This is a genomic window from Anaerococcus vaginalis ATCC 51170 (assembly GCF_000163295.1).
Lineage (GTDB): Bacteria > Bacillota > Clostridia > Tissierellales > Peptoniphilaceae > Anaerococcus > Anaerococcus vaginalis.
Window position 1 is genome coordinate 1,009,695 of the sequence record NZ_GG700527.1, and the last position, 57,671, is coordinate 1,067,365.

At 27.9% G+C, this 57,671-nt stretch carries 51 protein-coding genes and 1 tRNA gene (1 of these 52 only partly in view); 7 read left to right on the forward strand and 45 right to left on the reverse strand.

From position 1 onward, the window contains the following. Nucleotides 1–184 precede the first annotated feature (184 nt). The 12 genes from nhaC to HMPREF0078_RS04880 all read right to left on the reverse strand — a co-directional run bounded on the left by nhaC (nt 185) and on the right by HMPREF0078_RS04880 (nt 13,806). Nucleotides 185–1,738 carry a Na+/H+ antiporter NhaC gene (gene nhaC / locus HMPREF0078_RS04825; protein WP_039920525.1) on the reverse strand — a complete coding sequence of 518 codons (1,554 nt, stop codon included), beginning with the start codon at nt 1,736–1,738 and terminating at the stop codon, nt 185–187. A gap of 403 nt (nt 1,739–2,141) precedes the next feature. Then, nucleotides 2,142–2,555 (reverse strand): DUF2871 domain-containing protein, encoded by a 414-nt coding sequence (locus HMPREF0078_RS04830; RefSeq protein ID WP_004839009.1) that lies wholly within the window; start codon nt 2,553–2,555, stop codon nt 2,142–2,144. 12 nt (nt 2,556–2,567) lie between these two features. Beyond that, nucleotides 2,568–4,601: an ABC transporter ATP-binding protein gene (locus HMPREF0078_RS04835; protein WP_004839010.1), complete on the reverse strand. Its 2,034-nt coding sequence runs from the start codon at nt 4,599–4,601 to the stop codon at nt 2,568–2,570. After that, nucleotides 4,594–6,354: an ABC transporter ATP-binding protein gene (locus tag HMPREF0078_RS04840; protein WP_004839011.1), complete on the reverse strand. Its 1,761-nt coding sequence runs from the start codon at nt 6,352–6,354 to the stop codon at nt 4,594–4,596. Before HMPREF0078_RS04840 ends, HMPREF0078_RS04835 begins: the two co-directional genes overlap by 8 nt. Further along, on the reverse strand, nt 6,338–6,811 hold the full coding sequence (locus HMPREF0078_RS04845; RefSeq protein ID WP_004839012.1) for a MarR family winged helix-turn-helix transcriptional regulator: 474 nt from the start codon (nt 6,809–6,811) through the stop codon (nt 6,338–6,340). Before HMPREF0078_RS04845 ends, HMPREF0078_RS04840 begins: the two co-directional genes overlap by 17 nt. 125 nt (nt 6,812–6,936) lie before the next feature. After that, a complete protein-coding gene (locus tag HMPREF0078_RS04850) occupies nt 6,937–7,419 on the reverse strand; it encodes a hotdog domain-containing protein (RefSeq protein ID WP_004839013.1) in 483 nt (160 codons plus the stop codon). A 9-nt stretch (nt 7,420–7,428) separates the two neighbouring features. After that, nucleotides 7,429–8,469 carry a hypothetical protein gene (locus HMPREF0078_RS04855; protein ID WP_004839014.1) on the reverse strand — a complete coding sequence of 347 codons (1,041 nt, stop codon included), beginning with the start codon at nt 8,467–8,469 and terminating at the stop codon, nt 7,429–7,431. A gap of 126 nt (nt 8,470–8,595) precedes the next feature. Beyond that, nucleotides 8,596–9,084, reverse strand: a complete 489-nt coding sequence (locus HMPREF0078_RS04860; protein ID WP_004839015.1) for a prolyl-tRNA synthetase associated domain-containing protein — start codon at nt 9,082–9,084, stop codon at nt 8,596–8,598. A 150-nt stretch (nt 9,085–9,234) separates the two neighbouring features. Continuing rightward, complete coding sequence (locus HMPREF0078_RS04865) at nt 9,235–9,753, reverse strand: adenine phosphoribosyltransferase (RefSeq protein WP_004839016.1); 519 nt, start codon at nt 9,751–9,753, stop codon at nt 9,235–9,237. A 10-nt stretch (nt 9,754–9,763) separates the two neighbouring features. Further along, nucleotides 9,764–10,669, reverse strand: a complete 906-nt coding sequence (locus tag HMPREF0078_RS04870) for an LCP family protein (RefSeq protein ID WP_004839017.1) — start codon at nt 10,667–10,669, stop codon at nt 9,764–9,766. Nucleotides 10,670–10,677: 8 nt separating this feature from the next. After that, the gene (locus tag HMPREF0078_RS04875; protein WP_004839018.1) at nt 10,678–11,151 is read right to left on the reverse strand and encodes a COG2426 family protein; all 474 of its coding nucleotides are present in this window, start codon (nt 11,149–11,151) and stop codon (nt 10,678–10,680) included. A 93-nt stretch (nt 11,152–11,244) separates the two neighbouring features. After that, nucleotides 11,245–13,806: an alkaline phosphatase family protein gene (locus tag HMPREF0078_RS04880; protein WP_004839019.1), complete on the reverse strand. Its 2,562-nt coding sequence runs from the start codon at nt 13,804–13,806 to the stop codon at nt 11,245–11,247. A 173-nt stretch (nt 13,807–13,979) separates the two neighbouring features. On the opposite strand from HMPREF0078_RS04880, the gene HMPREF0078_RS04885 reads away from it, so the two are divergent. The 3 genes from HMPREF0078_RS04885 to scfB all read left to right on the forward strand — a co-directional run bounded on the left by HMPREF0078_RS04885 (nt 13,980) and on the right by scfB (nt 16,975). Beyond that, entirely contained in the window at nt 13,980–15,320 is a 1,341-nt protein-coding gene (locus tag HMPREF0078_RS04885; RefSeq protein WP_004839020.1) for an aminotransferase class V-fold PLP-dependent enzyme, read from the forward strand. Nucleotides 15,321–15,373: 53 nt separating this feature from the next. Next, nucleotides 15,374–15,523, forward strand: coding sequence for a six-cysteine ranthipeptide SCIFF (scfA, locus tag HMPREF0078_RS04890; RefSeq protein ID WP_004817312.1), 150 nt, complete (start codon nt 15,374–15,376; stop codon nt 15,521–15,523). Between the two features lie 66 nt (nt 15,524–15,589). After that, complete coding sequence (scfB, locus tag HMPREF0078_RS04895; RefSeq protein WP_004839021.1) at nt 15,590–16,975, forward strand: thioether cross-link-forming SCIFF peptide maturase; 1,386 nt, start codon at nt 15,590–15,592, stop codon at nt 16,973–16,975. Nucleotides 16,976–16,995: 20 nt separating this feature from the next. Here the strand turns inward: scfB and HMPREF0078_RS04900 are convergent, their stop codons facing one another. The 16 genes from HMPREF0078_RS04900 to HMPREF0078_RS04975 all read right to left on the reverse strand — a co-directional run bounded on the left by HMPREF0078_RS04900 (nt 16,996) and on the right by HMPREF0078_RS04975 (nt 33,494). Beyond that, nucleotides 16,996–17,628: a ComF family protein gene (locus tag HMPREF0078_RS04900; RefSeq protein WP_004839022.1), complete on the reverse strand. Its 633-nt coding sequence runs from the start codon at nt 17,626–17,628 to the stop codon at nt 16,996–16,998. After that, nucleotides 17,625–19,778 carry an SF1B family DNA helicase RecD2 gene (gene recD2 / locus HMPREF0078_RS04905; protein WP_004839023.1) on the reverse strand — a complete coding sequence of 718 codons (2,154 nt, stop codon included), beginning with the start codon at nt 19,776–19,778 and terminating at the stop codon, nt 17,625–17,627. Before recD2 ends, HMPREF0078_RS04900 begins: the two co-directional genes overlap by 4 nt. A gap of 2 nt (nt 19,779–19,780) precedes the next feature. Then, nucleotides 19,781–21,058, reverse strand: coding sequence for a UDP-N-acetylglucosamine 1-carboxyvinyltransferase (murA, locus tag HMPREF0078_RS04910; protein ID WP_004839024.1), 1,278 nt, complete (start codon nt 21,056–21,058; stop codon nt 19,781–19,783). Nucleotides 21,059–21,067: 9 nt separating this feature from the next. Next, a complete protein-coding gene (upp, locus tag HMPREF0078_RS04915) occupies nt 21,068–21,697 on the reverse strand; it encodes a uracil phosphoribosyltransferase (RefSeq protein WP_004839025.1) in 630 nt (209 codons plus the stop codon). A gap of 10 nt (nt 21,698–21,707) precedes the next feature. Next, nucleotides 21,708–22,745, reverse strand: coding sequence for an L-threonylcarbamoyladenylate synthase (locus HMPREF0078_RS04920; protein ID WP_004839026.1), 1,038 nt, complete (start codon nt 22,743–22,745; stop codon nt 21,708–21,710). Continuing rightward, on the reverse strand, nt 22,717–23,721 hold the full coding sequence (locus tag HMPREF0078_RS04925; RefSeq protein ID WP_004839027.1) for a cation diffusion facilitator family transporter: 1,005 nt from the start codon (nt 23,719–23,721) through the stop codon (nt 22,717–22,719). Before HMPREF0078_RS04925 ends, HMPREF0078_RS04920 begins: the two co-directional genes overlap by 29 nt. Continuing rightward, nucleotides 23,722–24,795 carry a peptide chain release factor 1 gene (prfA, locus tag HMPREF0078_RS04930; RefSeq protein WP_004839028.1) on the reverse strand — a complete coding sequence of 358 codons (1,074 nt, stop codon included), beginning with the start codon at nt 24,793–24,795 and terminating at the stop codon, nt 23,722–23,724. A gap of 9 nt (nt 24,796–24,804) precedes the next feature. Then, complete coding sequence (gene prmC / locus HMPREF0078_RS04935) at nt 24,805–25,596, reverse strand: peptide chain release factor N(5)-glutamine methyltransferase (RefSeq protein WP_004839029.1); 792 nt, start codon at nt 25,594–25,596, stop codon at nt 24,805–24,807. Between the two features lie 35 nt (nt 25,597–25,631). Then, nucleotides 25,632–25,838, reverse strand: coding sequence for a 50S ribosomal protein L31 (gene rpmE, locus HMPREF0078_RS04940; protein WP_004839030.1), 207 nt, complete (start codon nt 25,836–25,838; stop codon nt 25,632–25,634). A 64-nt stretch (nt 25,839–25,902) separates the two neighbouring features. Beyond that, nucleotides 25,903–26,493 (reverse strand): TVP38/TMEM64 family protein, encoded by a 591-nt coding sequence (locus HMPREF0078_RS04945; RefSeq protein ID WP_004839031.1) that lies wholly within the window; start codon nt 26,491–26,493, stop codon nt 25,903–25,905. A 58-nt stretch (nt 26,494–26,551) separates the two neighbouring features. Continuing rightward, nucleotides 26,552–27,907 (reverse strand): transcription termination factor Rho, encoded by a 1,356-nt coding sequence (gene rho / locus HMPREF0078_RS04950; protein ID WP_004839032.1) that lies wholly within the window; start codon nt 27,905–27,907, stop codon nt 26,552–26,554. Nucleotides 27,908–27,960: 53 nt separating this feature from the next. Beyond that, on the reverse strand, nt 27,961–28,830 hold the full coding sequence (gene fba, locus HMPREF0078_RS04955) for a class II fructose-1,6-bisphosphate aldolase (protein WP_004839035.1): 870 nt from the start codon (nt 28,828–28,830) through the stop codon (nt 27,961–27,963). 9 nt (nt 28,831–28,839) lie between these two features. After that, nucleotides 28,840–29,139 (reverse strand): thioredoxin family protein, encoded by a 300-nt coding sequence (locus HMPREF0078_RS04960; RefSeq protein ID WP_004839036.1) that lies wholly within the window; start codon nt 29,137–29,139, stop codon nt 28,840–28,842. Next, nucleotides 29,130–30,848: a proline--tRNA ligase gene (locus HMPREF0078_RS04965; RefSeq protein ID WP_039920527.1), complete on the reverse strand. Its 1,719-nt coding sequence runs from the start codon at nt 30,846–30,848 to the stop codon at nt 29,130–29,132. The genes HMPREF0078_RS04960 and HMPREF0078_RS04965 overlap by 10 nt, the downstream gene beginning before the upstream one ends. Before the next feature lie 63 nt (nt 30,849–30,911). After that, the gene (locus HMPREF0078_RS04970; RefSeq protein WP_004839038.1) at nt 30,912–31,403 is read right to left on the reverse strand and encodes a PTS sugar transporter subunit IIA; all 492 of its coding nucleotides are present in this window, start codon (nt 31,401–31,403) and stop codon (nt 30,912–30,914) included. Further along, nucleotides 31,404–33,494: a Tex-like N-terminal domain-containing protein gene (locus HMPREF0078_RS04975; RefSeq protein ID WP_004839039.1), complete on the reverse strand. Its 2,091-nt coding sequence runs from the start codon at nt 33,492–33,494 to the stop codon at nt 31,404–31,406. 259 nt (nt 33,495–33,753) lie between these two features. Between HMPREF0078_RS04975 and HMPREF0078_RS04980 the strand changes: the two genes are divergently transcribed. Next, the gene (locus HMPREF0078_RS04980; protein WP_004839040.1) at nt 33,754–34,242 is read left to right on the forward strand and encodes a DUF5301 domain-containing protein; all 489 of its coding nucleotides are present in this window, start codon (nt 33,754–33,756) and stop codon (nt 34,240–34,242) included. A gap of 91 nt (nt 34,243–34,333) precedes the next feature. On the opposite strand, the gene HMPREF0078_RS04985 is transcribed toward HMPREF0078_RS04980, so the two are convergent. Beyond that, nucleotides 34,334–35,506 carry a hypothetical protein gene (locus HMPREF0078_RS04985; RefSeq protein WP_004839041.1) on the reverse strand — a complete coding sequence of 391 codons (1,173 nt, stop codon included), beginning with the start codon at nt 35,504–35,506 and terminating at the stop codon, nt 34,334–34,336. Between the two features lie 95 nt (nt 35,507–35,601). On the opposite strand from HMPREF0078_RS04985, the gene HMPREF0078_RS04990 reads away from it, so the two are divergent. Continuing rightward, nucleotides 35,602–35,677: transfer RNA gene (locus tag HMPREF0078_RS04990), tRNA-Thr, on the forward strand. Between the two features lie 74 nt (nt 35,678–35,751). On the opposite strand, the gene mtaB is transcribed toward HMPREF0078_RS04990, so the two are convergent. The 8 genes from mtaB to lepB all read right to left on the reverse strand — a co-directional run bounded on the left by mtaB (nt 35,752) and on the right by lepB (nt 45,678). Then, nucleotides 35,752–37,050, reverse strand: a complete 1,299-nt coding sequence (gene mtaB, locus HMPREF0078_RS04995; protein WP_004839042.1) for a tRNA (N(6)-L-threonylcarbamoyladenosine(37)-C(2))-methylthiotransferase MtaB — start codon at nt 37,048–37,050, stop codon at nt 35,752–35,754. Further along, the gene (gene dnaJ / locus HMPREF0078_RS05000) at nt 37,050–38,162 is read right to left on the reverse strand and encodes a molecular chaperone DnaJ (RefSeq protein ID WP_004839043.1); all 1,113 of its coding nucleotides are present in this window, start codon (nt 38,160–38,162) and stop codon (nt 37,050–37,052) included. Before dnaJ ends, mtaB begins: the two co-directional genes overlap by 1 nt. Before the next feature lie 189 nt (nt 38,163–38,351). Beyond that, nucleotides 38,352–40,172 (reverse strand): molecular chaperone DnaK, encoded by a 1,821-nt coding sequence (gene dnaK, locus HMPREF0078_RS05005; RefSeq protein WP_004839044.1) that lies wholly within the window; start codon nt 40,170–40,172, stop codon nt 38,352–38,354. An 11-nt stretch (nt 40,173–40,183) separates the two neighbouring features. After that, nucleotides 40,184–40,720, reverse strand: a complete 537-nt coding sequence (gene grpE, locus HMPREF0078_RS05010; RefSeq protein ID WP_039920530.1) for a nucleotide exchange factor GrpE — start codon at nt 40,718–40,720, stop codon at nt 40,184–40,186. Nucleotides 40,721–40,737: 17 nt separating this feature from the next. After that, on the reverse strand, nt 40,738–41,736 hold the full coding sequence (gene hrcA / locus HMPREF0078_RS05015) for a heat-inducible transcriptional repressor HrcA (RefSeq protein WP_039920532.1): 999 nt from the start codon (nt 41,734–41,736) through the stop codon (nt 40,738–40,740). A 74-nt stretch (nt 41,737–41,810) separates the two neighbouring features. Beyond that, on the reverse strand, nt 41,811–42,935 hold the full coding sequence (gene hemW / locus HMPREF0078_RS05020) for a radical SAM family heme chaperone HemW (RefSeq protein WP_004839047.1): 1,125 nt from the start codon (nt 42,933–42,935) through the stop codon (nt 41,811–41,813). Nucleotides 42,936–43,324: 389 nt separating this feature from the next. Further along, nucleotides 43,325–45,130: a translation elongation factor 4 gene (gene lepA, locus HMPREF0078_RS05025; RefSeq protein WP_004839048.1), complete on the reverse strand. Its 1,806-nt coding sequence runs from the start codon at nt 45,128–45,130 to the stop codon at nt 43,325–43,327. Next, nucleotides 45,130–45,678 (reverse strand): signal peptidase I, encoded by a 549-nt coding sequence (gene lepB / locus HMPREF0078_RS05030; protein WP_004839049.1) that lies wholly within the window; start codon nt 45,676–45,678, stop codon nt 45,130–45,132. Before lepB ends, lepA begins: the two co-directional genes overlap by 1 nt. A 140-nt stretch (nt 45,679–45,818) precedes the next feature. On the opposite strand from lepB, the gene rpsT reads away from it, so the two are divergent. After that, on the forward strand, nt 45,819–46,085 hold the full coding sequence (gene rpsT / locus HMPREF0078_RS05035; protein ID WP_004839050.1) for a 30S ribosomal protein S20: 267 nt from the start codon (nt 45,819–45,821) through the stop codon (nt 46,083–46,085). A gap of 66 nt (nt 46,086–46,151) precedes the next feature. On the opposite strand, the gene holA is transcribed toward rpsT, so the two are convergent. Both holA and HMPREF0078_RS05045 read right to left on the reverse strand, forming a co-directional pair. Then, nucleotides 46,152–47,165, reverse strand: coding sequence for a DNA polymerase III subunit delta (gene holA / locus HMPREF0078_RS05040; protein WP_004839051.1), 1,014 nt, complete (start codon nt 47,163–47,165; stop codon nt 46,152–46,154). After that, a complete protein-coding gene (locus tag HMPREF0078_RS05045; RefSeq protein ID WP_004839052.1) occupies nt 47,162–49,342 on the reverse strand; it encodes a DNA internalization-related competence protein ComEC/Rec2 in 2,181 nt (726 codons plus the stop codon). The genes holA and HMPREF0078_RS05045 overlap by 4 nt, the downstream gene beginning before the upstream one ends. A 54-nt stretch (nt 49,343–49,396) precedes the next feature. On the opposite strand from HMPREF0078_RS05045, the gene HMPREF0078_RS05050 reads away from it, so the two are divergent. Then, nucleotides 49,397–50,143: a hypothetical protein gene (locus HMPREF0078_RS05050; protein ID WP_004839053.1), complete on the forward strand. Its 747-nt coding sequence runs from the start codon at nt 49,397–49,399 to the stop codon at nt 50,141–50,143. 37 nt (nt 50,144–50,180) lie between these two features. On the opposite strand, the gene leuS is transcribed toward HMPREF0078_RS05050, so the two are convergent. From leuS to HMPREF0078_RS05080, 6 genes are all read right to left on the reverse strand, one after another. Further along, entirely contained in the window at nt 50,181–52,589 is a 2,409-nt protein-coding gene (leuS, locus tag HMPREF0078_RS05055) for a leucine--tRNA ligase (protein WP_004839054.1), read from the reverse strand. Between the two features lie 9 nt (nt 52,590–52,598). Beyond that, nucleotides 52,599–53,987 carry an asparagine--tRNA ligase gene (asnS, locus tag HMPREF0078_RS05060; protein WP_004839055.1) on the reverse strand — a complete coding sequence of 463 codons (1,389 nt, stop codon included), beginning with the start codon at nt 53,985–53,987 and terminating at the stop codon, nt 52,599–52,601. Then, nucleotides 53,968–55,299 carry a replication-associated recombination protein A gene (locus HMPREF0078_RS05065; RefSeq protein ID WP_004839056.1) on the reverse strand — a complete coding sequence of 444 codons (1,332 nt, stop codon included), beginning with the start codon at nt 55,297–55,299 and terminating at the stop codon, nt 53,968–53,970. Before HMPREF0078_RS05065 ends, asnS begins: the two co-directional genes overlap by 20 nt. Before the next feature lie 84 nt (nt 55,300–55,383). Beyond that, the gene (gene nrdR, locus HMPREF0078_RS05070; protein ID WP_004839057.1) at nt 55,384–55,839 is read right to left on the reverse strand and encodes a transcriptional regulator NrdR; all 456 of its coding nucleotides are present in this window, start codon (nt 55,837–55,839) and stop codon (nt 55,384–55,386) included. A gap of 1 nt (nt 55,840) precedes the next feature. Next, nucleotides 55,841–56,926 (reverse strand): cell division protein FtsZ, encoded by a 1,086-nt coding sequence (gene ftsZ / locus HMPREF0078_RS05075; RefSeq protein WP_019117471.1) that lies wholly within the window; start codon nt 56,924–56,926, stop codon nt 55,841–55,843. Between the two features lie 32 nt (nt 56,927–56,958). Continuing rightward, nucleotides 56,959–57,671: the 3' portion of a cell division protein FtsQ/DivIB gene (locus HMPREF0078_RS05080; protein ID WP_004839059.1), read on the reverse strand. 82 nt of this gene lie beyond the right edge of the window; 713 of the gene's 795 nt are visible here — the last part of the coding sequence; its start codon lies beyond the right edge, outside the window — the gene reads right to left on this strand; its stop codon occupies nt 56,959–56,961.

Genomic DNA, 57,671 nt, shown 5'->3' on the forward strand with positions numbered 1-57,671 from the left:
GCCCTTCAAGATTCATTCGGAACAGCTTGTAACGTAACAGGCGATGGAGCAATAGCTCTTATGGTTACAGGAATTTTTGATAGAGTTCCAAAAGATCATAAAGAAATTGAAGAATAAAAAATAATGCTATACTTTTTGTATAGCATTATTTTTTTGAAAGAAAAGCTTATTTAAATGGAGGATTTTAAAATGAAATTTCAGGAGCTTTTCCCTCTTTTCTTAATTTATTTAATTGATTAATTGCATATTCTTCTACTTCTTTTGGAGCATGAGCCTTCTTTTTCATTTTTGTTTTTCCAAAAACATTTGTGTAAGATCCATCTGCCCAAAATATATTTCTTTTAAAATACGCTGTTAATAGAGCATATATTGGATTTATTAAATTTACAAATGCAAATGGGAAATAATAAAGAGGATTTACTCCCAAAGTTTTCATTTGATAAGCTCCACAAGCTGTCCATGGAAACATAACTGCCCACAAAGTGCCTGCATCTTCTAAAGTTCTTGATAGGAAATTTCTTGAAAGACCCATATCATCATATTTATCTTCATAAAGTGGAGCTGGAACTCCAATGCCTAAAAATTGATCACACATAGTTGCATCGCAAAAAACTGAAGTTGCCATTGTTGTAAAAACAAGTCCACCAACTGAATTAATTTTTTCTTTTAAGTGAGCAAATAATTTTTCAACAACTCCAGATTTTTCTAAAGCCCCTCCAAAAGACACGGCTAATAAAATTAAATTTATAGTCCACATTTGATTATCCATTCCTCCCTTTGCCAATGCTTGATCAACAAAAGCATTTCCTGTTTCAATATCTGGACCATAGTGTAAAATTGAAAAAATTTTAGCAAGAGATCTTGGCTGTTGAAAAATTAAAGAAAAAATAATGCCAACTACAACAGAAATCATTACACCAGCCAAGCCTTCAATTCTTAATACACAAACTAAAATTATAATTGCAATCGGAAGTAAGACCAATGGATTTAAATTAAAATTATTTGCAAGAGAAGTTTTTATGCCTTCTGCAATTGTTGGATCATAATTAACAACATTTGCCCTAAGTCCCAAAATTGTATATAAAATTAAAGAAATTATAAAAACTGGACCAGTTGTAGAAATCATTGCAGTAACGTGATCAAACAAACCAGTTTTTGAAACACCAGCTGCAAGATTTGTAGTATCTGATAAAGGAGAAAATTTATCTCCAATATAAGCACCAGAAATTACCATACCAGCACTAATCGCTGGATTAATTCCCATTCCCTTTCCTATTGTCATAAATGCAATTCCAATTGTTGCTGTTGCAGTCCAAGAAGATCCACAAGCAAGACTTACAATCGCCGTTATGATACAACCAATTGGCAAAAATAATTTTGGATTTAATAAATCAAGCCCATAATAAATAAGAGCTGGAATTGTTCCACTTATCATAAAAGAAGAAACCAAAAGCCCAACAGTAAGTAAAATTAAAATTGCATCAAGAGTTGTGCTAATCCTATTAATCATTCCATTAATCATATCTTTAAAAGAATGACCGCAAATCATTCCAACCAAACAAGCAACAATTATTCCACAAATTAAAGGCATGTGTGCCCCATCATAAATAGATTCAAATTTTCCATCAACTTTTTCTTTTGCAAAAGCAAATACATAAATCATCAAAGACACCATAGTTATAATCGGCAAAATCGCTTCAAAAAAACTAGGTAGCCTAATTGATTTTTCTTTTTTCATATTAATTCCTTTCATAGTAAATTATATTTTATTATAATGCCTTGATAAAATTATATGTTAAATTTTATCGTATAATTATTTTACAATATCAAGAGCTTATTGTCAATTTTGATTTTAATTATTTTATTTTATTATCTAGATAAAGTAAAATAATTAAATCATTTACTCCTCCAAATAAATGACTTAAAAATATTTTTATTTTAACAGGCAAGTTAAATTTTTAATATAAATAAGAATAAATTTTTTTCTCTTAAAAATTTCAGTAAGCTTTAAAAATTTTAAAAATTCTTAAAAGCTTTCAATTTATTTTATTTTTTGACTATTTGCATAAAAAAAGGACTATAGAAAAATTATTAATAATCATAATTTACCTACAGTCCCTTTTAATTTTCATTTGTAATTTTTATTTTGCAATAGATTTTAAAGATTTAAATAAAAAGTAAAATGCTACTGCCATCAATACGTGAAATACTCCTGCAATTCCTGAAATTGACATATTCATTGCTTTTGTCAATTGGCTTGCGTTAACTTGTGTTAGGCCTCTTACAAACATTGTAAGAGTTGTTCCTACTAGAGCAATGTTATAAACTTTATAAAATCTTGAAAAACTTTTTGTTTTTATTAAATCTTCTTTGTTGTAAGCGTAAGCTCCTATTATCAAAAATACTAACATTCCCAAAACTAAAACGTGAGGATGTACTTTTGAAAGACTTGTTAGTCCTGTAAATCCTTTAAATTTTGTATATTCTCTATAAAATACTCCTGCTATCAAGCCATAAATCATATAAAACATTGCTGTGTTAATAATTTTTTTCATTTATTTCTCCTTTTATAGACTAAATTGTGAATTGTAAAGATCAGCGTAGAATCCATTTTTTTCCATCAATTGTTCATGATTTCCTTGTTCAATTATATTTCCCTCATCCATTACCAAAATCAAATCTGCGTTTTTGATTGTTGATAATCTGTGGGCAATTATAAATGATGTTCTTCCTTGTGCTAATTTATCCATTGCTTCTTGAACTAATTCTTCACTTCTTGTATCTACGTTTGATGTTGCTTCATCTAAAATCAAAAATGGTTTGTCATCGATCATAGCTCTTGCAATTGTAAGAAGTTGCCTTTGTCCTTGGGATACTGAATCGTCATCATCAATTTTTGAATCCAATCCTTTTGGTAAAGTTTTTATAAAATGGTCTAAGCTTACAGATTTTATTACATTTTTTAATCTTTTTTCTGAAATATCTTTTCTATTAAATAAAATATTTTCTCTAATTGTTCCTTTAAATAACCAAGTATCTTGCAAAACCATGGTAAATAAATCGTGGATGTTTTCTCTTTTTAAATCATTTATTGATTTTCCATCAATAATAATATCTCCCTTATTTATTTGGTAAAATTTCATTAAAAGATTTACCATAGTTGTTTTACCAGCTCCTGTTGGTCCAACTATTGCAACTTTTTGTCCTTTTTTAATATCAGCTGAAAAATTTGTAATAGTTGGTTTTTTATTTCCATCATAAGTAAATTCAACATTTTTAAATTCAATATTTCCTACAGATTTTTGTGGATCTAAATATTCAGTTTTTTCTTTTTCATCATCCATTTCTTTTTCATCAAGAAATTCAAAAACTCTCTCACTACTTGCTGCTGTTGATTGAATTGATGTCATAGCTTGTCCGATTTGTGAAAGTGGAGATGTAAATAATCTAACGTAAGACATAAAAGCAACAATTACTCCAAAAGTAATTTTCCCCTTTATTGTCAAAACAGCCCCTACAATACAAATTGCAACGTAGCCCAAATTTCCAATAAAAATCATTAAAGGCATCATTAATCCTGACAAAAATTGACTCATCTGATTTGCTTTATAAACATCATAATTAGCCTTATCAAATTTATCTAGAACATAATTTTTGGCATTGTATGATTTTACAATATTTAAACCGGAATAAACTTCTTCAATGTGTCCATTCAATTTTCCAAGTGATTTTTGTCGCATTGAAAAATATTTTTGACTTTTACCAATTATCAAAAACATAAATATAAAACCAAATGTGCTTGAAACAATTGCAGTTACTGCCATTTGCCAATTTGTGTAAAACATCATTATAATTGTTCCTAAAAATTGAACGATTGATGAGAAAAGACTTGCCAACGATTGGTTCATTGATTGGGCAATTGTATCAACATCATTTGTAACTCTTGATAAAATATCTCCAACTGAATTTTTATCAAAAAATGTCAATGGCAGTCTATTAATTTTTTCAGAAATTGAATTTCTTAGTTTTTTTGCAAATCTATTTGCAACTTCTGTCATTGAAATGGACTGGATAAAGGTAAAAAATGAGCTTATAAAATATAAAAGCGCAACTACAATCGCAATATTTTTTATTTTTTCCAAATCCATTTTTGGTTCAATTACTTTTTTTATTGATTTTGGGAATGATTCCAATTTTTTTAGCTCTTTTAGCTGATCTTCTTTGGATAAATTTTTCATATCCATATTTTTTCCTTGGTTTTTTTGCATTATTTTTGCAAATTCCATTTGATCTTCTACACTAATTTCAACTCCATCTATTGTTATTGAGACAAGACCTCTATTTTTCATTCCTTTTTGAATATTTTTAGCTATTGGTTCAATATTTTCTACTCTTGGTCTAATTCCAAGAGAAATTTCATCAACCATATCGGATAATTTATTTGGAGTAATTATTGTTAAAATTGAACCAAGGATAGCAAGCACAATGCTAAGTCCTATTAAAAATTTAAATTCTTTTAATTCTTTTGTTAATCTTTTTATTGATGACTTTAAATCTTTTGGTTTTTCAATTTTCCCTCTTACATTTCCATGTCTAGCCATTATATAATTCCTCCTCACTTAGTTGGGATAAGGCAATTTCCCTATAAACATCACAGTTTTCTAATAATTCTTTGTGGCGTCCTTTTCCAACTATTTTTCCTTGATCTAAAACTATTATTTCATCTGCATTCATAATAGTTCCAATCCTTTGAGCAACTATTAATTTGGTAGAATTTTCTGTAGATTTTTTTAATTCATTTCTCAAAATCGCATCTGTTTTGTAATCAAGCGCTGAGAATGAATCATCGAAGATAAATATTTCAGGATCTTTTGCTATTGCTCTAGCAATAGATAATCTTTGTTTTTGTCCTCCAGAAATATTTGTACCACTTTGAGCTATCATAGATTTTTTGCCATCGTCCATTTTATTTACAAACTCACTTGCTTGAGCAATTTCTAATGCCTTATCTATATCTTTATCACTAATTTCCTTTAATCCTTCTCCAAAATTTATATTATTTTCTATGCTTTCATTGAATAAAAATGCTTTTTGTGAAACATAGCCTAATTTATTATATAAATCTTTTAATGGATAATCTCTAACATCAATCCCATCTACTAAAATTTTTCCGCCACTTACATCGTAAAATCTTGGAATAAGATTTATCAAAGTAGATTTTCCTGACCCAGTTGAGCCGATAAAGGCAACAGTTTCTCCCCTATTTGCTGTAAAAGAAATATTTTCTAAAACTGCTTCTTCTGCATCAGGATATGAGAAATATACATTTTGAAATTCTACCTTACCTCTAATTCCATTATCTTTATAAGATTTTTTCCCATCTTCTATTTGAATTTTTGTATTTAAAACTTCATTAATACGATCTGCTGATACATTTGCTCTTGGTAGCATCATAAAAATAAAGGCTAACATTAAAAATGACATAATAACTTGCATAGCATAAGATGAAAATACAACCATATTTCCAAATAATTCAATTTTTTCTGCAATCATTGCCCCATCAATTAATCTTGAGCCAATAAAATAAATTGCCAAAGCCAAAAAATTCATTACAAAAAACATAATTGGCATCATTAAAGCAAACATTTTTTGGTTAAAAGTTTGTAAATTTGTCAAATCTGCATTTACTTCTTCAAATTTTTCTTCTTGATATTTTTCAGCATTAAAGGCTCTAATAACTCTAATTCCAATTAAATTTTCTCTAGTAACCCTATTTAATTTATCAATTAAATTTTGAACTAATTTAAATTTTGGAACTACAATCGCCATTATTATTCCTACAACAACCAATAAAAATACTACAGCAACGCTTGTAGCAGCTGACCATTGCCAGCTTTTATCAAGAATTTTATTTATAGCCCAAATTGCAGTTATTGGCGATTTAATTAACATTTGTAAGCCCATAGCCAAAAACATTTGTACCTGGGTTATATCATTTGTATTTCTTGTAATAAGGCTTGGCGTAGAAAATTCATTTATTTCCTCACTCGAAAAACTTGTAACCTTATCAAATAATTTTCTTCCAACATTTTTTGAAAATCTGGCAGAAACCGTAGAAATCAAATAACCAGTAATAACAGCACTAAGCATTGAGCCAAAGGCGCAAGCCATCATGTAGCCACCGTATTTTAAAACTTCATCAAGCTCACTTACTTCAGATTGAACCAACACCGTAATCTTTGACATATAATCAGGCATTTTCAAATCTAAATAAACTTGAAAGACAATAAAAATTATGGCTATTAAACCATAAATTATGTCTATTTTTTTCAAATTTTTAAATAATTTTATCATTATTCATATCTCCATTATAATTTTCAATATTAATAATCATCTTATCAATAACATTACTAAATATTTCTAAATCTTTCTTTTCTATATCTTTTGTAGCTATCTTTTCAATATCTCTCAAGTGATTTAAACCTTTTTGATACCTTTTTATAGCCAAATCTGTAAGAATAATTTTTTTAGATCTCAAATCCTTTTTATCAGTTTCTCTTACAATATATTTATTTGCTTCCATTTTTTTCAAAATATTCGATATTGTAGCTCGTCTTAGATTGAGAACTTCTTCTAAATCTCTTTGAAAAACATCCCCTTCTTTATTTTCTATCAAATACGAAAAAATTTTTACTTGAGTTGGATTTGCTACATTAGAATGGTCGTGTTCTGCACAGTTTTTTAATTCTGACATTTTTCTAATCATACAAATATCCAAATCTTTTATTTTTTTTAAAATTCCTTCTTGCAAAATTTCCTCCTTGACGAAAAAATTATACTTTGAGAATTTTAATTGTCAACTAGCTAACATTATTTTCATTAAAATATCCACCCATACCTTTTAAATAATTTTCAAAAAATATAGGTGGATTTATTTTACATATTATCTTTTACTTTAACTGCAACCATTTTTGCCTTTGCTCTAATTTCTCCTTTGGCTAACAATTCCATGTTAATAATTGCTTTTCTTTCGCCAATTTCTTCAAGCTTTGCTATTACTTCAATCTCTTCATTCATAGGAGTTGGTTTTTTAAAATCAACTTCAAGTCTTGCTGTTATAAATCTTCCTATTAATGTATTTTCATCAAATTCCAATCCCTTGTTGATATGAGCAAAATAAGCTGCTGAAGCTGTGCCATGACAATCAAAAATCATTGCAATCATTCCACCAAAAAGATTTTGAGGCACTCCACCCGTATACATTTCATTTGGAATAATTTTTGCCCTTACAGTTTTTTTATCATCACTTGGGAAAGATTTTAAATGTAATCCCTTATCATTTTTTGGTCCACAACCCCAACAATGTTGAAATCTTTCGCCATAAGTTTCTTGTATAGAAATTTTTTTTGCATCTTTCATAAAATCTCCTTAATTTAAATTTTCTTTTATAATGCTATATAAACTTATATCTTTTTTACCCTTATTATTTAATTTTTCTTGCCAATTTTCAACTTCAATTTTATCAAAATATTGGCACAAAAGTGCTCCAGATTCGTAAACTATTTTTTCTCCGATTATACTTTGATTAATTTGTCCTTTTTTTATTGTTGGAACTATTTCATCAAATTTTACATTTTTAGTATTATCAAAATACAAAATCCCATAATCATATCCAACAATTTTTGCTGCTTTTATCGATACATAATTTGCAGCTCCTTCCATTGTTTCTTCAAAAATTTCAGCTTGAATTTTTTCAGGATCAGTTTTTTCAAATCGTTCATCCATTACCTTCAAATATTCTTTACCCAAATTTTTTAAAATATTTACATCAGCATTTTCATCAAGAGCATTTTTAATTTTTCCTAAAATTTTATACTCCTTATCCAACAAATCCAATTCCTTATCATTGTAAGAATATCCCCTAAAAGTGATATTATCCCAATCTTTTTGCATATAATAATGCAAAGCCTCATGGCTTAGAAAAGGCAAAAAATGTAATGATGAAAATTTTTTATTTATTGAATCTTTGTCATATTTTACATAAAAAATATTATCCCTTCCCAAAATTTTATAATTTTTATCTTTAGTATTAAAATTTCCAATTAAATACTCAAATCTTTTTGGATACAATTTAGAAATCCTATAAATATTTATTTTATCTTCTTTGGTCTTTATTTTTTTAGCAAAAATTGACTTTATATTTTTATCCTTAGTAAGCAAATAAAAATTTCCTAGTACATTTTTATTGATTACTAATATATCCTTATCTTCAAGCCTATAATCTTTCCATAATTTTTCATCACTTTCTTGAAATTTATTGTATTCTTGTATAACTTCCCTATCCAGTTTTGGCAAATTATCAAAATCAGTTTTCAAAAATTTATTTGTCCCTAAACTTATAATAAAACCTATAAAAACAATTATCAAAATATATTTTAATTTTTTAAATTTTTTTTCTTTCTTTTTCATATTTTCATCCTTTTTTTAAGACTTAGCTTTGTTAAAACCTATTTTATATTACAAAAATTCCACAAAAAAATCAAAATTTTTTAAAATAAAGAAATAAAAAAGCATCTAAATACAGATGCCTTAAAATTACAATTCTATAATATTTACTTCATATCCTATATTATCCAAGTATTTGAACAAATCTTTTGTTTTTAAAAATAAAGTTTTTTCGTTTATATTTGGATGAAAAGTCATTATTTCTTCATCTACAATTTCTTTATCCATAAAAAATTTAATATCATGGTCTTCATTATTTAATAATCCAAAAGGAGAAACTGTTCCTGCTGGAAGTTTCATTTTTTCCATCAAAGAATTTTCAGATGCCATTTTTACTTTTTTTTCTCCAACTATATCTTTAAAACGATCCATATCTAATCTTTTATAATCATCCAATATAACCAAATAAAAATTTTTCTTTTTTCTATCTGTCAAAAACATAGATTTAGTACGAACACCATCATGCCCTTCAATATATTTGTCAGCTTCTTCAGTTGTAAATGCAGGCGGATGATCAACTATTTTGAAATCTATTTCCAATTCCTTTAATTTATTTTCAACCATCTTATATTGATCCATTTTTTCCTCCTAATAATTATTTTCCCTTACACATACTATACCCTTTAAAATTTTAGGCAAACTTTATGAAAATTAATTGAAAATTTAACAGTTATAAATATATTTAAATTTATCAAAATAAAAAACCTTCAAATTAATGAAGGTTTGGTTTTAATGATCGTATTCAATTAATGAAATCACTTTATAATCTTTCAATTCTTCTCTTGCTTTAAGGCTTGTAAGTTCTATCAAAAATTCTAAGCAAACTATTTCGCCACCAAGTGATTCTACCAATTTTGTACAGGCTTTTGCAGAGCCACCTGTTGCTATTAAATCATCAACTATTACAACCTTATCCCCTTTATTCAAAGAGTCTTCGTGAATTTCTATTGTGCTTTGTCCGTATTCCAAATCATAAGACAAAGATTTTATTTCTCCTGGCAATTTTCCAGGTTTTCTAACTGGAATAAATCCTACATTCAATCTGTCAGCAAGTGCTGCTCCAAAAATAAATCCTCTAGATTCTATTCCAATAATATAATCAAAATCTAAATCTTTTAATTTTTCTGCCATAAGGTCAATTGTTTCTTTGTAAGCCTCTTTGTTTTTTAGAAGAGTTGTTATATCTTTAAATGATATTCCTTCTTTTGGGTAATCTTCAATTACTCTTATTGTTGATTTAATGTCCATATTTTCTCCTTTATTCTTCTAATAAATAATTATATAATATTTTATTTCTTATATCTATTGTTTTTTCATTATCTGGTATATAATAAGATATTCCATCAATCATATCTGGGTATCCTGGAATTGTTTGTGTATTTATTTGAGCATCATCAATATTTCTAAATGCCCAAGCAAAAGATAAAATAGTTGACAAACTTATATTTGAATCCATGTTTGAACTTACTTTTGAAATTACACCAGGAATTTTTATTATATTTTTTGGCTTTGTCATATTTTTTATAAATTGTACAACAAAATCTTGTTGGCAAGAAATTCTTCCCAAATCTGCATTTGCATAGCCTTTTCTAAATCTACAATAATCAAGAGCTTGTTTTCCATTAAAATGATGAAGACCAGGTTCAATATTTTGAGCTGTTGCAATTTGGTCTGGAACATTTATATCCACTCCACCAAGTGCATTAACCCCATCTTCTACTGCCTGAAAGCTAACTTCTGCATAATAATCTAAATCGATTGACAAGAAATTTCTTATAGTTTTTATTGTATCGTCCATACCACCATAAGAATGGGCAGCATTTATTTTATCCATATTACCATCTACATTAACTCTTGTATCTCTAGGAATAGAAATTATATCTATGGTTTTGTTTTCTTTGTTCATCAAAACAAGCATAAGTGTATCAGTTCTTGTACCAAATTTTTCCCCAGTTGCATCTACACCTGCAAAAACAAATAACAATTCATCTTTATTTTTTTGCTCAATCTTGTTACCTTCTCCAAGATCACTTCCTGTAAAATTATTTTCATCTTTTATTATTTGTGATCCTATGAATCCTCTTACAAGTTGAATTGCAAATAAAACTGTTAATCCCATTAAGATAATCAGTATTGCTTTTATAATTCTTTTTTTTATATTCATATTACTCCTTAAAAGAAAAAACTAGAAAAAGTATAAATAATTACTCCTGCAATTACATTTCCAACTGCTATTGTAATAAAAGATCTTTTTTTATTTAAGCCAAGAATTGATGCAATCAAAGATCCCATCCAAACTCCTGTTCCCGGCAAAGGAATTGCTACAAATAAAAATAAACCTAAATATTCATATTTTTTTATTTTTCCTTCTTTTTTCTCAGCCTTTTTCAAAGCCCAAGCTGCAATTTTTTTAAGTTTAGCATTATTTTTCATGTATGCAAAAATTGGCATAATCCATAATAGTATAAAAATTGCTGGAATAGTTGAACCAATAATTGAATACAAATAAGCTTTAACTGGTTTAAATCCCATTGCAAGACCAACAGGAATTGAACCTTTTAACTCTATTAAAGGCAGCATGCTAATAATTATTAGGGCTATTTCATTTGAAAAACTTGATCTAATAAAATCTATTAGACTTTGCATTGATTCTCCTTTTTAAATTCTTATGTAGCTATTATATCATATTAATTAAACATGAAAAAACCGAAACCAAGATTTACTTGGTTTCGGAAAATTTTATTTTGAAGCTTCATTAAAATATTTATTTGATTTTGTATCTTGCTTCATTTCATAATAAATTAAGGAATTTAATTTATTATTTCTCTTTATAAATTCTTCATCTTTGCTTACTTCTTGACCTTCATTATTATATATTTGTTTAGTTGAAATAATTGGATAATCCTTGTGCATATCTAACATATATTTTTGATATGCTGATAATTTAATTCCACCAGCTTTTTCTAATAAATATGGCATTAAGTAATTTACTGATATATTTACATCTTTATCCTCTTCAATATCATAATTTGCCCAAATAGTAAGAGGCGTATGGAAAACATCCTTATTTGTATAGTTATCATTTGAGTTTATTAACTTCATAAATACATCGTAGTTTTGTGGTTGATGATCACCAAATATACAAAGTATTGTTGGTTCCTTATAAGATTTGAAGTATTCGATTAGATTTTTTAAATCCTCATCAGATTTTTTTAGCAAGTTTACATAATGGCTTGCCCCTTGATCATCTCCATTATTTTCATTTAAAACTTTGATGCCTCCAGGAATATTTGATGTATAACCACCATGATTTTGCATTGATACAAGATATGCAAAAAGTGGTTTGTCATCAGATTTATTTTCAAATTGCTCTTTTATTTTGTCATAAGCAACTGAATCTTTTAAAAATCCATTAGTTGATTCAAAATTATTTGGGTTTTGGTCATAATCTGGTAAAAATGCAATATTTTTAAATCCTAAATTTGGCCATGCTTCTTGTCTTGAATAATTTGTTGGTTTATTTGGATGAGTTATAAATGTTTCATAACCTTGGTTTTCCAAAATTCTTGCTACTGATGTGTGACCTTCTTTTACATATTGTTGGAATGGATATGCTCCTAGTGGGAAAAATGTCAAAGGAACTGAAGTTAAAGTTTCGTATTCTGAATTTACTGTTCCTCCACCAAGAACTGAAACATAAGCATTTCCTTGAATTGCATTTTCTTCTAAAGATCTTTGGAAAGCAATTGGATTTTCACTTAATTTTAAATTTCCTTTTCCATAATAATCAGCAAGAGCTTCAGATTGAATCATTACAATATTTGGTTTCTTATTATCTTTTGTTCCAATATCTTTGTTGTAATATTCTTCTAATGTATTTTCTACTTCTTTTTCATCATAGCCTTTTGGCGCTGTAAGAATTTGGTTTGCAAAAATTCTATAAAAACTATATGGCGAACCTTCTACATAATAAGTTCTTGATGGTCTCCACAAGTTTACTCCAACTCCATTTTGCTTGATAAAATAATTTACGCTAACTACAGTAATCAATCCAAACATCGCACAATAACCAACAAGTTGTTTTGCATAAGACTTTTTGGAAATTGTAATTTTCCCTTCATTTATAGAAGAAACTACTAAAAGCCACAAGCTTGCAAGTGAAAATGCCATTAATGAATGTCCATTTAGTTGAATAACTGTATCTTTTGCAACATCAGCTGCAACTCCAAGTGATCCCAAAAATGCTGGTATAAGAGGAGAATCTCTCAAAATATACAAGGCATCATTAGCAATACCAAAAGCAATTGATAAAACTAAAATAAAAATCATTGAAAGTCTTTTTTTCCTAATTACAATATATATTAAAACTTGGATTAAGAATAAAATTAAAGCATTTATTAATATATAAATTACTTCCATTGAAGCAAAATTTGGATTGTAAGCTGATTCCAATATATAAAATGACATGAATGGATTTAAGATAAATAAAATCCAATTTGTTATATCAAGTGCTCTTATATTTGATTTTCTCTTGTAAATACTTTTCATTCCAAGAGATGCCAAAAATACAATTGATATAAATCCTACCAAATCATTATAAGTAAATGGTGCACGGAAGAAAGTAAAATAAATTTCATTATTTACATGATCTCTTAGTTTACTCAAACCATAAACAGATACACCAAAAACTAAAAAATTCAAAATATAATCTTTACCTATGTATAAGATTTCTTTTTTCTTATTTTCCGCCTTTTCTATTCTTCTTATTAAGTTATAAATAAAGAATGAAAATAGAACAATTGAGCCGATAAAAATTAATGTTTGCGTAAGAATTGATAAAAAGTCTGTGTAGTTAATATCTACGTATGACCTGTTATCAGATGAGCTAGCATACATTGTCATTGTATGGTCTTTTAAATAAGTCATTACAGCTGTAGAATATTTTGGACTTGTTTCAAAATTTACTGTTAATTTATTAAACATCAATCTTGGACTAGGTTTAATACTTAATTTATTATCCTTGCTATAACCATTTGTTTGAATTGGATAGCCCGTTTTTGTATTTGCCTTTGTCCATCCTTTAATATCAACCTTGTTTAAGTCTAAAAGTTTATCTCCTTGATAAATCGAATTAATTTTAAAATTATTCGAATATTGGCTGCTAGGTTCCAATTGACTAATTTCAATTTTTTCGTTTGTATAAACTTTAAAAGAAAAATCTTCAATAAAGCTTTGAATAAAAAGCATTACAATCAAAGAAATTACAAACGAAGTAATTTTTAATTTTTTATTTTTATTCATTTAATCCTCTCTTTTCTAATTGTGAATTTTTTATATATTTTATGTTAAATTAATGTAAATTTACCAATACAATTATACATTATATCACAGATTATGTAAATAAAATGTCTAATTTCAAAAATTTATTTTTAAATTTTTTTAAGTATAATATTGGATAAAAGAAAGGATTAAAAATGTTAAATGAAAAATTAGATGATTATTTAAAAGAAGATTATTATCCATTTGCTATGCCTGGACACAAAAGAAATAAAAATTTGTTAAATAAAAAAATTTCTTACGATAGAGATATAACGGAAATTAGAAATTTTGATAATTTGAATAATCCCCAAGGGCTCTTCAAAAAAATGGAAAATGAACTTGCTCATATCTATAAAGCTAATGATTTTATAATTTCAACTAACGGTTCAACCTGTGGAATTCTTGCATCATTAAGAGCTTTAACCCAAAAAAATAAAAATATTCTAGTCCAAAGAAATTCTCACAAATCTGTTTTTAATGCAATTGAGCTTTTTGATTTAAATGCAGATTTTTTAAAGGTAAAAATTGATGAAAATGATATGGCTTATGACATTGATTATGAGGATTTGAATGAAAAAATCGAAAAAAATTCTTATTCTTTGATTTTTCTTACTTCTCCTTCTTATGAGGGTTTTATGGTTGATTTAAAAAAGATTAAAGAAATAATAAAGGATAAAAATATTTTATTGCTTGTTGATATGGCGCATGGTTCTCATACAATCTTATCCGATTATGAAAATAATTTTTCCTACGACCTAGCTATTACATCTTTTCACAAAAATTTATCAGCTTTAACTCCAGCTAGTGGCATTATTGTAAAAAATAAAAATATTGATATTAAAAATTTAAGACGAAATATGGCAATATTTCAAACATCTTCCCCATCTTATTTAGTAAGTGGCTCAATTGATGATATGATTTCTAATTTTTCAAATTTTTATGGTCTGTGGGATAACTTATTGGAAAATTTAGCTAATTTGTATAAAACTGATTTGAAAAATTTAAAATTTATCAATTATTCTTCTAAAGATATTTCAAAAATTATTATTTCTTGCAAAAATACAAATATTAACGGAAATGAGCTTTCTGATTTATTATATAAAGAAAAAATTGAAATTGAAATGGCAAGCCCAACTTATGTGATTTTGATTGCAAGTATTTTTGATAGGAAAGATGGATTTTTGAGACTAAAAAATGCCCTAGTTAAAATTGACAAGAATTTAAAATATAAAAAATCAAATTTTTCATTTGAATTTATTGAATGTGAAAAAAAACTTTCAATTAAAGAAGCTTTTTGCAAATATATTTCTTTGATTGATTTAGATAAATCTCAAGGAAAAATTTCTGCATCATATATTTATGCCTATCCACCAGGAATCCCCCTTCTTATTCCTGGAGAAATTATTAATAAAAAAATTATTGACCAAATTAAATATCTTCAAAATATGGGAATTGATTTATCCTTGGAAAATTCTCACATTCCTATTATCAATTGACAAAAATTATCCATTTTGTTATTATGAATCTATAGGAAAAAGGAGATACATATATGAAAAGAATTATTACTTTAAATACAAGAAATCTTCACAAAAGCAAAAAAGATGGTGGCTGTGGCGAATGTCAAACATCTTGCCAATCAGCTTGCAAAACTTCTTGTGGAGTTGCTAACCAAGAATGTGTTAACACAAAAAATAAATAAGGGCAAGCCCCTTATTTTTTTATTGGATTAAATCCCAAGTATTTTACTATAAATTAAGGAGAAAAAATGATACACCAATATAAAGCAAAGGGTTATAATATTGTTTTGGATGTTTATTCCGGATCAGTTCATCTAGTTGATGAAATTTCTTACGATATTATAAGCCTATTAAATAAAAATAAAGAAAAATCTTACATAGAAAAAGAAATTAAAAATTTACATAATATAAATCAAGATCAATTTGACGAAGCTTATGAAGAAGTAAAAAGTTTAGTTAGCGAAAAAGTTTTATTTTCAGATGATGATTTTAAGGATTTAACCATTGATTTAGATAAAAGAAAAACTTATCTAAAGGCAATGTGCTTAAATGTAAGTCATACTTGTAATCTTTCTTGTGAGTATTGTTTTGCAAAAGAAGGACGATACCATGGTCCTGAAGCAATTATGACAGATGAAGTTGCAAAAAGATCAATTGATTTTCTTTTGGAAAATTCAGGATCTCATTTTAATTTGGATATTGATTTTTTTGGTGGAGAACCACTTTTAAATTGGGATTTGGTAAAAAATACCGTCAATTATGCAAGAAGCAAGGAAAAAGAATTTAATAAACATTTTAATTTCACTTTAACCACAAATGGTATGCTTTTAGATGATGAAAAAATCGAATATCTAAATAAAAATATGAAAAATGTCGTTCTTTCTCTTGATGGAAGAAAAGAAAAACATGATGAATTTAGGAAAACTCATGATGGAAAAGGCTCATTTGATAAAATTGTTCCAAAATTTCAAAAATTAGTAAAAAATCGTGGCGACAAAGAATATTATATGAGAGGAACTTTTACAGCGAACAATTTAGATTTTACAGAAGATATAAAAACATATTTAGATTTAGGCTTTAAAAGAACATCACTTGAGCCAGTTGTTGGAAATAATGAAGAGGATTACGCCCTAAAAGAAGAGCATCTTCCAAGAATTTTTGAAGAATATGAAAAACTTGCAGATATGTTAATAGAAGCAATCGACAAAGACGACAAATTTATTTTTTACCATTATATGATTGATTTAAACAATGGGCCTTGCGTTTACAAAAGAATTTCAGGTTGCGGCTCAGGATCAGAATATATGGCAGTAACCCCAACAGGAGATTTATATCCATGCCATCAATTTGTTGGAAATGATGATTTCAAAATAGGAAATGTTTTTGAAGGAATTAAAAAACCAGAAATAATTAAGAATTTCAAAAAAAATAATTTATATAGCCAAGAAAAATGCAAAGACTGCTGGGCACAAATGTATTGTTCAGGAGGCTGTGCAGCAAATAATTATAATGCAGGTGGCGATATAAATAAAATTTACGATTACGGATGTAAAGTTTTCAAAAAAAGAATAGAAATGGCGCTTGCCGTAAAAATACACGAATTTTTAAAAGAAAGTGAAAAAGAAAATGCATAAAAATAAGGTGCCCCCGCACCTTATTTTTTTACCTTATGACTTGATGCAAGGGCAAGAATTTCTATATTTTTTGGATTTGCCTTTTCAATTGTTCTTATAATTTCTTTCATAGTATTGGAACTTGTAATAATATCATCAAAAATCAAAACTTTTTTCCCAGTCAAATCTCCGTCAAATTCAAAAGAATTTTTTAAATTTTTTGCCCTTTCTTCTCTTGACAGTTTATGTTGAGCCTTTGTGTTTTTTATTTTTTTTAAATTTTCTAAATATTTCATATAAGTTTCATCTATAAAATAATCACAAATAAGTTTTATGTGGTCAAATCCCCTATTAATTAAAACAGATTTTGATGAAGGCGTCGTAAGAATATAATCAAAATCATCCATAGATTTTTCCTTAATATAATCATATATCATTTGACCAAAAATTTTATAAAGGGAAGTATTTCTATTAAACTTAAAATCTCCAATCAAATGTGCCATAAAAGGATTATAAAAATACAAAACTCTAGCCTTATAATTTAAAATTTCAAATTCATTGTCAACATAATCAAGCTTTGAAAGACAAGTTTTGCACAAAGAAAATTTTTCTTTTTCTTCATCTTTGCAAAAAAGACACAAATTATCATCCAAAAACAAAAAATCTCCAATCATTTTAACGTCTCTGATAATTCTTTTATCCAAAAACTTAAATTTGTAAGTCTTTTTGATTCGTTATTATTTCTAACCATTTGTTTTAAAATTTTCTTTTCTCCAAGTAAAATCACTAATTTTTTTGCTCTTGTTATGGCAGTATACAATAAATTTCTGTTTAAAAGCATAAAAGATGCTGGCATCATTGGAATTAATATGCAATCAAATTCAGAACCTTGAGATTTGTGAATTGTAATTGCATAAGATAAGTCCAAATCTTTAACATCTTCTTTTTTATAAGAAACAATATTTCCATCATAAAACTCTACTTTTAAACTTTCCATATTTTTATCAATATCAATAATTCTACCAATATCTCCATTATAAACGCCATCATCAAAATCATCCGGATTTAAGCTTTCAAGTTCATAATTATTTCTAACTTGCATAACCTTATCACCTAATTTGAAAATTCTATTGTTAATTTTAATTAAATTAGGATTTTTATTTAATTCTTTTTGGCAAAGATCATTTATATTAACAATTCCCCACAAAGATTTTTTGCTAGGCGCAAGTATTTGAATGTCGTTAATAGGATCAAGCTTATAGTAGTTAGGAAGTCTATTTTTTACCAAATCCAACAAATCGTTTTGAAAATTTTTTGAATTTGAATTAATAAAGAAAAAATCCTTATTTTTTTGATTTAAAATTGGATATAGACCATCATTTATTCTGTGAGCATTTACAACAATATTGCTCTCTTTGGCCTGCCTAAATATTTTTTTAAGTTTTACTGCTTTTATATCCGTATCCAAAATATCTTTCAAAACATTTCCTGCTCCAACACTTGGAAGTTGATTGTGATCTCCAACCAAAATTAAAGCGGTTTTTGATGAAAGAGCTTTCAATAATTTATCCATTAATTTAATATCAATCATACTTGCCTCATCAAGGATTACATAATCGCAATCAAGAGTATTTTCCTCATTAAATTCTGGAATCGGGCTTTCTGGTTTTATTCCTATTAGCCTATGAATTGTAAAAGCTACATTTTCTGTAGACTCTTGCATTCTTTTTGCAGCTCGTCCTGTAGGTGCTGCAAGATTAAATTTCAAATTATTTTCATTTAAAATATTACAAATAGCCTTTATTATTGTAGTTTTTCCAGTTCCAGGACCTCCAGTAATTACTAAAAGCATATTATTAAAAGCTTCTTTTATAGCAATTTCTTGTTCTTTTGAAAAAGCATCAAAGTCTTCATTTATTTTTACATCAAAAATATATTTTTCATTTTGAAGCCTAGAAAGATTTATTGCACATGATTTTTCTGCCTTATAAATATCTTTATCATATACAAATTCATCTTCTCCAATTTTTATAATTTGAATTTTTGATTTTAAAAGATCTTCATTTATCTGTTCATTTATTTTATTTTTATCAACCTTAATCAAATCAAAAGTTTTATTCAATAAATCTTCTTTTTTTAAAGCACAAGACCCACTCATTTCTGCATCATTTTTTAAAATATAAGAAATGGCCGCTGAAATTCTAAATTTAGAATCATTTTTCATTTGCATATTCATAGCAATATTATCAGCCATTACAAAACCAATTCCTGAAATATCTTCAGATAATTTATAAGGATTTGTCTTCACAATAGAAATCGTATTATCTCCATAAGCTTTGTAAATTTTATTTGATAAGTTAAAAGAAATATTTAAACCTTGAAGATATAACAAAGCCTCCCTACTATCTCTAGCATCAATAGTAGATTCTTTTATTTTTTCAAGTTTTTTCTTGCCAATTCCTTGAATAGATAAAAGTTTTTCAGTTTCATTAAAAACAACATCAATAGAATCATCTTTAAATTTTTCATAAATTAATTCAGCAGTTTTTTTGCCAATTGACTCAATATTTCCACTAGAAAGATAAGAAATAATTGCTTTCTTGCCTGAAGGTTTTTTTATCTTAGCACTTTCAACATTTATTTGCTCTCCATATTTGTCATGATAAATTAATTCGCCTTCAACAACAACTTGATCATTTTCATTAAAAAAAGGCATAATTCCAGTACAAGTTATAGGCGAGTCAGAAGTTTCTAAGGATAAAACCGTGTATCCATTTTCTTCATTTCTATAAATTATACTTTTAATTATGCCTTCAAATTTCATTATTAATTTACCTGTTTTCTTTCAATAAGAGCACCAAGTTTTGTAAACTTTTCAATCAAATCACTATATCCTCTATCAATATGATAAATATCAGATATTTTTGTCTCTCCATCAGCTACAAGTCCAGCAAGGATAAGAGCAGCTCCTGCTCTTAGATCTGTAGCTTTTACTTCTGCTCCATGAAGTTTATCAACTCCAACAATTACTGCCCTATTTCCTTCAGTAATTATTGCAGATCCCATTTTTTTAAGCTCATCAACGTGCATAAATCTGTTTTCAAAAACAGTTTCTACAACTGAAGATTCGCCATTGCATACTGTCATTAATGCCATAAATTGAGATTGAACATCTGTAGGAAATCCAGGATATGGTAAAGTTTTAATACTTGTAGCTTTTAATTTTTTACAAGCTTTTACTCTAATCATATCATCATCTTCAATTTCTTCTACCTTAGCACCAATTTCGATTAATTTTGCTATAACTGGTCTTATGTGAGAGCCCAAAACATTTTTAATTAAAATATCTCCGCCAGTAATTGCAGCAGCTAACATATAAGTTGCGGCTTCTATTCTATCTGGAACAATTGTATGTCTTGTTCCTTTTAATTTTTCTACACCCTTAATAATTATATTTGATGTACCTGCTCCAATTATATTTGCTCCCATTTTTGATAAAAACGATGCAAGATCTACAATTTCTGGTTCTTTTGCTGCATTTTCAATTACAGTTTCTCCTTCTGCCATGGTAGCTGCCATCATAATATTTTCTGTTGCACCTACTGAAGGAAAATCCAGATAAATTACATTTCCTGTTAAACCATTTTTTGTTTTTGATGATATTTCTTCGTGATTCATTGTAGTTTGAGCACCTAAAGCTTCAAAACCTTTCAAATGCAAATCAATTGGTCTTTTTCCAATATTACATCCACCAGGAGCTTTTGTTACTGCGTGTCCAAATTTTGCAAGCAATGGACCCATAACTATAAAAGATGCTCTCATTTTATCCATCAATTCAAATGGTGTTTCAAATTTATCTACATTTGAAGAATCAATTCTAAGACTTGTATCTGTAATATATTCAACCTTAGCATTTAAACTTCTTAGTATTTCCACCATAACTTCTATATCTTTTAATTTTGGCACTTCATCTAAAATAACTTCTTCGCTTGCCAAAAGACTTGCAGCAAGAATTGGAAGAGCAGAATTTTTTGCTCCAGAAATATAAACTTCTCCCTTTAATGGTCCATTTTTTCTTACTACTAATATTTCTTCTTTACTCATAGTATCCCCTTATTTAGTACCAAACAACCTATCTCCAGCATCTCCAAGTCCTGGTACTATATAACAATCATCATTTAATTTTTCATCCAATTGAGCAATATAAATATCTACATCTGGATGTTCTTCTTGAACTTTTTTAATTCCTTCAGGTGCTGCAATTATATTTAATAATTTTAAAGAAGTGCATCCTTTTTCTTTTAATCTTTGGATGGCATCACAAGCTGAACCACCAGTTGCAAGCATAGGATCAATTACTAGCATATCTCTTTTGTTAGAGTCTTTAGGAATTTTCAAATAATATTCTATAGGTTTCATTGTTTTTTCATCCCTATACATTCCTATATGACCAACTCTTGCTGCTGGGAAAACTTCAATTAATCCATCAACCATACCAAGACCTGCTCTAAGGATTGGAATAATTCCAAGTTTTTTTCCAGAAAGTCTATAACCTGTTGTTTTACAAATTGGTGTTTCTATATCATATTCTTCTAAAGTAAAATCCTTACTTGCTTCATAAGCTAAAAGAATTGTTATCTCTTTTATAATTGATCTAAATTCATTAGAACCTGTATTCTTATCTCTTAAAATTGAAATTTTATGTTTGATCACTGGGTGATCCAAAATTGTTACTTTGCCCATTATTTCTCCTTTACAAATTAAAAATATTTCCAGATGCGGATTTTTTCATCCTATTCATTATACTCTTTCCAAGCCCAATGTCTTTAACTCCCTCAGCAAGAATTATATCTACATTTTTTCTATCCAAATCTCTTAAAGCTTCAAAAAGAACATGGCTCATTTCTATTAAATTATCTTTATTTCCTAAAGAAAGTGTAGTAAATGATGAAAATTTTTCAGTATCCTTATCAAAAACTAAAATCCCTACTTTTTTTCCTTCATTTTTATATTTTAACGCTAAATCTTTTATTTTTTCTACACTTTTATCTCCAACAAAAACTTTCATTTCTGCTTTTGGCGCATAATGTTTGTATTTTTGACCAGGAGATCTTGGAACTTTTGAATCGTCAACCAATGAATCATCCAAACATACATTTGGAATAAATTTTTTTATGTATTCATAAGTGTAATATCCTGGTCTTAATATACAAGGATTTTCCAAACTCATATCAATTACAGTTGATTCAATTCCAATATCTGAACTTCCTCCATCAATTATCAGAGGAATTCTTCCGTTCATGTCATAATAAACATCTTTTGCATTTGTTGGGGAAGGTCTGCCAGAAATATTTGCTGAAGGTGCTGCAATAGGTGTATTACAATATTTTATAAACTCTCTTGCAAGTTTATCTTTTGGTCTTCTAACAGCAACTGTATCTCCTCCACCTGTAATTATATCAGGAATTATTGAGCTTTTTTTAAGGATTACAGTAAGAGGACCTGGCCACAAATTTTTAATTAAAAATTTTGTCCTATCATCAACCTTTTCAACCAATTCATCAAGCTTATAATCTTCATCTATATGAAGAATCAATGGATTATCTTCTGGTCTATTTTTTGCCTTAAAAATTTTTTTAGCTGCTTTTGGATTTAATCCATCTGCTCCCAAACCATATACTGTTTCTGTGGGAAAAGCAACTAATTCTCCTTTTTTGATTATTTCAGCTGCATGGTTTAGGATATTTTCATCTATATTTTCTCTATCTATTTTCAATATCTCTGTTTGCATTTTTTACTGACTTTCTTAATTTCTCAATTATTTTTTTGTTTTCTTCATTTTCTATTAAGCAATAAGTTGGATCCATGTGTATGGTTATAGAAATATTTAACTCATTTAAAAGTCTAAGTTCAATATTTGTAACTGCTTGATGCATTATTCCTACACTTATATTTGATGGAACTTCTACATCGCAACTTCCTACAAGCTTTCCTCTGCCATATTCATGAATTTTTAAATCGTGATAGCCATGGACAAAGTCACCAGAAAGAATTATTTCTTCAATTTTTTTATGAAGGTCTTTACTGATTCCTTTTCCCAATAACTTATCTATTGTATCTATAAACAAATCTAAACCTGGTTTAAAAACAATAATGGATAAAATTATACCCAAAAGTGCATCGAGGTTAAAACTTATATATTTTTGTATAATTACAGCAAAAATAATAGAAATTGTTGACAATATGTCATTTCTTGCATCTATCATTACTGCGTAATTTAATTTAGAATCTAGTTTTTTGTCTAAGTTTTTATTTAAAAAATAAATGTAAAATTTAAATCCTAAAGAAATAACAAGGATTATTATGCTAAGCTTAGAAAGTTTTGGTAAATTTCCTTCATAAAAGCTTTCTACAGAACTTGTAAATAGCAAAAATCCTACAAACATAATAAGAATTGAAACCAAAAAACTTGCTATGTATTCACTCCTACCATGTCCGTAAGGATGGTTTGTATCTGCAGGTTTGCTACTTGCTTTTGCCCCAACCAAAGTAATTAAACTCGTAAGGGCATCGCTCATATTATTGAAAGCATCTCCCATTACTGCTGAAGAAGATGCAATTATTCCTATACTTATTTTTATTAAAAACAAAAATATATTAATTAATATTCCAACTAAACCAGATAAAGAAATTAATTTTAATCTTACACTTTGTTTTTCAGTTGATTTATAATCTTTTACAAATCTTTTTGCAAGAATTTCAAACAATTAGTCTTCTCCCATTGTCTTTAATTTTCTAGTTTGGTCTTCTGTTATCAAAGATTCTATCATCTCTTCAATATTTCCATCTAAAAAATCATCTAATTGATAAATAGTTTTGTTTATCCTGTGATCTGTTATTCTTCCTTGTGGGTAATTGTAAGTTCTAATTCTTTCAGACCTATCTCCTGTTCCTACTTGAGATTTTCTGTTATCTGAAATTTCTTTTTGCCTTTTTTGCTCTTCTATTTCATATAGTCTTGCTCTTAAAACTCTCATTGCCTTATCTTTATTTTTAATTTGAGATTTTTCATCTTGGCAAGTTACTACAAGTCCTGTTGGAATGTGGGTTAGTCTTACAGCAGAATCTGTTGTATTTACACTTTGTCCACCGTTTCCACTTGACCTATAAACATCTGTTCTTATATCATTTGGATCGATTTTTATATCAACCTCATCAGCTTCTGGCAAAACAGCAACTGTCGCTGTTGAAGTGTGGATTCTTCCACCTGATTCTGTTTCTGGAACTCTTTGTACTCTGTGAACTCCAGATTCATATTTTAATTTTGAATAAGCACCTTCTCCTCTTACGATAAAAGTTGCTTCTTTCATTCCGCCGATTCCTTGACTTGATACATCAATATCTTCTGTTTTATATTTTTGTTTATCGGCATACATATGATACATTCTGTAAAGATTTCCAGCAAAAAGTCCAGCTTCTTCTCCACCAGCTCCTGCTCTAATTTCTACAATTACATCCTTGTGATCGTTAGGGTCAGTTGGTATAAGTAAAACTTTTAAATCTTCATTATATTTTTCAAGATTTTTTTTATTTTCATCAATTTCAGATTTCAAAAGATCAATCATTTCCTTATCATCAGCTTCTTTTAAAAGCTCAGTATTTTCATTAATCATATCTTCTGCAGATCTTATTTGATTGTATTTTTCAACAATTGGTTTTAATTGATTATATTCTCTTGAAACTTTTTTAAACCTTTCAGTATCAGATAAAACTTCAGGATCAGCAAGTTTTTTTTCTAATTCTTTGAAATTTTCTCTCATATGTTCTAGATTTTCTAACATATATCCTCCTTAGATACAAGCTTTAATTATCCTATCAAAATCATTAAAATCCTTGTAGGATTTTATTTGTTTATATCCATATTCTTCTAATAAATTACTTATATAATCTTTTTGATCATAACCTATCTCTAGATATATTTTACCATTTTTATTTAGAAAGTTTTTTGCATTTTTTATTATTTTCTTATAAAAATATAAACCATCTTCTCCACCATAAAGAGCATTTTGGGGTTCATAATATAATTTATTATCAAGTTTTTCAAAATCTTCCTTATTTATATAAGGTGGATTTGAGACTATTATATCGAATTTTTCTTCAATATTTGAAAAAATATCACTTTCTTTAAATTCTACGTTATTAATATTTAACTTAATCTTATTTTCATTTGCAAGGTCTATGGCATTTTTTGATATATCTACTCCAATAATTTTAGAATCTTTTAGATTTTTTGAAAGAGCAAGAGAAATCGCTCCGCTTCCTGTGCCTATATCAAGAATTTTTTTATTATTTGAATTATCATTAATTATAAGATCTACCAAAATTTCTGTTTCATACCTTGGTATTAAAGCTCTTTTATCTACTAATAAATCTAAACCATAAAAATTCCACTTGCCAATTGCATATTGGAGTGGATAACCTTCATTTATTTTATCATTAATTATTTTTAATTCATTTTCTATTTTTTCATCTAAAGCTTCTTCTTTATTAAGAAACAATAAATTTTTGTTTGTATTTAATAAATATGTAAGAGCAATAATCAAATCATTATTGTTTTTTTCTAAAATATCTTTAATTTTCATAAATACATATAAAAAATAAGGTTAGAAACCTAACCTTATTTATTTCTTCCATATTTTTTATTGAATTTTTCTACATTACCACCACGGTCAGAAAATCTTTGTTTTCCTGTATAAAATGGATGGCATTGTGAACATACTTCAACTTTGATTTCTTCTTCTGTTGAACCAACAGTGAATTCATTACCACATGATGTGCAAGTAACTTTTGCTTGGTGGTATTCTGGATGTAGTTCTTTTTTCATATAAACACCTCTTCTTGTCTCTTTCAATAAGCAATAATGATTATACCATAGGAATATTTATCTTTCAAGCAAAACTTTTAAATATTGTTTTAATTCCTAAAACAAGTCCCATCGAATAAATAAATATTGAAGGAGGCTTACAAAAAATAATTATTTTTACAAAAGTTATCAATTTCATATCAGTAAGTCCTGAAAAATAACACAAAAAATCATCAGGAGCTACTGGAAGTAAAATAGCCCAAGCAAAAAATTTATCATATTTTTCGTGATTTAACCACTTATCATATTTTTTAAAATTTTCTTCGCCAAAAATTGCAAGCACAACTTCTTTTCCAAAAAATCTAGAAATTAAAAATACTATAATAGAACCAAGGCAAATGGAAATATAATTGTAAACAAAGCCCCACAAAGGTCCAAACATAACAACTCCAAAAGCTGTAGTAATTCCACCTGGTATAACTGGAATTATGATTTGGATTATTTGTAAAATCATAAAAATTAGTGGAGCCCAAATCCCATATTGTTGCAAAAATTTTTGAAGACTTGCAACTGATGTAAATATTCCTAACTTATAACCCTTGTAGCCTAAGTAAATAGAAATTAAAATTATAAGAATACTTGTAATATTTATTATAGTTTTTGCTTTAACTTTCATAAAAATTCCTAACTCAATTTATTACATCTTCATTATAACTTATATAATAAATTTATGGCTAATTTTTGTAAGTTTTATTTATAAGTTCTACAAATTCATCATTTGATTTGCATTTTGCCATTAAATTAATTAATTCATTTGTGAAATCCATCTTATCTTTCATATCAGAATTTCTAAGTTTATAAACCGCCTCAAGCTCTTTGTTACTCAATAATAAATTATCTTTTCTTGTTGATGATTTTTCTATATCAATGGCTGGGAAAATTCTTCTTTGCGCAAGTTTTCTATCAAGATGCAATTCCATATTACCAGTTCCCTTAAATTCTTCATACACCATATCATCCATTCTTGATCCTGTATCGACAAGAGCTGTTGCAATAATTGTAAGAGATCCACCATTTTCTATATTTCTTGCAGCTCCAAAAAATTTCTTTGGACCAATTAAAGCCAAAGGATCAAGTCCACCAGAAAGAGTTCTTCCTGATTGTGGTGTCATAATATTATAAGCCCTTGCAAGCCTTGTAATTGAATCTAATAAAATTACAACGTCTTTATTATCTTCTACAAGTCTTTTTGCTCTTTCAAGAACCATCTCTTGCATATAAATATGATTTTGAGGAGCCTTATCAAAAGTTGATGCTGCAACTTCTGTTCTTGTAAGCTCATTATCCTTATCTCTGTATTGATTTACAAATCTTTTAAAATCTGTAACTTCTTCTGGTCTTTCATCAATCAATAAAACCAAAATCTTTAAATCATCAAAGTTTTTTTCAAGAGCATATTCAATATCCTTAATCAAAGTAGTCTTACCAGCTTTTGGTTGAGATACAATAAGACCTCTTTGTCCTCTTCCTATAGGCGCAATAATATCTATTATTCTTTGAGAAATTTTATCTTTGCTTGTTTCAAGTTTTAATTTTTGATTTGGGTAAATTGGTGTGAGTGATTCAAAATTTGACCTATTAAAAGCATCTGCTGCCTTTAAGCCATTTACATCTGATACGAAAATTAAGGGAGAAAATTTATCTTTATCTTTTTTTACTCTGGCAATTCCTTTAATAAAATCACCTGTTTTTAATCTAAACATTTTAACTTGTTTAGGAGAAACATATATATCATCATTGCTAGATTCATAAAGCTCAGTTCTTAAAAATCCAAAACCATCTTCGTGAAGATCTAAGAGTCCTTCGCAATTAAATTTTTCTCCAAGATCAAAATTTTCATTTGAATCATCTAAATCATTGCTAGAACTTTCATTATTTTCGAAATTTTTACTATTGCTATATGCCTCTTTAATTATTTCTACAAGCTCATTTTTTCTGTAAGATGAAAGAGATTTAATCGAAAGATTTTTTCCAATTTCTCTTAATTCATCTAACTTTAGCTTATCTAAATCATTTATATTTATATCCATATTATTCCTTTACAAATAAAAATATACGGAGCCAAAAGGCTCCGATTTTATTTTTATTTTTCTGCTGAATTTTCACATTCGAAAAATTCTATTTTTTCTCTAACCTTATCTTTGATTGCTTCAAAACCTGGTTTTAATACTTTTCTTGGGTCAAATCCCTTGCCAACTTTATCTTTACCTTCTTCAAAATATTTTCTTGTAGCTTCTGTAAATACTATTTGGCATTCAGTATTAATATTTATTTTTGAAACTCCTCTTTCGATAGCTTTTTTAACTTGTTCTTCTGGAATTCCTGTACCTCCGTGTAAAACTAGAGGAATTTTTCCAGCTGCTTCTTTGATTTCTTCAAGTCTTTTAAAATTAAGTCCTTGCCAATCTTCTGGATAAACTCCGTGAATATTTCCAATTCCTGCTGCTAAGAAATCAATGCCAAGTGATGCAACTTTTTTACATTCTTCAGGATCTGCTAATTCTCCTGCAGAAACAACTCCATCTTCTTCTCCACCGATTCCACCAACTTCCGCTTCTACAGAAACATTTTTAGAATGACATAACTCAACAATTTCTTTTGTTTTTTCTATATTTTCATCTATTGGTAGGCTTGAACCATCAAACATTATTGATGTAAATCCTGCATCTAGTGCTTTTTTAGCTCCTTCGTATGAACCATGGTCTAAGTGAAGGGCAACTGGTACTGTGATATTTAAATCTTTATCAAGTCCTTCAACCATTTTACTAACTACATTAAATCCACCCATATATTTTGCAGCACCTTCTGATACTCCCAAAATAACTGCTGATTTTTTTTCCTCACAAGCTTCAAGTATTGCCTTAGTCCATTCAAGGTTATTTATATTGAATTGTCCAATTCCATAACCATTTTCATAAGCCTTATCTAACATTTCTTTTGCATTAACTAACATATTTGCTCCTTAAATACTCCTTAATGAATTTATTATAAAATCATTTTCGTTTAGACTATCTTTAGTAATAGAAACTAAAGATGGTATTTGATTAATACCCAATTTTTTGATTAATTCCCTATTTTTATCGATGTCTATAATCATTTTTTTTATATTTTTATATGAGTCTTCTTCTTCTTTTAAAAAGTTTTTTTTCATTAAATTCGAAGAGCTTGACCAATTTGCATGAAATAGGGCTATTATTTTTTTATTATCAACTAATATCTTTTTTAAAAATTCTTTTGAAATTTTATAATCAACTATTTGCATAAATCGTCTTTTATTGAAGATATAATTTTTTCGATAGCTTCATCTGTTGGCATCTTTAAATTTTCCATATCAGATCTTTTTGAAAATTCTACCATATCATCTTTTGCATCTTTTCCTACAGTAATCCTATAAGGAACTCCAACCAAGTCTCTGTCATTAAATTTAACTCCAGCTCTTTCTTTCCTATCATCAAGCATTACTTCAATGCCTGCATCTAATAATTTATTGTAGATTTTTTCTGCTATTTCTTTTTGCTCTTCATTGTTTTTGTTTACAAGAGTTATCCAAGCTTCAAATGGAGCAACTTTTGTTGGCCAAATTATTCCATTTTCATCGTAATGTTGCTCAATAATTGCAGAAATTGATCTTGTAATTCCTATTCCATAAGAGCCCATTATAAATGGTTTTTGTTTTCCATTTTCATCCAAGAAATAAGCCTCAAGGCTTTCAGAATATTTTGTTCCTAATTGGAAGATATTTCCTACTTCAATTCCTCGAGCAAGTTGAAGTTTTTCTTTTCCATCTTGTGAAAGATCTCCTTCTTTTGCTGTCAATAAATCTTCGCAAACTTCCCCATTAAAATCTCTCTTATAATTTGCATTTATATAATGGTGGTCAGTTTTATTTGCTCCAATTACCATATTTTTATATCTTGTAATTGACTTATCAACAATAACTCTCACATCTTCTTTTAAATCTTTTGGACCAGTAAAACCAGGTTCTGCTCCAGTGATTTTTTTTATTGTTTCATCATCCATCATTTCTATTTCATGTTCTGGGACTTGTAAATACGAAATTAATTTTGCCATATTCAATTCCCTATCTCCTGGAACAATAACAAGAACTGGTTCGCCTTTTACCAATAAATCTACAGCTTTGGCACATTTATTTTGTTCTATTTTTAGAAAATTTGAAACTTCTTCAATTGTTTTTGCATCTTTTGTTTCTACTAATTCTAATTCTTTTTCTTCTTCATTTTCGTCAATTTCTAGGAAAAATTTTGCAGATTCATCAGTTGCTGCATAATTTGAATTTTCTGTATAAAAAATTTCGCCTTCTCCTGTTTCTGCAAGTGCCATAAATTCGTGGCTTATATTTCCACCCATAGCTCCAGAATCTCCCTCAACAATTTTATAATCAAGGTCTAAGGCATCAAAAACTTCTACATAAGCATCCCACATTTTTTGGTAAGATTTTTTCAATCCTTCCATATCAACATCAAATGAATAAGCATCTTTCATTATAAAATCTCTTGACCTATTTATTCCAAATCTTGGTCTTTTTTCATCCCTAAATTTTGAAACTATTTGGTACAAATTTAATGGAAGTTGCTTATATGAATTTAATTCGTCTTTAATTAAATTTGTAAATTGTTCTTCGGCAGTTGGTCCAAGGCAAAATTCTCTGTCGTGTCTATCTTTTATTTTAAACATTTCCGGTCCAAAATTTTGCCATCTACCAGATTTTTCCCAAATATCTTTACTTTGTAATACTGATGTACTTACTTCTATAGAATCATATTTTTCCATAGATTTTCTTACAATATTTTCAATTTTATTTATAACTTTCATTCCTAATGGCAAGTAGGAATAAACTCCTGATGAAGTTTTTCTAATAAAAGCTCCTCTTACCAAAAGCTTATGACTTTGTGTTTCTGCATCTTGAGGATCATCTCTTAATGTAGGCATATAATAATTCGATAATCTCATTTATCCTCCACTTTTTAAATTTTTATCCTTAAAAATATTATCACACTTAGTTTTTTTAATCAATTATTCTGCGATAGTAACTGTTTGAACTTCTTTGCCACAATTTGCGTCAAAATTTATTTCTGATAAAATATTTTCTTCCAAATTTGCAACTATACATGGAGTTATAATTGATGGAACTTTATCTTTTATTTTTTCAATATCTACTGACAATACCTTATCGCCTTTTTTAACTATATCTCCAACTTTAACATGAGGAGTAAAGCCTTCGCCTTTTAATTCTACTGTTTCAAGTCCAAAATGTACTAATACTTCTAATCCTTCTTGTGTTTTTATTCCGATCGCATGGTATCCTTCTGGTTGTAAAGTAACTTCTCCACTTACTGGAGCAAAAACTTCGCCATTTTCAGGTTCTACTGCAAATCCATCTCCAACCATTTTTTCTGCAAAAACTGGATCTGGCACTTCTTCTAATTTTACAACTTTTCCTTTTACTGGACTTGCTATAGATACGATTTTTTCTTCCTTTTTTTTCTTTTTAAAAAAATCAAACATTTACTTCTCCTTTAAATTTTTCATTGACAAACCAATTCTTTCTCTTTTTTTGTCAATTTCTATTACTTTTACTTTTATTATATCAGAATTTGTAACAATCTCATTTGGATCTTTTATAAATTTATCGCTCATATTTGATATATGAACAAGTCCATCAATTCCTACTCCAATATCAACAAAACAACCGAACTCTGTTATATTTCTTACAGTTCCTTCCAAAATATCTCCCTCATTCAAATCATCTATTGATAAAATTTCACTTTTTGTAACAACTTCTGGAAGTTCATCTCTTGGATCACGTCCTGGTTTTTTTAATTCTTCAATTATATCTTTTAAGGTTAAAACACCTACTTCAAGTTCGTCAGCACATTTTTCTAAATCAATTTCATCCAAATTATAATCTACAAGTTTTTTTGCAATAACGTAGCTTTCTGGATGAACTGCTGTATTATCTAAAAAGTTTGAAGAGTCAGGAAATCTCAAAAATCCAGCTGCCATCTTATAAGTTTTATCTCCAAGACCTTTAACTTTTTTTAAGTCTTTTCTTTCTTTTATCGCACCATTTTTAAAATCTTCTTCAATTCTTTTTGCAAGATTTAAATTTAATCCAGAAACATAAGATAATAATTTGTAAGATGCATTATTTATATTAACGCCAACTTCATTTACGCTATCTTCTACAACTTTTGAAAGCTCATCGTCTAATTTTTTTTGATTTATATCATGTTGATATTGTCCAACGCCCAAATGTTTTGGATCAATTTTTACAAGCTCTGCCATAGGATCTTGAAGTCTTCTTGCCATTGAAACTGCACCTCTAATTGTAACATCAAGATTTGGAAATTCTTCTTCCCCAAGCTTTGATGCAGAATAAACAGAAGCTCCTGCTTCATTTACAATTGCATAAGAAACACCATCAACTTCTTTTAATAATTTATTTACAACAATTTCAGTTTCCCTACTTGCAGTTGCATTTCCCAAAGCAATTATATCAACATCGTATTTACTAATTAAATTTTTTAAAATCTCAATAGATTCTTTTTCTTTAGAGTGAGGTTTTACTGGATAAATTACAGCTTGATCTAAATATTTTCCGTGCTTATCAATAACAGCAACCTTACAACCTGTCCTAAAACCCGGATCAAGACCAATTATATTTTTATCTTTGATAGGTCTTTGTAAAATATATGGCTTCAGATTTTTTGAAAAAACTTTAATTGATTCATTTTCGGCATTTTCTGTAAGCTTATTTTTTATTTCAGTTGTTATTGTAGGAATTAAAAGCCTTTTGTATGAATCTTCAATAGCTTTTCTTATCAAAGATTCTGTATAATCATTGTTGGATTTGTAAAGATTTTTGATTAAAGTTAGATTGTAATTATCTGTAAATTCTAATTTTACAGTCAAATCATTATTTTTTTCTGCCCTATTTAAGGCTAAAATTTGAAAAGGCTTTAAATTTTTAATTTTTTCATCAAAATCATAATAATTTTCATAAATTAAATCTTCATCTTCTTTTTTTTCTGCCAAAATTCTTGCCCTAACAAGTCCATCTCTTCTAATTATATTTTTCGCCTCAATATTATTTGCAACATCTTCTGCCAAAATATCCAAAGATTTATTTATAGCATCAACTTCATCCTCTACGCCTTCTTTTATGTATTTTTTTGCAAGTTCAAGACCTTCTTCTTCACTTGTTGCATTCATCAAAATCTCATCCAAAAGCTCCATTAGACCAAGCTCTTTTGCCTTATCAGCTCTTGTTTTTCTTTTTTTCTTAAAAGGAGCATATATATCTTCAAGCTCAGTCAATGTTTTTGCCTTTTCAATTTTTTCTTTCAATTCATCATCAAGCTTTTCTTGATTTTCCAAAGAAGTAAGAATTTCTTCTTTTCTTTTTTCAAAATTTCTAAGCCTTGTAAGACCACTTTCAATATCTCTAATTTCAGTATCTTTTAAGCCACCAGTTTTTTCTTTTCTATATCTTGCAATGAAAGCAACAGTAGAGCCTTCATCCAATAATTTTATAACCTCATCGATACTTTTTTGATTAATATTCAATTCATCGGAAAGAATTTTTGATATTTCCATTATTACCTCACTAATTCAATCTAAAATCACAAAAATATAGGAGATTTCCTATATTTTTTAATTAATATATTTCTTTAAATACAAATATACTATACCCTAATAGGTCATTAATTCGAAAAAATAGAATATAATATTTAAGAATTATTAAAATTTGTGAAAGTAGTATAACTTTAAAACTTTTGCATTAGCTTTTAATCCAGTATGGTTAATATATAAATTCCTACAAATTTTTAATATAAAATATAAAAGGAGAAAGATTATGAAGAAAAATAAAAAAATATTTTTATTAATTTCAGCTATTATAATCATTAGTCTTAGTTTGATTTTTAAATATAAAACTAATAATGAAAAAGTAAAGACACCTAAACTTGATGAGATTAGTAGTATTACATTTATTAGAGTTATTAATGATAGAGGAGTTGAGAAAAGAGAAGTTTATAAAAAATCACATATAAATAAATTTTTAAATATAATAAAAGATTCAGAAAAAACAAAAAAGATAAGTATTTCAAATTTCCCTGATAAAGAAGAATTTATTATAGTTACTTTCAAAATTAAAGATGGTGGTTTTATTATAAGCTCAATTTATGAAGAAAATAATAGTATTTATTTTGAACAAGCTTTTAATGATATTTTTAAATTAAATTATAACGATAATTTATATTTACTGTTAGATAATATTTCCCAAGAAAATAATAAAGAAGATATTTCAGTAAATATTGAAGAGTTATTAGACAGTGACTTCTAAATATTATTCTCCCTTTTTATATAGAATTTTTTACAAAATAAAAAAGCTGGTGCAAAACCATTATTGATTAATGATTTTTACCAGCTTTAATTTAATTTTCTGTTATATAATTTATTTTATATTTTGGGAAATTCATAGAAATTGTTCTTCCTTGAAATTCATTTCCAAATGACCTATCAAGCTCATATAGGTTTGATGGATCATAAAATACTACCTTTGAATTTTTTGCTTTTTGTGGAATCAAATCAAGTTGAAATTTATATTTTGACCTATTTTTTGAATAATCTAAAAGCAAATCAATAAATCTTCCATAATCATAATCATTGAAATTTTCAAATTCCAAATCAAGCTTGTATTCATCATCTTGTCTAATATCAGCTTTACACTTGTCTGATTTATAAGATTTTTTCACTCCATCAGCCAAATTTGTAAGAGAAATCATTGTGATAAGTTTGCTGTTTTTGTCATTTATAAGATTGATTAAATCATTTTGATTCATTTTATCTCTAAAATCATATAAATTTATTTCTTCATTCACATTTTCATTTAGTTTTTTATCTATATCCTTCAAATTTAATCTTTTTGTTTGAGTTTTTTCTAAATCATCCTCTACCTGTTCGTTTTCTTCTTTTTTCAAAACTTTTCTATCTGAATTTTTGCTTTTGTTTTGAGAATTTTTTCTAAAAGGAATATTTAAATCATCAAACCTCATTCTGCCTGTATTTCCCTTAAATGTATCAACTCTTTTATATGTATTATATAAAGTTGTAAATACCATAAATAAAAAAGATAGGCTTGTAAGTAAATGTAAAATATTTTTATAAATTCCACCTCCAGGATTAAATACATTTAATAAAAGCATAATCAAAAATGGAAGTGAGCCTGTGTATGCGAAAAAACTTTTTATAGGATTTTTATCAGACTTTTGTTTTTTTACTGGATTTTTATCTTTAAAAAGTTCTTTTTTTCTCTTATTTTTCCTTATTCTTTTTATATTTTTATAGGCAAAAATAAAAAATCCCAAAGCATACAATATATTTATAATAAGCTTAATACTAGGATAATTTTGGTAAATATCTATCGGCAAAACCCTCATAATAAAATCGAAAATAAAGGTCATTACTAATAAAAATAAACCAGCCTTTATTAAAATTTTTGATATTAAAAACAAAATAGCAAGTCCTAAAATTAAAACTATAATTACTAATGGCAAATTCATTTTGTTTAAAATATCATATATTCCATCATAATTTAAATTATTCATATTACCACCTTTGAAATAATTATACCAAATATAAAAAAAAATTGAAATCTATCTATATTGAATAAATTTTAAATTTTCGTATAATAAATTTATATGCTGGAATAGCTCAATCGGTAGAGCAATTGTATCGTAAACAAAAGGTTGCGGGTTCAAGTCCTGTTTCCAGCTCCAAATATAAAAAGGCTATTGCAAAAAATTATTTTTTTATAATTTTGCAATAGCCTTTTAAAATTTTTATAAAATTTTTAATCTACAATATCTCCAATCAAATAATCATCTATTCTTTGAGTTATTTTTACATTTTTTATTTCATTAATTTCTACTCTATCCTTGCTATGAACCCTTAAATAATTTGTAGAATATCCTGACCTATATCCATCAAGTTCTGTTTTTGTTTCAAATAAAACTGAAAGAGTTTTTCCAATTTGCTTATCTAAAAATTCATGAGAAATTTCTTTTTCAATTTCAGATAATTCCTTTGACCTACGTTTTTTAATGTTTCCATCAACTTGATTTTTCATACTAGCAGCCTTAGTTCCATCTCTTTTTGAATATTTGAAAAGATGAGTTTTTGAAAATTTAATATCTTTTACAAAGTTTTTAGTTTCTTCGTGATTTTTTTCGCTCTCATTTGGAAAACCTACAATTATATCAGTTGTAAGTCCTGCATTTGGAAAATATTCCCTAATCAAATCTACTTTTTCTTTAAAAACTTTTGTGGTATATTTTCTATTCATTAATTTTAAAACATCATCAGAACCCGATTGTAGGGATAAATGAAAATGATCACAGGCTTTTTTTGTATCTTTCATTCTTTTTAAAAATTCCCTATCAATATGCCTTGGCTCCATTGATGATAATCTAATTCTTTCTATCCCATCAATTTTTGCAATGTGTTCAATTACATCTATTAATGAAATATCCAAATCAAAATCTTTTCCATAACTTGCAACATGAATTCCTGTAAGGACAATCTCCTTATAACCATTATCCCTAAGTCTTTTTGCCTCATCAATTATTGAAACCAAATCCCTTGATGCAATATTTCCTCTTGCATAAGGAATCAAACAATATGAGCAATACATATTGCAACCGTCTTGGATTTTTATATAAGCACGAGTCATATCAGCTTGATTTGAAATTTCCAAATCTTCAATTGCCTCTCCTATAGAAAATTCTTCTACATCTTCCATTTTTTCATTATTTTTAATGAAATTTTCACAAAGGTCAACCACTTCTTCTTTATTTCTAGATCCCAAAATAATATCAACGCCATCAATTTTTTTTACTTCATCAGCCTTTACTTGTGAATAGCAACCAATAACTGCAATTACTGCATCTTTGTTTTCTTTTCTTGCTTTTGAAATAGTTTGTCTGGATTTTCTATCGCTCATATTTGTTACTGTGCAAGTATTTATAACATAAATATCAGCATTTTCTTCTTTTTTTTCAAATCCTCTTTTTTTGAATAATTCTTCTATAGCCTCTGATTCATATTGGTTTACTTTGCATCCTAAAGTTTTTATATTAAATGTTTTTTTCATTAATCAAACAAATCCTTTAATTTTTCAAAAAAGTTCTTGTCTTCTTTTACCTCATCGCCAGATATTTCAGCAAACTCTTTTAATTTTTCTTTTTGTTCTTTAGATAATTTTGTTGGAGTAATAACTTTTACATAGAAATAAAGATCTCCTTGTCTTTTAAATCTATCAGATTTTATTCCTTCATTTTTAATTCTAAATTTACTTCCTGTTTGAGTTCCTGCTGGGATATGATATTCTTGAGTTGTTGTAAGAGTAGGAACTTCTACATTTCCGCCCAAAGCTGCTGTTGCAAAAGAAATTGGCATCTCATAATAAATATCAAGTCCATCTCTTTTAAAAATTTCGTGTTCTTCAACTTTTAAAATTATATACAAATCTCCATAAGAACCACCATTTTCTCCAGCATTTCCCTTTCCAACAACTCTCATTACAGAATCATTTTCAACACCTGATGGTATATCAATTTTTATTTTTTCATTTTTAATTTTTCTTCCTGTTCCATGGCAATCTGGACATTTTTCTTCAATAATTTCTCCAGATCCATGGCAATTATCACAAGTTGTTTGGCGAGAAACAGTTCCAAATGGAGTTTGGCTAATATTATTTATAACGCCCGTTCCATTACACTTAGGACAAGTTTTTATTTTACTTTCATCTTTTGCGCCTTTGCCGTTACAAGTTTCACATTCAACTTCTCTTCTTACTTGAATTTCTTTAGAAATTCCAAAAGCTGATTCTTTGAAAGTTAGCTTTACTACTTGTTGGATATCAGATCCTTTTCTGGGTCTTTTTCTGCTTTGACTTCTTCCTTGGGAGAATATATCTCCAAATATATCTCCAAATATATCTCCAAATCCACCAAAATCACCAGAAAATCCTCCAGCTCCGCCGTTTTCAAATGCAGCTGATCCGTAGGTATCGTATTGACGTTTTTTTTGTGGATCAGACAAGATTTCGTAAGCTTCAGATATTTCTTTAAATTTTTCTTGAGCCTCTTCGTCATCTGGATTTAAATCTGGATGATATTTTTTTGCAAGTTTCCTATATTTTCTTTTTAATTCAGAATCAGTGACATTTTTGTCAACTTCTAATAATTCATAAGGGTCTTTCATTTATCCTCCAATATAAAAAAAATAAATTATTGCTAATTTATTTGTAGTATCTTAATTTATAATTTTATTTTTTTATCTAAGCTCAACTATTATACCACTTTGATAAAAAAATTAAATTATATTTTAAAATTTAAAATAAAAATAAAGAATAAGAAGCAAGGCTTCCTATTCTTCAAATTTTATTTATTTTTATTCTTCATCGTCATCTACAACTTCATAATCAGCATCTACTACATCATCGTCAGCTTTTCCAGCGTTTTGACCTTCTTGACTTGCTTGAGCGTTTTTATACATTGCTTCACTCATTGAGTAGATTTCTTGTTGTAGCGCTTCTGTTTTTGCTTTGATGTCTTCAGTATTGTCAGCTTTAATGCTAGCTTCAAGATCTTTGATTTTTTCTTCAATCTTATCTTTTTCGCTTCCTTCAACTTTTGCATCTTCAAGAGTTTTTCTTGCTTGGTAAACTAATGATTCAGCATTGTTTTTAACTTCAATACTTTCTTTTTTCTTTTTATCATCTTCAGCAAATTTTTCAGCTTCTTTTACTTTTTTATCTATTTCTTCATCAGTTAAGTTTGTTGATGATGTGATAGTGATTTTTTGTTCTTTTCCACTTCCTTGGTCTTTTGCAGATACATTTACAATACCATTTGCATCGATATCAAATGTAACTTCTATTTGTGGAACTCCACGTCTTGCTGCAGGAATTCCTGTAAGTTGGAATCTTCCAAGTGTGGTATTATCTGCTGCCATTTCTCTTTCACCTTGTACAACGTGAATATCTACATCAGTTTGTCCGTCTGCAGCTGTTGTAAAGATTTGAGATTTTTTAGTTGGAATCGTTGTATTTCTTTCGATTAATTTTGTAGCAACTCCACCAAGAGTTTCAATTCCTAGTGAAAGTGGTGTAACATCAAGAAGTAATAAATCTTTAACTTCTCCTGTTAAAACTCCACCTTGAATTGCAGCACCAAGTGCAACACATTCGTCTGGATTTATATCTCTTTGTGGTTCTTTTCCAATTATATTTTTAACTAAATCTTGAACTGCAGGAATTCTTGATGATCCACCTACAAGTAAAACTTTTTCTATATCGCTTGATGATAATGAAGCATCTTTTAATGCATCTTCAACTGGTTTTCTTGTTGCTTCAACAAGATCGTGAGTTAATTCATCAAATTTTGCTCTTGTAACTGTTAAGTCTAAGTGAACTGGTTGTCCATCTACTGCTGTAATAAATGGTAAGTTTACATTTGTTGTTTTTGTTGATGATAATTCTTTTTTAGCTTTTTCAGCTGCATCTTTTAATCTTTGCATAGCTGTAAGATCTTTTGTTAAATCAACGCCAGTTTCTTTTTTAAATTCAGCTGCTAAATATTCAACTAATCTATTATCGAAGTCATCTCCACCTAATTTATTGTTTCCTCTTGTAGATAAAACTTCAAATACTCCATCGCCAACTTCTAGAATTGATACGTCGAATGTACCACCACCAAGGTCGTAAACCATAATTTTTGCTTGGTCAGTTTCTTTGTCCATTCCATAAGCAAGGGCTGCTGCTGTTGGTTCGTTTATAATTCTTTTTACATTTAAGCCTGCAATTTTTCCAGCATCTTTTGTAGCTTGTCTTTGAGCATCTGTAAAGTAAGCAGGAACTGTTATTACTGCATCTGTTACTGTATCATTTAAATAACTTTCTGCATCTGATTTTAATTTTTGTAAAATCATTGCTGAAACTTCTTCTGGTGTGTAAGAATTTCCATCAATTTCATTTGTTTTAAAATCTGATCCCATTTCTCTTTTGATTGATGAGATTGTTCTATCTGGATTTGTTATTGCTTGTCTTTTTGCAGTTTCTCCTACAAGTCTTTCTCCATCTTTTGTAAATGCTACAACTGATGGTGTTGTTCTGTTTCCTTCAGTATTTGGGATTATTGTTGAATCCCCACCTTCCATAACGGCAACTGCTGAGTTTGTTGTTCCTAAATCAATTCCTATAATTTTTGCCATATTAATTCCTCCTATTTTGCAACTTTAACCATGCTTGGTCTTATAACTCTATCATTTAGTTTGTATCCTTTTTGATAGGTTTCTATAATATAATTTGATTTGAAATCTTCGTTTTCTTCTGTTTGAAAAGCGTGATGGAAGTTTGGATCAAATTCTACTCCATCAGATTCGATTTCTTCAAGTCCTTCTTTTTCCAAAACTTTCCACAAAGAATCTCTTGTCATCATTATTCCTTTTACAAAAGAATCTTCGCTATCTTGATCTTTAAGCGCTCTATCAAAATTATCTAAAACTGGTAAAAGCTCTTCGATTAAATTTGATGAAGCAAACTTTTTAAAATCTGCTCTTGCTTTTTCTTCTCTTTTTTTGAAATTTGTAAAATCCGCCAATAGTCTTTGGTATTTTTCTTTGAATTCATTCTCATCTTCTGATGAATCTTTTTCTACATTACCATCTTCATCAACTATTTCAGCATCAATTTCTTCTAGTTGTTCATCTATATTTTCTTCTTGTTCAACATTTTCATCATGCTTTTTTTCATTGTCCACCTTAAACACCTACCTTATTATTTGCTAAGTAAATCTGATATTAGTTTGATGTCAGAAATAACTTCCTTATAATCAATTCTTGTAAGTCCTATAATTCCAATTTGGCCTACAATGTCTTTGTCATAATTAAAATGTGAAGTTATGATTGTATTATCTTTCAATTCATTTATCTCATTTTCATCACCAATAGTAATTTGTAATTCATTGTTGGAATTTTCAATCAATTCCCAAATCCTTTCCTTACTATCAAATATCTTAATAAACTCTCTAGCCTTAATTGGATCTTCAAATTCTTTGAAATTAAAAATATTGCCTAGTCCCTTTATAATAACTTCTTTTGTCAAATCACTTAAAGAATCATTATTGATTTTTTTCTCCAAAATATCTAACAAGTTTTCATATTTCTTAAAGCCAGAATTTTTGATTTTTTCAAAAATTTTTGCAAGGTCTTTTAAATTTTCACCTTCAATGTTTTGTTTTAAAGTCCTAGAAATTTCTATTAATTTTTCATCATCAATTTCTTCATTAATATAAATTCTATCGCTTATTAAACTTCCGTTATCATAAACAGCTATAAACAAAAGCATGTTAGGATTAATTTTTAAAAGTTCTAAATTTATGACTTTAGTAATATTATTTCTTATAGTGTAAGAAACAGCTGTAAGATTTGTCATTTTTGAAAGAAGTAGTGTTGCAGTCTCCACAATTTTTGAAACATTGCCATATCTTTTATCAAGAATTTTTTCTAAATTTTCATCTTCTTTTTCATTTAATGAATTTTCTAATAAATTATTTACATAAAGTCTGTAACCTTTATCAGATGGGTATCTTCCTCCCGATGTGTGAGCTTTTTCTAAAAGCCCCATTTTTTCAAGAGTGCTCATCTCATTTCTAATTGTTGCAGACGAAATATCTAGAGAATATTCATTAAGTAATGAATTTGAACCAATAGGCTCTCCAAGATTAACGTATGAGTTTATAATGGAAAAGAGTATCATCTTCTTTCTCTCGTTCATTATTTTCACCTCATTTAGCACTCCAATTATCTGACTGCTAATTATAATATACTAGGTAAATTTCTTTTTGCAAGTTATATTATTTCAATAAAAAATTCATTTGATAAATCAAAACCCTTGTGAGTAAATCTAATCCTATCATCAATTTTAAAAAATCCAAGTTTCAAAAATTTTTCAACAGGCTCACTATACTTTTCTAATAAGGATTGCCCAAATATATTTTCAAATTCTTTTAAATTAATTCCAGAAGTTTCTCTTAATTTAAAAATTATATATTCTTTTTCCCTTTCATCTTTTGAAATAAATTCCCTAAATTCTATTGGAAATTTTCCTTCATTAATTAATTTTTCATATTTTACAAAATTTTTTACGTTATTATATCTTACATTTGACAAAAATCCAGAAGCTCCAAGACCAAAGGCAAGGTATCCACCTTCTGACCAATATTTTTTATTGTGGTAAGATTCAAATCCCTTTTTTGAAAAATTAGAAATTTCATATCTATCTAATCCTAAATTTTTTAAATATTTTTCTATATAAGAAAAAATATCTCTTTCCAAATCATCATCCATAAGTTTAAGTTTATCTTTTTTATAAAGACTATAAAAATGTGAACCTTTTTCAAGAATTAAAGAATAATAAGATAAATGTTCTGGATTTATTTTTTTTATTATCTCCAAATCATTCTTTATAGAATCAAAATTTCCACCAGGCAGATTTAAAATCATATCTAAAGAAAGATTATCAAAACCTGCTTTTCTTATATTTTCTATATCTTTTAAGACAATTTCCTTATTATGGTCTCTACCAATTTTTTTTAAAACTTTATCATCAAAAGATTGGACACCAAGAGAAATTCTATTTATTCCCAAGTTCTTGTAGGCTTTTAATTTCTCCAAAGTCAAAGAATTTGGATTTGCCTCAATTGTAAATTCTTTTACATTACTTAAATCAAAATTTTTCAAAATTTCTACAAGCTCATCTATATAATGATAATCTACGTAAGTTGGCGTACCTCCACCAATATAAATAGAATCGACTTCTACGTTCATATTTTTTTGGTACAAGATTATTTCTTTTTTTAAATTTTCAAAATATGAAGCAATCCAAGATTCTAAATTTTGAAAGGCTGTAAAATCGCAGTAAAAGCATTTTTTCTTACAAAAAGGAATGTGAATATAGATTCCAATTTTTTCCATATTTTCTCCTTAAATTTTTGCAAATTAAAAGTTAGGACTTATCCTCACTTCAGATTGATAAAAGTATTCAAAGCCTCACGCTAAGAATATCATACGGAAAAAATTGATTTGATTTCAAATTTTAAAATTCGTCAAAAATCGCACTCTATAAATTAAAGCTATGATTAATTATCAAATATATTAAATTCAATTAAATTTAATTCTTTGTTTTATTCCGAGGGATAAATATTAAAATCGTGCCACTGGCACAATTTTAAGCTATTTATCTATCATCGCTTTAGCGAGTTTGCGATTTTAGAATTTTAAAATTTAGAAATCTTCAATTTTTGAAGTTCGATATTCGTGCTTGAGGCTTTGTTACTATCTGATGTTAAGATTTATCCTAACTTTTATTCATCATCATATTTCAAAACAGCAAGGAAGGCATCTTGTGGAATTTGTACGCTTCCTAATTGTCTCATTCTCTTCTTTCCTTCTTTTTGTTTTTCTAAAAGTTTTTTCTTTCTTGATATATCTCCACCGTAGCATTTTGCAATTACATCTTTTCTCAAAGCTTTTACGGTTTCTCTTGCTATAACTTTTGAATCAATTGTTGCTTGAATTGGAATTGCAAATTGTTGTCTTGGAATTTGATCTTTCAATTTTTCGACAATTGATCTTCCCCTAGCATAGGCAAAATCTTTGTGAACAATTGTAGATAGAGCATCAACTTTATCTTCATTGATTTTTATATCAAGTTTTATTAGATTACTTTCTTCATAATCTACAACTTCATAATCCAGTGATGCATATCCTTTTGATCTTGATTTTAAAGAATCAAAAAAGTTATAAATAACTTCGTTCAAAGGAATTTTATATTTTATTGAAACCCTATTTTCGTCAATATATGACATATCTATAAGATCTCCTCTTCTTGCTTGTGCAAGTTCCATTACAGGTCCTATATATTCTTTTGGAGTCATAATTTCAGAAATTGTAATTGGCTCTTTAACATATTCAATTTCTGATGGTGGAGGAAAATCATTAGGATTTTCTAATTTTTTTTCTTCGTGTCCTTTTGTTTTTACCTTATAAATTACTGATGGTGCTGTTGCGATTATATCTAAATCATATTCTCTTTCAAGTCTTGCTGTAATAATATCCATGTGCAAAAGACCTAAAAATCCACATCTTAATCCAACGCCTAGGGCTTGTGAATTTTCTTGTTCAAAAACTAAAGACGCATCATTTACTTGAAGCTTTTCCAAAGAATCTTTTAATTTGTTAAATGATTCTCCTTCAGCTGGATAAATTCCAGAATAAACCATTGGCAAAACTTCTTTGTAACCAGAAAGTGCTTTTTGTGTTGGATTATTTTTTAAGGTAATTGTATCTCCAACTCTAGCATTTCTAATATCTTTTATGCTTGCTTCAATAAATCCTACATCTCCGCTTTTTAATTCTTTGGTTTCAATTCTATTTTTCATAGTATATCCTACACCAGTTACTTCGTAGGATTTTCCACTTGCCATCATCAAAATTTCATCGCCTGCTTTTACACTGCCTTCAAAAATTCTAACATAGCAAATTACTCCCCTGTATGAATCATAATATGAATCAAAAATCAAAGCCTTTAATGGTTTGTCGTCATGATCTTCTGGGGCTGGAACATTTTCTATAATGTCTTCAAGTACATCTTCAATATTTAAACCAGTTTTTGCAGAAATCAAGGGAATATTTTCTGTATCAAGACCAATTTGATTTTCTATTTCTTCTTTTGTTTCTTCAACTCTTGCACTTTCAAGGTCAATTTTATTTAAAACTGGCAAAATTTCTAAATCTTGTTCAAGTGCAAGGTAAGTGTTTGCCAAAGTTTGAGCTTCAACTCCTTGGGAAGCATCAACAACCAAAATTGCCCCTTCGCAAGCTTTGAGTGATCTTGAAACTTCATAAGTAAAGTCAACATGGCCTGGAGTATCAATCAAATTTAAATCGTAAATTTTTCCATCATTAGCCTTGTATTTTAACTTTACTGATTTTAATTTTATGGTAATTCCTCTTTCTTGCTCAAGCTCCATGCTATCTAGCATTTGATCATTTATATCTCTTTTTGCAACAGACTCAGTTTTTTCTATAAGTCTATCTGCAAGAGTCGATTTTCCATGGTCAATATGAGCAATAATAGAGAAATTTCTAATATTCTCTTTTTTCTTCATTATCTGTTTTCCTTATCTACAAATCCTATATCATAAATCGGGAAAAATCTTAAAAATGCGTGCCCTACAATTTTTTCTTCGGAAATCGGACCAAAATTTCTTGAGTCATTGCTTGCATTTGGAAGTCTATTATCTCCCATAACAAAATATTCTCCTTCGCCAACTTCCCAAGATGAATTTTCATTTGTTGTTAGGGTTTCTTCGTTATTTATATAATTTTCTTCGTAGATTTCTCCGTTTACATACACATTTCCATCTTTTACTTCTATATTATCTCCTGGCATACCAACTATTCTTTTTATATACAAAGTATCTTCTTGGTCTGGAGCATTAATTATTACAATATCTGCCCTATTATATCCCTTAAAATGTTTTGAAACTTTGTCAACAAATAGCATATCGCCACTATGTAATGTATTTAGCATAGAATTTCCTTCAACTTTTGTTGCATCCATTATAAAAATCTTTATAACAAAAGCAATTGCCAATGCCAAAAGTATTGTTTTTATCCAATCAAGAAATTCTAAATCATTAGATTTTTCTGTCATATAACACCTCTCTCATTTTATAATTATAAACGAATATCTCAAAAGTTCCAAATATTTTAATATTTAAAATTTATAAAGATTTGTAATAAATATAGTTTTATGGTAAAATAAATCAGTCGATATAAATTGGGGGTGAAAAAATGGCAAACATTAAATCAGCAATAAAAAGAATTGATGTAACAAGAAAACAAACTGCTAGAAATAAATCAGCAAAATCTGAAATAAAAACTTATGTTAAAAAATTTGAAGAAGCTATTGCAAATAATGATAGCGAAAAAGCTAATGAACTTTTCAAAACTGTTGATAAAAAAGTAAAACAAGCAGCAGCTAAAAACATAATTCACAAAAATCAAGCTAGTAGAACAACTTCAAGATTAGCTAAAAAATTAAATTCATTAAACGCTTAATTTTTAGTCGGTTCATTCAAACTTGCGACTTAGAAAAGTCGCCAAGATTAGAATGAGTCGATTTTTTTATTTTGAGAATTTTTCTATAAAAATTAACATATTTAAATTCATATCAAAATCTTCACTTTTTTGTTTTAAGTCGCAAGTGTATAAAAAATCTTGCAAATCAAATAATTCATCCAAAGTAAAATTCCCAATAAAACTTTTATCTTTTCTAAGTTCAAAATTTGATATGCCCAAAGATTTTTGCATAAAGGAATCATTGTAAGAATCTTTTGATAAAATTTTTATTCCAATTAAATTTCTAATGTGTCTTACTAGCATATAGAAAATTTTAAATATTTCATCAATATCCTTTGCCATAAATAAATATGTATTCATAGCAGTTTTTGTATCCCTTTTTGACAGAGCATCTGTGAGATTAAAAATATTTAAATCTAAAACTTGGTCTAATTGGTCGTGAACATCTTCCAATAAAACCTCGCTTTTATCGGAATTTGCAATAATTTTATCAACTGTATTTATAATTTCATAAAGGTCGATTTGTGAATTTTTATTTAAATATGAAAACCTATCAATTATTTCATTTATATAAGATTTTTTGATTTTTTTATTATTTTTTACAAATCTTTTTCCAATAAAAGAAACAAGTTCATTATTATTTAGCCTATCAATTTCTACAACATTTCCATTTTTCTTGATTGCCTTGTAAAATTTTCCTTTAAATACACTTTCATCAGATATTATTATTAATGTCAAAAAATCAGCTAAATTTTCTATATCTTCAATAATCAAATTACAAATTTCCTCATAATCTTTTATATTATTTTTAGATAAGTCGATATTTCTCCAAATCACAACTTTTTTATCTTCCATTATTGGATATGTATCCATGGCAGTTTTTATGTCCTCAAGGCTTTTTTTGCCCTTAATTTCTATATAATTAAAGTCAGGAAAAGAAATTAAATCCTTAGCTTGATCTATAATTGTTTCTTTTAGATATTCTTCTTTTGAATCGATTAGATAAATTCCCTTGCTTTTTTTTGAAAAAAGTTCAGTCATAAATTCCTTATAATTCATCTAAAAAATCCTCCTTTCACATATTTTTTTACCTTAAATGAATTCTTGTAAAATTCTATCTTACAAAACCCATCTTTTTGAGTATTGTATATTTTAACATTTTTTAAATTATCTAAGACTTCTTTTGATGGGTGTCCATAAGTATTTTTTCTTCCAGCTGAAATTAAAGCGACTTGTGGACTTGTTTTATTTACAAATTCCTTTGAAGTTGAAAATCTTGAGCCATGATGGGAAACTTTTAAAATATCAATATCTCTTGCAACTTTTTGTTCATACTCCATCGGCAAATCTCCCATAGTCAAAATTTTAAAATTATTTATCCTAATTAAAAGAGGCATAGAATTAGAATTTTCATCACCAGAAAAATTTTCTAAACATTCAACGCTAAAATTTTTTCCTTTGTAAATATTACCCTCTTTCATTTCCATAAAATTATATTTTTCCCCTAGATTTTTATTATAAATATTAGAAATTACAGGACCAATTTCAAATTCATTTTTCAATTTTTCCAAAGCACCAGAATGATCCTTATCCTCATGAGATATAAAAACCGCCTTGATTTTTTTTACTCCTTTTGCCTTTAAAAAAGCTATAGCTATTTTTTCAGTTGATGAATAATTTTTGTACGAAACTTCCCCACAATCAAACAAATAAAAATCGCCCTTATCTTCCAAAATAAAAAAATCTCCCTGCCCTATATCAAGCATTTGATAGGAAATCGGCTTATTTTTATCTTTTACAATAGAAAAAATCACTATAATCATAGAAATCGCCAAAAATTTTTTTGCCCTAAGTTTTTTATTTTTAAATTTCACAAGTATAAACAAGAGTATTAAATAATAAAAACTAATTAAGATTGACTCTTTCGGAAAATCCAAGCCAAAAATTGTAAAATTACTCAAAAAATATGCTATATCCATGATAGATTTTATCAAAAAATCCAAAATAAAGAAAAAACCAGCTAAGAATCCGCCAAATATGGGATATAAAATAATTATCCCAAAAATTATGTACATACTTATAGAAAAAATTGGAACAACCAAAAAATTCGCAAAAAAATTAAGCAAATTAAAATATCCATAATAGTAAATCACATGAAAAGCCAAAGTTATTTGCAAGCAAAGAATAAAAATTATGTATTTTTTTAAATAAGAGAAATTTTTCCCCCTTACAAGTTTTGGATAAATCTCATAAATTGCAAATCCTGCCAAAAACGAAAGAATAAATCCAGAATTTAAAATTGCAAAAGGATTTGCAAATAAAATTAATAACATGGCTACAATGAGATTTTTTCCTGTATCCTTGCCTTTTTTTAGTAAAAATGCTAAATAAGATAAAACGTATATAAATAAAACTCTCAAAACCGAAAATGGAAATGAAATTAAATAGGCATAAAATAAAGAAATTCCCAAAGAAATCGGATAAGCGTACTTGTAAGAAATATTTGCTTTTATCAATAAAAATATTAACAAAGCCATCAATAAATCAATGTGAAGACCAGAAACCGCAAAAATATGAGCTAAGCCTAATTTCGAAAGACCTTGCCTATATTCAAATCTATCCGAAAGAATAACAGCTTTTACAAAAGAAAAAGAATCCTTAGACAAATTTTTTTCAAACACCTTATTAATATATTGGTTAAAATTTTTCTTGGTTTTTAAAAAAATAGAAGAAGATTCTCCCAATTTTTCAAAAGATTTTATATCAAGCTTGCTTTTTATTTTTTTAGATAATAAATACTTCCTATAAGAAAATAAATATGGATTGGTGTTTGTAGTAGGCATGGAAATATTGCAATTTGCCCTTAACCTATCACCTATTTCAAAATTTTTATCAGATATAAAAGTCGATTTTTCATCTATTTTTTTATCCATATTTTTTGCTTTTACATAATAAGTATAGAAATTATCGTTTTTAATTTTTTCAACAACAGTTAAATTTAAATCTAAATTATCATATTTTTCAAGCTTATAAAAATGAAAATTAAAAGACGCCAAAAAAATTCCAAGAGAAAATCCAAAAAACAAAAAAGAAAGAGAAGATTTTTTTACAAAAAGAAAAATTCCACATACAAATAAGCCTATAATCACAAACAAAAAATCATAAGCCTCAAAATAAGTGAAAATTCCTATACCAGATATTAAAGAAATAAGTAAAAAAAACAAATTTTTTCTCATAAGATTCTCCCAATATGATTATAACATATGATATAATAATTTAGAGGTAATTTTATGAAGGATTTGTTATATATTAGTCATCCACAAATAAATCAAATAAGCGCCAAAATTGTAAAAAGAAAATACGAAGATGATACAACAAAAATAATTTTGGACAGGAGTATTTTTATGCCTAATTCTTCCTATTTATTAGATGAAAATCCAAAAATTTCGGAAAATGAGCTTTTGGATGTTGAGTTTATAAATGGAAATTTAGTTCATACAATAAAAAATAAACCCCAAAAATCATCTGTAATTCTTTCTTTAGACAAAAATACCAGAGAAAAAAATTTATCGTATAATACAGCTTTTTATATTTTTAAATCTCTGTTTGCTAAATTTTATAATAACAAGGAAGTTTCTTTAAAAATCAAAAATTCTTATGGGCAAATAAAAATTTCCAATTTCTATGATGATTTTATTGCCGATGATTTTTTGAAAATTTTTAATAAAATAATTGATTTGGGATTAAAAATAAATAAGGATAAAGATTTTGTTTGGATAAATGGTTTTGAACGAGAAAATAATTTTGGAGTTTATTTAAATAATACAAAAGATTTAGAAGGAATTTTTATTCTTTCTATAGAAAAAATCGAAAAAAATCTCTTTATTGATTTTATAACAGGATCTGACTACAAAAATTTTACAAATAATAATATAGAAATAATTAATAATATTAAAAAAATATCTTTTGATGACTTAAATTCTTCTGAAAAAATCAGAAAAATAATTTCACTTATTCAAAAATCTAGGTATAAATAAAAGCTCTTGCATTAATTTTTTTGCAAGAGCCTTTTTTTTATTTTACAAGCAAGTTTAATATTTTTCCTGGTACATATATTACCTTAAATATTTCCTTACCATCTATATTTTTTTGAATATTTTGATCATTTTCTGCAATTGTTACAGCTTCTTCTTGGTCTGCATCTTTTGCAATTTTTATTGTAGCCCTAACTTTTCCATTTACTTGAACAGGAAGTTCGATTGAATCATATTCAAGTTTACTTTCATCATAAGTTGGCCAGCTTGTTTCATTTAATTCGCCTTCAAAACCAATTTCTTCCCACAATTCTTCAGTTAAGTGAGGAGCAACTGGATTTAATAAAATCAAATAAGTTTTGAAATCTTTTTTTGTAATTTTTCCAATATTTCTCATTTCATTCAATAAGGTCATAAGTGAAGCTATTGCTGTATTATATTTTAATGATTCATAATCCTCAGAAACTTTTTTAATAGTTTGGTTAATTAAAATTTCAATTTCTTTTGTGTAAGAATCTCCATCTTCTACTAAATCGTAAAGATTAAATACTCTTTCCAAATATTTTCTACAACCCTTAACCCCTTCATCTGACCATGGAGCTGTTGATCTAAAATCTCCAATGAACATTTCATAGCATCTTAGAGTATCTGCTCCATAATCTCTTACAATATCATCAGGATTTACAACATTGCCTCTTGATTTTGACATTTTTTGATGGTCTTCTCCCAAAATCATTCCGTGAGAAGTTCTTTTTTGATATGGTTCTTTTGTTGGAACTTTTCCTATATCATATAAAAATTTGTGCCAAAATCTTGAATATAATAAGTGAAGAGTTGTGTGTTCCATTCCACCATTGTACCAATCAACTGGTGTGTAATAATCTAAACTTTCTTTGCTTGAAAGATCTTCATTATTATTTGGATCTGTATATCTTAAATAATACCAAGAAGATCCAGCCCATTGCGGCATGGTGTCAGTTTCTCTTTTTGCTGGCTTTCCACAAATTGGACAAGTCGTATTTACAAATTCATCAATTTTTGAAAGTGGGCTTTCGCCATCATCTGTTACTTCGTAAGATTCAACATCTGGTAATTTTATTGGAAGATTTTCTTCCTTTTCTGGAACCCATCCATGTTCCTCACAATAAATCATAGGGATTGGTTCTCCCCAATATCTTTGTCTAGAAAATACCCAATCTCTCAATTTATAATTTACCTTAGCAGATCCTAGATTTTTTTCTTCAACAAATTCTATCATTTTATTTTTAGCTTCTTCTACAGATAGACCATTTAGAAAATCGGAATTTATTAAAATCCCCTTATCAATTGAAGTTGTTGGTAAATTTTCATCGCCTGTATCAATTACTGGAACAATAGGCATATCAAATTTTTGTGCAAATTCAAAATCCCTATCATCGTGAGCAGGTACTGCCATTATAGCTCCTGTTCCATAAGAAATTAATACATAATCAGAAATCCAAATTGGAATTTCTTTTCCATTTATAGGATTTATTGCAGAAATTCCATCAAGCATTACGCCAGTTTTTTCTTTTGTAAGCTCACTTCTTTCAAAATCTGATTTTTTCTTTGCAAAATCTTGATATTCTTTTACATCATCCAAATTTTTAATTTCATCTTTAAATTCTTCAAGCATTGGATGTTCAGGAGCTATTACCATATAAGTTGCCCCAAAAATTGTATCAGGTCTTGTTGTGTAGACATTTAATTTGTAATCTTTATCTTTTAAAGAAAAATTAATTTCTGCCCCGTGGCTTCTTCCAATCCAATTTTTTTGTTGAGTTTTTATTTTTTCTTCATAATCAACTTCATCCAAATCATCAATAAGTCTATCGGCATATTCTGTGATTTTTAGCATCCATTGATTTTTAACCTTGTGAGTAACTTCAGACCCACATCTTTCACATTTTCCATCTACAACTTCTTCATTAGCAAGACCAACCTTACAAGAAGGACACCAGTTTACTGGCATTTCTTTTTTGTAAGCTAGACCATGTTTATATAATTGAATGAAAATCCATTGAGTCCATTTGTAATAATTTGGATCTGTTGTATTTACTTCTTTGGACCAATCAAATGAAAATCCAATAGATTTCATTTGCGCTTTGAAATTTTCGATATTATTTTTTGTTACAATTGAAGGATGAATGTGATTTTTTATAGCATAATTTTCTGTAGGAAGTCCAAAAGCATCCCAGCCCATAGGATAAATTACATTTTCTCCTTGAAGTCTTCTTTTTCTTGCAACAATATCTAAAGCTGTGTATGGTCTTGGGTGGCCAACATGAAGACCTTGACCTGAAGGATAAGGAAATTCTACGAGTGGATAGAATTTTTTCTTATTTTTATCAATTACTGATTTAAAAGTTTCATTTTCATCCCATTTTTTTTGCCATTTTTTTTCGATGGCATTTGGATTATATTCTCTCATTTTTTCTCCTTAGTTTTTTGTTGCAAAAGATTTTACTGTTCTTGGGTAAGGGATTACGTCACGAATATTTTTCATTCCTGTAAGATACATTACTGCTCTTTCAAATCCAAGACCATAACCTGAGTGAACTACTGTTCCATATTTTCTTAAATCTAAATAATTTTGATAATCTTCAAGTTTTAGTCCATTATCTTCCATAGATTTTACAAGCTCATCATATCTTTCTTCCCTTTGACTTCCACCAATTAATTCTCCTACAGCAGGAACTAACATATCAAAAGCTGCAACAGTTTTTCCATCTTCATTTCTTCTCATATAAAATGCCTTTATATCTTTTGGATAATCTGTAACAAAAACTGGACCATCAACTATTTTTTCTGATAAATATCTTTCATGCTCAGTTTGAAGATCCATTCCCCATTTTACAGGATATTCAAAATCAACATCAGCTTCTTGTAATTTTTCTATAGCCTCAGTATAAGTAATTCTTGCAAATTTTGCATCTTTAACTTTTGTAAGTCTTTCAATCAAAGTATCATCAACTCTTTCGTTGAAAAATTCAATTTCATCCTTACAATTTTCTAAAACAAAACTTATCATATATTTCATCATATCTTCAGCCACATCCATGCACACATTATAATCTGCAAAAGCAATTTCTGGTTCAATCATCCAAAATTCCGCAGCGTGTCTTGGTGTGTTTGATTCTTCAGCCCTAAAAGTTGGACCAAAAGTATAAATATTAGATAAGGCAAGAGCATAATCTTCTGCCTCAAGTTGTCCTGAAACTGTTAAATAAGATTTTTTTCCAAAGAAATCTTTAGAATAATCAACTTTTCCATCCTTATTTAAATCTAATTTATCTAAATTTTGAGTGGTAACTTGGAACATTTCTCCAGCACCTTCTGTATCAGATGCAGTAATTAATGGAGCATTTAAATAAATAAATCCTCTTTCTTGGAAAAATTTATGAAGAGCATAAGCAAGTTTTGATCTTAATCTAAAAACCGCCCTATAAGTATTAGTTCTAGCTCTTAAATGAGGAATAGTTCTCATATATTCAAGAGATTGTTTTTGTTTTTGAATAGGAAATTTCTCATCACTGTGACCTAAAACTTCTACAGATTTTGCTTGAAGTTCGTAGGCTTGTTTGGCATTATTTGTTTTTACAAGAATTCCTTTGATTTTTAATGAAGCTGAAAGATGTTCTTTTTGTAAATCTTCAAAATTTTCTAATTCTTTTCCAACAACAATTTGAAGGTTTTTAAAAATTGTTCCATCATTTAATTCTATAAAGCCGACATTTTTTGTAAATCGCGCCTGTCTAATCCATCCTTCAACTATAATTTCTTGGTCGATGTATTTTTCAACATCTTTTTTAATCTCTCTTAATTTCATCCTTATTTCCTCTCTTAATTTTTTCTAAACTTTCATTAAGTATTTTTTCGTAACCTATATTTTTTGGATTATAAAATTTTTCATCTACAAAGCCATCTGGAAGATAATCTTGTTTTACATATCCATCATAATCATGAGGGTATAAATAAGTATCTTTAACTAAATTTTTACTTCCTTTATAATGGGTATCTTTTAATTTATTTGGTACTTCCAAATCTTTTTCATTTTTTACAAAATCCATAGCCTTATTTACAGCAAGGTATGTAGAATTATTTTTCTTTGCTAAAGATAAATATATACAAGTCTCTGCCAAAATAATTCTTGCCTCTGGCATACCTACAGTATTAATTGCTGTAAAAGTATTTGTAGCAAGGCTTAAAGCGTATGGATCTGCAAGTGAAATATCTTCTGATGCAAATATAATCATTCTTCTTGATATGAATTTTATATCTTCCCCGCTATTTAACATTTTTGCCAAATAATAAACCGCTGCATCAGGATCTGAGCCACGCATAGATTTTATAAAAGCAGAAATAGTATCATAATGTCTATCTCCATCCCTATCATAAATAGAAATTTTCTTTTGGATAGAATTTATAATACTTTTTCGATCAACTACTATTATACCTTCTTTATCTTCTTGTGAAAATATTGCAATTTCTAATGCATTCAACAAGGCTCTACAATCCCCGTTAGAATATTTAACCAAAGTATTTCTGGCATCATCATCAATTTTTATATTTTTATTTTGTAAAAGCCTATCTCGACTTAAAGCCATATCTATTAATTTTTTTAAATCATCATCTGTATGTGCTTTTAATTCAAATACATACATTCTAGAAATTAAAGCTTTATTTACTTCAAAATATGGATTTTCTGTTGTAGCTCCTATCAAAATAATTGTAGAATCTTCAACAAAAGGCAGTAAATAATCTTGTTGACTTTTATTAAATCTATGAATTTCGTCAATAAACAAAATAGTTTTTTTATTTTCAAATTTCAAATTATCTTTTGCAATTTGAATTTTTTTCTTTAAGTCGTTAATTCCACTAGCTACCGCAGAAACTTTTTCAAAAGCCATATTAGTTGAATTTGAAATAATTTTTGCAAGAGTAGTTTTGCCAACTCCTGGTGGTCCATAAAAAATAGAAGAATATATTCTATCAGATTTTATCATTCTTCTTAAAATTTTTCCTTCTCCTAGAAGATGATCTTGTCCTAAAAAATCTTCAATTTTTTCAGGTCTCATCCTGTCAGCTAATGGCGCAGACTTTTCTAGTTCTCTTAATTTATTTAATTCAAATAAGTCCATTTTATCCAATCTTTCAAAAAAAGGACTGTTGCAAAATGAATTTGTTTTTTGTCATTTTCATCTTGCAATAGCCCCTTAAATTTTCTAATTTTTTTCTTTTAAATTTTTAATCTCTCTATAGAAACTCTCAACATCTTTAAATTCCCTATATACTGATGCAAATCTCACATAAGCTACAGGATCTAATTGTTTTAGATGCTCCATGACAAATTTTCCTATGGTAGTGGATGATACTTCCTTTTTACCAATATGATTTATAGAAACTTCTATATCATCTGCTATTTTTTCAATGTCTTCCATGCTTACAGGTCTTTTTTCGCAAGATTTTACAATTCCACTTATAAGTTTTGACCTATCAAAAGATTCTCTAGTATTATCTTTTTTTACAACCATTAAAGTTTGGTCTTCGTATCTTTCATAAGTTGAAAATCTTTTATTACAAGTTTGGCATAGTCTTCTTCTTCTAATAGCATGATTATCTTCTGTTGCTCTAGAGTCTATAACTTTTGTATCATTTGAGTCACAATATGGACACTTCATTTTATTTTAAGAAATCTGGAAGATCTATATCGTCAAATGGATTTGAAGAACTTTGTTTTTTTGGTGTTTGTCTTTGGCTAACACCTTGTGAAGATCTTCTGTTTTCTAAAACTTCTCTTCTTGTTTGATTGTCTTGATCAAATCCTGTGGCAATTACAGTAATTTTAATGTCATCGCCCAATGATTCATCGCTTCCTACACCAAAAATTATATTTGCATCCGAATCAATGTGTTCTCTAATTAATTCTGCTGCTTCGTTTGCTTCCATTAAACCAACTTCTGCTGCAGTTACATTTAATAATACTGCGTTAGCTCCTTCAATTGATGTTTCAAGTAATGGAGAATTTACAGCTGCTTTTGCTGCATCTACCGCTCTGTTTTCTCCGCTTGCTCTACCAATTCCCATGTGAGCTATTCCTTGATCTGACATAATTGATTTAACATCGGCAAAATCAAGGTTGATTACATTTGGTACAGCTATAAGTTCTGAAATACCACTTACAGCATCCATAAGTACTTGGTCAGCCATTTTAAATGCGTCTACCATTGATGTTCTTTTTTCTACAATTTGTAAAAGTCTATCATTTGGTATTGTAATTAATGTATCTACACATTCTTTTAAAGCTTCGATTCCACCTTCTGCAGATGTTTGTCTTTTTCTTCCTTCAAATGTGAAAGGACGAGTTACAACACCTACTGTAAGTATTCCTTGTTCTTTTGCTTTTCTTGCTACAACAGGGGCTGCTCCAGTACCAGTTCCACCGCCCATTCCAGCAGTGATAAATACCATGTCTGCTCCCTTTAGTGATTCATCAATTTCAGATTCACTTTCTTCAGCAGCTTTTTCACCAATTTCAGGATTAGCTCCAGCTCCAAGTCCTCTTGTAAGCTTTGCTCCTATTTGTAATTTGATGTCAGCATTCGCTTCATTTAAAGTTTGAAGGTCTGTATTTAATGCAATAAATTCTACTCCAGAAAGGCCACCCTCTCTCATTCTACTTATAGCATTATTTCCGCCACCACCAACTCCTATTACTTTTATTTTGGCTAAGGCGTTATTTTCTACTTCCATGTTAATATTTGCCATCTTCATCCCCCGTTTCATTAAGATTAATATTTTTAATTATTTTCATCTTTTTCGTCAAGACTTTTTTCTTCAACTTCAACTACTGGATTCTTACCCTTATCTAGGCTAATTGAATAAGCTTTTATTTTTTTATTTTCTATATCCTTTAAAACTGAATCAAGTAGTTTAAGTTTATAATTATAATTTTTTAAATCTCCGAAATTAATCTGAATATCATTTATTATTATACCAATTTCATTATAGTTTTCCAAGTCTATTTCTTTTATGTCTTTAGCATATTTTAGCTTTTGAATAGAATCGATAAATTTTATTAGATTTTTATTATCTGTAAAATTTTTTCCAATCTCTGGTTTGTTTTTTATTCCTTTGATTTTTAGTAAATTATTATTATTTTCTTCATTTACTGTTTTATCTAAAACTTTTCCTGTATTTGCAATAACATAGCTATCCTTTTTGTATCTTGCAATCATATAAGGATATTCTTCTTTTACTCTTACAATAATTTTATCTGGAAGTTCTTTTTCTATTTTGGCACTTTTTATTATTTTTTCTTTTTTTAGATTTTCTATACTTTCTTTCTCATCGTATAAAATTATATTTGTTCCCATTGGATTATTTAATTTTGATAAAATTTGATCATTTGATAAAATTTTATTTCCCTTTATATATACTTGAGAGATTTTATAATAGTCATGCCTAAATAAATTAACAATTAATATTGCTGCGATTACTATTATTAAAAAAA

Coding starts and splice junctions, on each gene's coding strand:
- lepB (WP_004839049.1), bottom strand. CDS start 45,678: ATGACAGAAAAATCTAATGATTTAGAATTTCTTGATTGGATAAAAACA.
- HMPREF0078_RS04860 (WP_004839015.1), bottom strand. CDS start 9,084: ATGGATCAATATAAGATGGTTGAAAATAAATTAAAGGAATTGGAAATA.
- holA (WP_004839051.1), bottom strand. CDS start 47,165: ATGAATTATAAGGAATTTATGACTGAACTTTTTTCAAAAAAAAGCAAG.
- nrdR (WP_004839057.1), bottom strand. CDS start 55,839: ATGAAGTGTCCATATTGTGACTCAAATGATACAAAAGTTATAGACTCT.
- hemW (WP_004839047.1), bottom strand. CDS start 42,935: ATGGAAAAAATTGGAATCTATATTCACATTCCTTTTTGTAAGAAAAAA.
- HMPREF0078_RS05045 (WP_004839052.1), bottom strand. CDS start 49,342: ATGAGAAAAAATTTGTTTTTTTTACTTATTTCTTTAATATCTGGTATA.
- HMPREF0078_RS04975 (WP_004839039.1), bottom strand. CDS start 33,494: ATGGAAATATCAAAAATTCTTTCCGATGAATTGAATATTAATCAAAAA.
- asnS (WP_004839055.1), bottom strand. CDS start 53,987: ATGAAATTAAGAGAGATTAAAAAAGATGTTGAAAAATACATCGACCAA.
- fba (WP_004839035.1), bottom strand. CDS start 28,830: ATGTTAGTTAATGCAAAAGAAATGTTAGATAAGGCTTATGAAAATGGT.
- HMPREF0078_RS04880 (WP_004839019.1), bottom strand. CDS start 13,806: ATGAATAAAAATAAAAAATTAAAAATTACTTCGTTTGTAATTTCTTTG.
- HMPREF0078_RS04870 (WP_004839017.1), bottom strand. CDS start 10,669: ATGAATATAAAAAAAAGAATTATAAAAGCAATACTGATTATCTTAATG.
- scfB (WP_004839021.1), top strand. CDS start 15,590: ATGATACACCAATATAAAGCAAAGGGTTATAATATTGTTTTGGATGTT.
- HMPREF0078_RS04945 (WP_004839031.1), bottom strand. CDS start 26,493: ATGAAAGTTAAAGCAAAAACTATAATAAATATTACAAGTATTCTTATA.
- HMPREF0078_RS04875 (WP_004839018.1), bottom strand. CDS start 11,151: ATGCAAAGTCTAATAGATTTTATTAGATCAAGTTTTTCAAATGAAATA.
- prfA (WP_004839028.1), bottom strand. CDS start 24,795: ATGTTAGAAAATCTAGAACATATGAGAGAAAATTTCAAAGAATTAGAA.
- HMPREF0078_RS04855 (WP_004839014.1), bottom strand. CDS start 8,469: ATGAAAAAGAAAGAAAAAAAATTTAAAAAATTAAAATATATTTTGATA.
- ftsZ (WP_019117471.1), bottom strand. CDS start 56,926: ATGGCAAATATTAACATGGAAGTAGAAAATAACGCCTTAGCCAAAATA.
- HMPREF0078_RS04980 (WP_004839040.1), top strand. CDS start 33,754: ATGAAGAAAAATAAAAAAATATTTTTATTAATTTCAGCTATTATAATC.
- HMPREF0078_RS04840 (WP_004839011.1), bottom strand. CDS start 6,354: ATGATAAAATTATTTAAAAATTTGAAAAAAATAGACATAATTTATGGT.
- dnaK (WP_004839044.1), bottom strand. CDS start 40,172: ATGGCAAAAATTATAGGAATTGATTTAGGAACAACAAACTCAGCAGTT.
- recD2 (WP_004839023.1), bottom strand. CDS start 19,778: ATGAAATTTGAAGGCATAATTAAAAGTATAATTTATAGAAATGAAGAA.
- prmC (WP_004839029.1), bottom strand. CDS start 25,596: ATGAAAATTAAAGATATTTTAGAAAAAAACAATAATGATTTGATTATT.
- rho (WP_004839032.1), bottom strand. CDS start 27,907: ATGGATATAAATATAAATGATTTAGATAAGCTAAAGTTAGATGAATTA.
- rpmE (WP_004839030.1), bottom strand. CDS start 25,838: ATGAAAAAAGAACTACATCCAGAATACCACCAAGCAAAAGTTACTTGC.
- HMPREF0078_RS04850 (WP_004839013.1), bottom strand. CDS start 7,419: ATGAAAGATGCAAAAAAAATTTCTATACAAGAAACTTATGGCGAAAGA.
- HMPREF0078_RS05050 (WP_004839053.1), top strand. CDS start 49,397: ATGAAGGATTTGTTATATATTAGTCATCCACAAATAAATCAAATAAGC.
- rpsT (WP_004839050.1), top strand. CDS start 45,819: ATGGCAAACATTAAATCAGCAATAAAAAGAATTGATGTAACAAGAAAA.
- HMPREF0078_RS04830 (WP_004839009.1), bottom strand. CDS start 2,555: ATGAAAAAAATTATTAACACAGCAATGTTTTATATGATTTATGGCTTG.
- mtaB (WP_004839042.1), bottom strand. CDS start 37,050: ATGAAAAAAACATTTAATATAAAAACTTTAGGATGCAAAGTAAACCAA.
- hrcA (WP_039920532.1), bottom strand. CDS start 41,736: ATGAACGAGAGAAAGAAGATGATACTCTTTTCCATTATAAACTCATAC.
- HMPREF0078_RS04900 (WP_004839022.1), bottom strand. CDS start 17,628: ATGATTGGAGATTTTTTGTTTTTGGATGATAATTTGTGTCTTTTTTGC.
- HMPREF0078_RS04920 (WP_004839026.1), bottom strand. CDS start 22,745: ATGCAAACAGAGATATTGAAAATAGATAGAGAAAATATAGATGAAAAT.
- HMPREF0078_RS04970 (WP_004839038.1), bottom strand. CDS start 31,403: ATGTTTGATTTTTTTAAAAAGAAAAAAAAGGAAGAAAAAATCGTATCT.
- HMPREF0078_RS04865 (WP_004839016.1), bottom strand. CDS start 9,753: ATGGACATTAAATCAACAATAAGAGTAATTGAAGATTACCCAAAAGAA.
- HMPREF0078_RS05065 (WP_004839056.1), bottom strand. CDS start 55,299: ATGGACTTATTTGAATTAAATAAATTAAGAGAACTAGAAAAGTCTGCG.
- nhaC (WP_039920525.1), bottom strand. CDS start 1,738: ATGAAAAAAGAAAAATCAATTAGGCTACCTAGTTTTTTTGAAGCGATT.
- murA (WP_004839024.1), bottom strand. CDS start 21,058: ATGAGTAAAGAAGAAATATTAGTAGTAAGAAAAAATGGACCATTAAAG.
- lepA (WP_004839048.1), bottom strand. CDS start 45,130: ATGAAGAAAAAAGAGAATATTAGAAATTTCTCTATTATTGCTCATATT.
- leuS (WP_004839054.1), bottom strand. CDS start 52,589: ATGAGAGAATATAATCCAAATGCCATCGAAAAAAAATGGCAAAAAAAA.
- HMPREF0078_RS04885 (WP_004839020.1), top strand. CDS start 13,980: ATGTTAAATGAAAAATTAGATGATTATTTAAAAGAAGATTATTATCCA.
- HMPREF0078_RS04835 (WP_004839010.1), bottom strand. CDS start 4,601: ATGGCTAGACATGGAAATGTAAGAGGGAAAATTGAAAAACCAAAAGAT.
- scfA (WP_004817312.1), top strand. CDS start 15,374: ATGAAAAGAATTATTACTTTAAATACAAGAAATCTTCACAAAAGCAAA.
- dnaJ (WP_004839043.1), bottom strand. CDS start 38,162: ATGAAAGACCCTTATGAATTATTAGAAGTTGACAAAAATGTCACTGAT.
- upp (WP_004839025.1), bottom strand. CDS start 21,697: ATGGGCAAAGTAACAATTTTGGATCACCCAGTGATCAAACATAAAATT.
- HMPREF0078_RS04960 (WP_004839036.1), bottom strand. CDS start 29,139: ATGCAAATAGTTGATTATAAAATTTCAAAAGAATTTTTAAAAAAGATA.
- HMPREF0078_RS04965 (WP_039920527.1), bottom strand. CDS start 30,848: ATGAGATTATCGAATTATTATATGCCTACATTAAGAGATGATCCTCAA.
- HMPREF0078_RS04985 (WP_004839041.1), bottom strand. CDS start 35,506: ATGAATAATTTAAATTATGATGGAATATATGATATTTTAAACAAAATG.